The organism is Methylorubrum aminovorans, assembly GCF_022179725.1.
GTDB lineage: Bacteria > Pseudomonadota > Alphaproteobacteria > Rhizobiales > Beijerinckiaceae > Methylobacterium > Methylobacterium aminovorans.
Map to the genome: position 1 here is coordinate 1 of NZ_BPRC01000011.1, position 56343 is coordinate 56343.

The 56343-nt window shown below is 68.2% G+C and carries 54 protein-coding genes, 1 pseudogene and 1 riboswitch (1 of these 56 only partly in view); of the genes and pseudogenes, 11 read left to right on the top strand and 44 right to left on the bottom strand.

Features of this window, described 5'->3' with window-relative positions; genetic code table 11:
* On the bottom strand, positions 1-270 hold a 270-nt coding region (locus MFF24_RS15790; protein WP_238225465.1), incomplete at its 3' end, for a hypothetical protein.
* Between the two features lie 274 nt (positions 271-544).
* Between MFF24_RS15790 and MFF24_RS15795 the strand changes: the two genes are divergently transcribed.
* The gene (locus MFF24_RS15795; protein ID WP_238225467.1) at positions 545-1798 is read left to right on the top strand and encodes a phosphatase PAP2 family protein; all 1254 of its coding nucleotides are present in this window, start codon (positions 545-547) and stop codon (positions 1796-1798) included.
* Here MFF24_RS15795 and MFF24_RS15800 read toward each other — a convergent pair.
* Both MFF24_RS15800 and MFF24_RS15805 read right to left on the bottom strand, forming a co-directional pair.
* The gene (locus MFF24_RS15800; RefSeq protein ID WP_238225469.1) at positions 1735-3423 is read right to left on the bottom strand and encodes a ThiF family adenylyltransferase; all 1689 of its coding nucleotides are present in this window, start codon (positions 3421-3423) and stop codon (positions 1735-1737) included. The genes MFF24_RS15795 and MFF24_RS15800 overlap by 64 nt on opposite strands.
* Positions 3416-4543, bottom strand: coding sequence for a CBASS cGAMP synthase (locus MFF24_RS15805; protein ID WP_238225472.1), 1128 nt, complete (start codon positions 4541-4543; stop codon positions 3416-3418). The genes MFF24_RS15800 and MFF24_RS15805 overlap by 8 nt, the downstream gene beginning before the upstream one ends.
* 117 nt (positions 4544-4660) lie before the next feature.
* On the opposite strand from MFF24_RS15805, the gene MFF24_RS15810 reads away from it, so the two are divergent.
* The gene (locus MFF24_RS15810) at positions 4661-5668 is read left to right on the top strand and encodes a CBASS cGAMP-activated phospholipase (protein WP_238225474.1); all 1008 of its coding nucleotides are present in this window, start codon (positions 4661-4663) and stop codon (positions 5666-5668) included.
* A 302-nt stretch (positions 5669-5970) separates the two neighbouring features.
* Positions 5971-7839, top strand: coding sequence for a hypothetical protein (locus MFF24_RS15815; protein ID WP_238225476.1), 1869 nt, complete (start codon positions 5971-5973; stop codon positions 7837-7839).
* Positions 7840-7920: 81 nt separating this feature from the next.
* On the opposite strand, the gene MFF24_RS15820 is transcribed toward MFF24_RS15815, so the two are convergent.
* Complete coding sequence (locus MFF24_RS15820; protein ID WP_238225478.1) at positions 7921-8196, bottom strand: hypothetical protein; 276 nt, start codon at positions 8194-8196, stop codon at positions 7921-7923.
* On the opposite strand from MFF24_RS15820, the gene MFF24_RS29055 reads away from it, so the two are divergent.
* The 3 genes from MFF24_RS29055 (at position 8133) to MFF24_RS15830 (ending at position 12714) form a co-directional block, all read left to right on the top strand.
* Complete coding sequence (locus MFF24_RS29055; protein ID WP_373322701.1) at positions 8133-8732, top strand: glutathione binding-like protein; 600 nt, start codon at positions 8133-8135, stop codon at positions 8730-8732. The two genes, MFF24_RS15820 and MFF24_RS29055, sit on opposite strands and share 64 nt — an antisense overlap.
* Before the next feature lie 1129 nt (positions 8733-9861).
* A complete protein-coding gene (locus tag MFF24_RS15825) occupies positions 9862-10005 on the top strand; it encodes a hypothetical protein (RefSeq protein ID WP_157228183.1) in 144 nt (47 codons plus the stop codon).
* A 567-nt stretch (positions 10006-10572) separates the two neighbouring features.
* A complete protein-coding gene (locus MFF24_RS15830) occupies positions 10573-12714 on the top strand; it encodes a TniQ family protein (RefSeq protein WP_238225481.1) in 2142 nt (713 codons plus the stop codon).
* A gap of 114 nt (positions 12715-12828) precedes the next feature.
* On the opposite strand, the gene MFF24_RS15835 is transcribed toward MFF24_RS15830, so the two are convergent.
* The 8 genes from MFF24_RS15835 to MFF24_RS15870 all read right to left on the bottom strand — a co-directional run bounded on the left by MFF24_RS15835 (position 12829) and on the right by MFF24_RS15870 (position 22159).
* Positions 12829-14658, bottom strand: a complete 1830-nt coding sequence (locus MFF24_RS15835) for a TniQ family protein (protein WP_238225483.1) — start codon at positions 14656-14658, stop codon at positions 12829-12831.
* Positions 14655-15731 (bottom strand): AAA family ATPase, encoded by a 1077-nt coding sequence (locus MFF24_RS15840; protein WP_238225485.1) that lies wholly within the window; start codon positions 15729-15731, stop codon positions 14655-14657. The genes MFF24_RS15835 and MFF24_RS15840 overlap by 4 nt, the downstream gene beginning before the upstream one ends.
* Positions 15715-18207, bottom strand: coding sequence for a TnsB C-terminal domain-containing protein (locus tag MFF24_RS15845; RefSeq protein ID WP_238225487.1), 2493 nt, complete (start codon positions 18205-18207; stop codon positions 15715-15717). Before MFF24_RS15845 ends, MFF24_RS15840 begins: the two co-directional genes overlap by 17 nt.
* Positions 18176-18898, bottom strand: a complete 723-nt coding sequence (locus MFF24_RS15850) for a hypothetical protein (RefSeq protein WP_238225488.1) — start codon at positions 18896-18898, stop codon at positions 18176-18178. Before MFF24_RS15850 ends, MFF24_RS15845 begins: the two co-directional genes overlap by 32 nt.
* A 227-nt stretch (positions 18899-19125) precedes the next feature.
* Positions 19126-19812: a hypothetical protein gene (locus tag MFF24_RS15855; RefSeq protein WP_238225490.1), complete on the bottom strand. Its 687-nt coding sequence runs from the start codon at positions 19810-19812 to the stop codon at positions 19126-19128.
* A gap of 86 nt (positions 19813-19898) precedes the next feature.
* Positions 19899-20069 (bottom strand): hypothetical protein, encoded by a 171-nt coding sequence (locus MFF24_RS15860; protein WP_238225492.1) that lies wholly within the window; start codon positions 20067-20069, stop codon positions 19899-19901.
* Positions 20070-20760: 691 nt separating this feature from the next.
* The gene (locus MFF24_RS15865) at positions 20761-21309 is read right to left on the bottom strand and encodes a hypothetical protein (protein ID WP_238225494.1); all 549 of its coding nucleotides are present in this window, start codon (positions 21307-21309) and stop codon (positions 20761-20763) included.
* A 421-nt stretch (positions 21310-21730) separates the two neighbouring features.
* Positions 21731-22159, bottom strand: a complete 429-nt coding sequence (locus tag MFF24_RS15870) for a hypothetical protein (protein ID WP_238225496.1) — start codon at positions 22157-22159, stop codon at positions 21731-21733.
* A 192-nt stretch (positions 22160-22351) separates the two neighbouring features.
* On the opposite strand from MFF24_RS15870, the gene MFF24_RS15875 reads away from it, so the two are divergent.
* Positions 22352-23320, top strand: a complete 969-nt coding sequence (locus MFF24_RS15875) for a hypothetical protein (protein WP_238225498.1) — start codon at positions 22352-22354, stop codon at positions 23318-23320.
* Positions 23321-23759: 439 nt separating this feature from the next.
* Here MFF24_RS15875 and MFF24_RS15880 read toward each other — a convergent pair whose 3' ends face one another.
* From MFF24_RS15880 to MFF24_RS15960, 17 genes and pseudogenes are all read right to left on the bottom strand, one after another.
* Positions 23760-24875 (bottom strand): hypothetical protein, encoded by a 1116-nt coding sequence (locus MFF24_RS15880; protein WP_238225500.1) that lies wholly within the window; start codon positions 24873-24875, stop codon positions 23760-23762.
* A 9-nt stretch (positions 24876-24884) separates the two neighbouring features.
* Complete coding sequence (locus MFF24_RS15885) at positions 24885-26357, bottom strand: cobyric acid synthase (RefSeq protein WP_238225502.1); 1473 nt, start codon at positions 26355-26357, stop codon at positions 24885-24887.
* Positions 26358-26887: 530 nt separating this feature from the next.
* Positions 26888-27277, bottom strand: a complete 390-nt coding sequence (locus MFF24_RS15890) for a hypothetical protein (protein WP_238225504.1) — start codon at positions 27275-27277, stop codon at positions 26888-26890.
* A 37-nt stretch (positions 27278-27314) separates the two neighbouring features.
* A complete protein-coding gene (locus MFF24_RS15895; RefSeq protein WP_238225506.1) occupies positions 27315-27899 on the bottom strand; it encodes a lysozyme in 585 nt (194 codons plus the stop codon).
* Positions 27900-27947: 48 nt separating this feature from the next.
* Positions 27948-28502 carry a hypothetical protein gene (locus MFF24_RS15900; RefSeq protein ID WP_238225736.1) on the bottom strand — a complete coding sequence of 185 codons (555 nt, stop codon included), beginning with the start codon at positions 28500-28502 and terminating at the stop codon, positions 27948-27950.
* Positions 28503-28709: 207 nt separating this feature from the next.
* A pseudogene (locus tag MFF24_RS15905) lies at positions 28710-29030 on the bottom strand (DUF2793 domain-containing protein); the annotation flags it as partial.
* A gap of 44 nt (positions 29031-29074) precedes the next feature.
* Entirely contained in the window at positions 29075-32983 is a 3909-nt protein-coding gene (locus MFF24_RS15910; protein ID WP_238225508.1) for a baseplate multidomain protein megatron, read from the bottom strand.
* A 40-nt stretch (positions 32984-33023) separates the two neighbouring features.
* Positions 33024-33488, bottom strand: coding sequence for an NlpC/P60 family protein (locus MFF24_RS15915; protein ID WP_238225510.1), 465 nt, complete (start codon positions 33486-33488; stop codon positions 33024-33026).
* A 7-nt stretch (positions 33489-33495) separates the two neighbouring features.
* Positions 33496-34389 (bottom strand): phage/gene transfer agent baseplate hub protein, encoded by an 894-nt coding sequence (locus MFF24_RS15920; protein ID WP_238225511.1) that lies wholly within the window; start codon positions 34387-34389, stop codon positions 33496-33498.
* 11 nt (positions 34390-34400) lie between these two features.
* Entirely contained in the window at positions 34401-35042 is a 642-nt protein-coding gene (locus MFF24_RS15925) for a DUF2460 domain-containing protein (protein WP_238225512.1), read from the bottom strand.
* An 11-nt stretch (positions 35043-35053) separates the two neighbouring features.
* Positions 35054-35680 (bottom strand): phage tail tape measure protein, encoded by a 627-nt coding sequence (locus tag MFF24_RS15930; protein ID WP_238225515.1) that lies wholly within the window; start codon positions 35678-35680, stop codon positions 35054-35056.
* The gene (locus MFF24_RS15935) at positions 35680-35910 is read right to left on the bottom strand and encodes a phage tail assembly chaperone (protein ID WP_238225517.1); all 231 of its coding nucleotides are present in this window, start codon (positions 35908-35910) and stop codon (positions 35680-35682) included. Before MFF24_RS15935 ends, MFF24_RS15930 begins: the two co-directional genes overlap by 1 nt.
* The gene (locus MFF24_RS15940; RefSeq protein ID WP_238225519.1) at positions 35907-36233 is read right to left on the bottom strand and encodes a gene transfer agent family protein; all 327 of its coding nucleotides are present in this window, start codon (positions 36231-36233) and stop codon (positions 35907-35909) included. Before MFF24_RS15940 ends, MFF24_RS15935 begins: the two co-directional genes overlap by 4 nt.
* 2 nt (positions 36234-36235) lie before the next feature.
* Complete coding sequence (locus MFF24_RS15945; protein WP_108939418.1) at positions 36236-36646, bottom strand: phage major tail protein, TP901-1 family; 411 nt, start codon at positions 36644-36646, stop codon at positions 36236-36238.
* A gap of 29 nt (positions 36647-36675) precedes the next feature.
* A complete protein-coding gene (locus MFF24_RS15950) occupies positions 36676-37095 on the bottom strand; it encodes a DUF3168 domain-containing protein (protein WP_238225520.1) in 420 nt (139 codons plus the stop codon).
* Entirely contained in the window at positions 37092-37433 is a 342-nt protein-coding gene (locus tag MFF24_RS15955; protein WP_238225522.1) for a head-tail adaptor protein, read from the bottom strand. Before MFF24_RS15955 ends, MFF24_RS15950 begins: the two co-directional genes overlap by 4 nt.
* 22 nt (positions 37434-37455) lie before the next feature.
* Positions 37456-38031: a head-tail connector protein gene (locus MFF24_RS15960; RefSeq protein WP_238225524.1), complete on the bottom strand. Its 576-nt coding sequence runs from the start codon at positions 38029-38031 to the stop codon at positions 37456-37458.
* Between the two features lie 33 nt (positions 38032-38064).
* Here MFF24_RS15960 and MFF24_RS15965 point away from each other — a divergent pair, with 33 nt between their 5' ends.
* Positions 38065-38820, top strand: a complete 756-nt coding sequence (locus MFF24_RS15965) for a S1 family peptidase (RefSeq protein ID WP_238225526.1) — start codon at positions 38065-38067, stop codon at positions 38818-38820.
* Positions 38821-38965: 145 nt separating this feature from the next.
* Positions 38966-39814, top strand: coding sequence for a S1 family peptidase (locus MFF24_RS15970; RefSeq protein ID WP_238225528.1), 849 nt, complete (start codon positions 38966-38968; stop codon positions 39812-39814).
* An 11-nt stretch (positions 39815-39825) separates the two neighbouring features.
* Here the strand turns inward: MFF24_RS15970 and MFF24_RS15975 are convergent, their stop codons facing one another.
* From MFF24_RS15975 to MFF24_RS16045, 15 genes are all read right to left on the bottom strand, one after another.
* Positions 39826-41088: a phage major capsid protein gene (locus MFF24_RS15975; RefSeq protein WP_238225530.1), complete on the bottom strand. Its 1263-nt coding sequence runs from the start codon at positions 41086-41088 to the stop codon at positions 39826-39828.
* A gap of 28 nt (positions 41089-41116) precedes the next feature.
* Entirely contained in the window at positions 41117-41587 is a 471-nt protein-coding gene (locus MFF24_RS15980) for an HK97 family phage prohead protease (protein ID WP_238225531.1), read from the bottom strand.
* Between the two features lie 57 nt (positions 41588-41644).
* Positions 41645-42817, bottom strand: coding sequence for a phage portal protein (locus MFF24_RS15985; RefSeq protein ID WP_238225533.1), 1173 nt, complete (start codon positions 42815-42817; stop codon positions 41645-41647).
* 47 nt (positions 42818-42864) lie between these two features.
* Positions 42865-44130 (bottom strand): DNA-packaging protein, encoded by a 1266-nt coding sequence (locus MFF24_RS15990; protein WP_238225724.1) that lies wholly within the window; start codon positions 44128-44130, stop codon positions 42865-42867.
* Positions 44093-44521: a hypothetical protein gene (locus MFF24_RS15995; protein WP_238225535.1), complete on the bottom strand. Its 429-nt coding sequence runs from the start codon at positions 44519-44521 to the stop codon at positions 44093-44095. Before MFF24_RS15995 ends, MFF24_RS15990 begins: the two co-directional genes overlap by 38 nt.
* A gap of 497 nt (positions 44522-45018) precedes the next feature.
* Positions 45019-45804: a precorrin-3B C(17)-methyltransferase gene (gene cobJ / locus MFF24_RS16000; protein WP_238225537.1), complete on the bottom strand. Its 786-nt coding sequence runs from the start codon at positions 45802-45804 to the stop codon at positions 45019-45021.
* Positions 45801-46598 carry a precorrin-2 C(20)-methyltransferase gene (locus MFF24_RS16005; protein WP_108939428.1) on the bottom strand — a complete coding sequence of 266 codons (798 nt, stop codon included), beginning with the start codon at positions 46596-46598 and terminating at the stop codon, positions 45801-45803. The genes cobJ and MFF24_RS16005 overlap by 4 nt, the downstream gene beginning before the upstream one ends.
* On the bottom strand, positions 46598-47230 hold the full coding sequence (locus MFF24_RS16010; protein WP_133087939.1) for a precorrin-8X methylmutase: 633 nt from the start codon (positions 47228-47230) through the stop codon (positions 46598-46600). Before MFF24_RS16010 ends, MFF24_RS16005 begins: the two co-directional genes overlap by 1 nt.
* Before the next feature lie 6 nt (positions 47231-47236).
* Positions 47237-48523 (bottom strand): precorrin-3B synthase, encoded by a 1287-nt coding sequence (gene cobG, locus MFF24_RS16015; RefSeq protein WP_238225540.1) that lies wholly within the window; start codon positions 48521-48523, stop codon positions 47237-47239.
* Positions 48520-52047: a cobaltochelatase subunit CobN gene (gene cobN / locus MFF24_RS16020; RefSeq protein WP_238225542.1), complete on the bottom strand. Its 3528-nt coding sequence runs from the start codon at positions 52045-52047 to the stop codon at positions 48520-48522. The genes cobG and cobN overlap by 4 nt, the downstream gene beginning before the upstream one ends.
* A gap of 13 nt (positions 52048-52060) precedes the next feature.
* Positions 52061-52957 carry a DUF4349 domain-containing protein gene (locus MFF24_RS16025; protein ID WP_308445602.1) on the bottom strand — a complete coding sequence of 299 codons (897 nt, stop codon included), beginning with the start codon at positions 52955-52957 and terminating at the stop codon, positions 52061-52063.
* Positions 52954-53988: a cobalamin biosynthesis protein CobW gene (gene cobW, locus MFF24_RS16030; RefSeq protein WP_238225546.1), complete on the bottom strand. Its 1035-nt coding sequence runs from the start codon at positions 53986-53988 to the stop codon at positions 52954-52956. Before cobW ends, MFF24_RS16025 begins: the two co-directional genes overlap by 4 nt.
* Positions 53989-53991: 3 nt before the next feature.
* Entirely contained in the window at positions 53992-54384 is a 393-nt protein-coding gene (locus tag MFF24_RS16035) for a DUF1636 family protein (RefSeq protein WP_238225548.1), read from the bottom strand.
* A complete protein-coding gene (locus MFF24_RS16040; RefSeq protein WP_238225550.1) occupies positions 54377-55165 on the bottom strand; it encodes a CbtA family protein in 789 nt (262 codons plus the stop codon). Before MFF24_RS16040 ends, MFF24_RS16035 begins: the two co-directional genes overlap by 8 nt.
* Positions 55166-55194: 29 nt before the next feature.
* Complete coding sequence (locus MFF24_RS16045; protein WP_108939436.1) at positions 55195-55374, bottom strand: CbtB domain-containing protein; 180 nt, start codon at positions 55372-55374, stop codon at positions 55195-55197.
* A 40-nt stretch (positions 55375-55414) separates the two neighbouring features.
* Positions 55415-55614: riboswitch (cobalamin riboswitch) on the bottom strand.
* 66 nt (positions 55615-55680) lie between these two features.
* On the opposite strand from MFF24_RS16045, the gene cobU reads away from it, so the two are divergent.
* Both cobU and cobO read left to right on the top strand, forming a co-directional pair.
* A complete protein-coding gene (gene cobU, locus MFF24_RS16050) occupies positions 55681-56214 on the top strand; it encodes a bifunctional adenosylcobinamide kinase/adenosylcobinamide-phosphate guanylyltransferase (protein ID WP_207625295.1) in 534 nt (177 codons plus the stop codon).
* On the top strand, positions 56215-56343 hold the start of the coding sequence (gene cobO / locus MFF24_RS16055) for a cob(I)yrinic acid a,c-diamide adenosyltransferase (RefSeq protein WP_238225552.1). 474 nt of this gene lie beyond the right edge of the window; only the first 129 of its 603 coding nucleotides appear in the window; its start codon is at positions 56215-56217; its stop codon lies off the right edge, out of view. It abuts the gene before it with no gap.

The window sequence follows — 56343 nt, forward strand, 5'->3', positions numbered from 1 at the left end:
GGTGCCGCAGCCGAGCCCGGCCTGATCGGCCGGGGCCACCCTCTCATCCAGCCGCCGCCCTCGTCCGACCTGCACCCGATCCAACTCGACCGCGAGTTTTTCAACAAAATCCGCCATGAGCGGACCGTCCGCCGGTTTGCCCGATCGATCGAGCAGTTGCCCGTAATCCCGCAGGGCCGGGCCCGCGCCGGTCCTGGCCAAGAAGGTCCGCTGTTGCGAGGAGGGCTTGCAGGGGGCTTCGATCCCTGTCGAGAGGAAGCCCCTGTGCATCCCGTGGACTCCGCAGCGCAGCAGACGTCAGTCGCCTAGCCTGCTCGCCACATGGAACCCGTGAAGCCTATCTCCGTCCGCCCAGACGTTGGCCCAGGCACGAGCTTGGCTGCCTCGAATCCTTCGTTCGCCTATGGAAGCCAGATCCTCGGGCAGCCCTGCCCTGTCGTCAGGCCTCTGTATTGCAACCTCCGTAAAATCTGACAAGATGACAGCTCAACCATAGGTAGTTGGATTCAGTATCGACCGAAGTTCCCCGCCTAGGGAGGACAGTATGGAAAAGGAAGAGGCGCCAGCCGGTGACGGCGGCGGCAATAATCCCCCTTGCGCTCATGAATACCACGTCGCCAGTGAGCCACCTTTTGGTCAGGTTTCCCCTGAGGCCAGCTTCTGGGATGAAGAACCGATCTTGCGCACGGTCAAAATCGGCGAAGTCATCGAACGCCTGGGTGGTGTCAAAGAAATCGAGCGCAAGTGGCAGTTCAGCTGTCCCGATCCCACCCATGAGGAAATCGAGGAGCTGACTACGGGCGAGTTTGGATACAACAACCGGTACAAGGAATTCACCAACAGGTATCGCGAAAACCGGCTGGGTGTGTTCCTTACCCATCCGGCTTTCGTTGCCAGGCCACCAGCTGGGACCGTGATCAACAACCGGATCATGACCGGCCGGCTGCCGATCGTCCGCAATGGTGCGGAACTCGCCTCGATGTTCGAGGCCGAGAAAACCGCCGTCTGGCACCAGCATGTGCTGCTGACGCTGATGGAAATGCCGGGCCAATTCTCGCTTCCTGATGGACGCGGCGGCCACAAGATCGTGACGGTGCGTCTCCGCGAAGTCATTTCCCCGGTTCGCCAAGCCTTGATGCAGGCGGCGCTGCATACGGTCACACTGAGTGCTCTGACGGCGATCTGGCGGTTCAAGTGGCGCAGGTTCCCGACAGACCTCAGGGATGAAGAGCTTCTGGTCGCTCGGCGTGAGTGTCCATCGGAGTACTTTGAGCGCATCAACAAGTCGCATCCCGGAAAGTACGATTTTCAGGTTCTTTTCGACTCGGAAATCCGCTTCAACGCGGATGGCGATATCCTCCGCAATATCGACGAAGCCAAGCGAGGGCAGCCCAACGCTCCCGATTATCTACCTGGTACGCCTCGGCACCCAGCCTTTGGCTCCGGCCACAGCACCTACTCCAAGGCGGCCAGTGAGATCATGAAGGTGTTCTTGCCGGATTGCTGGGGGGTCCCGGTGATGACCGGCGTCCCGCCGATCGAACAGATTCCGCAGCCGGCAGTCGGCGGGCAGAGGCGCCGTGCACGCGTCGATCACCACGTGCGGCCCGCGATAGCTGCCGATGAGGATGCCACCCGCCTCGAGCAGGATCTCCCGCTCCGATACGAAAGTCTCGATCACGGCCTCCACCTTAGGATCGATCTGGACGAGGCCGCCCTCGATCGTGCCCAGAATCACGCTCCACCTCCGCAGGCGGGACAGGCATGGACAGAGGTTGGACTGCCATCCTGCACCTGAAACGCCCGGCGGCCATCGAGCGTGAGCGAGCGAAATCGATTGCCGGGATTGCCGTTCGCCCAGTCGATGGCGAGTTCGCAGGCGAGAGACGCCGCCGCGACGGAGCGCGACACCGGAAACGGCAGGTACTCGGCGTCGCCGCAACCGAGATTGGAAATGGTCTCGAGGCTGGCTCCCGGTCGCATGGCCCGGTGCCGAGGCGGGCCCGCAAGTTCGGGCTTGAGGCATTTCAGGCAGGCGCGTTCGGATTCACCCGTCAGGATGCATTGGGCGACCGCCCCGTTGCCCAGAAGCCAGACGTGGAGGTGGGGCGGGAAGGCGGGGCGGCTCCGAACTGCACGCTCGTTCAGGGCCAGGGACAGAGCTTCCTCGCCAGTCGCATCGATCACGAGATCGTAGCGGTCCCAGGGCAGCTTCTGCGTGCGCGCGTCGCCGGGATAGCCCTCGATGGCCAAGAGCGGGAGCTGTTCGAGCAGGAACTCCGCGCAGGCCTCCGCCTTGTTCCGCCCGAGATAGGGCACGCCGAGAAGATGCCGGCCGAGGTTGCCCGTGGTCAGCACGTCCGGATCGACCAGCGACAGATAGCCTTGTCCTGCCCCCGCTCCGCACTGGGCGAGCTGCTGCGCGAGAAAGCCGCCAATTGTACCGCATCCGATCAGCAGGATCCGCTTGTCGACGAGATTCCTCATGCTTCCCAGGTTCCGGCCGAAGAGATAATCGGCGTCGGCGCGGACACCGATGAAGCGGTCCAACGGCGTGCCCGAAGCTTGACGCTCCATCGCCTCCGGCAGCCTGCTGCGCCGGTTCTTCAGGAACTCCGGCTTGCGGAGGTGCTGCGGAACGGAGATTCGATAGCAGAAGAGGCCGTTCGGAGCCCTGACCAGGACGGTCGCCGAGAGGCAGTCTTTCGAACGCAATACATCCTCCAGCCGACCGACCAGAGCAGGTGCGGTCCGACGCAACCAGAGATTCAGCTCCGCCAGCGTCTTGGGTGGCCACGACCCGGAGGCGGCGACCGTCACGGGATCCGGGACCGACACGACGATCACGGGGTCCCCGGACGGCTCGCCGCGCTGTACGCGCTCCAGGTCTGAAACCAGCCAGGATCTTCCGCTCGACACGACCAGAGCCGACGACCCGTCCTTCCGGTCGAGCGCCGCCGCCTGCAGCCGGGCTGGGCCGACATATCCGTCGGGAAGATCCACGTAGACGAAGGTGTTGCTCCAGTAGACCTGGAACTCTTCGGCGAAGTCGGCGTCCGATCGACCGCGGATCGCGTCTCTGAGAACCCTTTCCGCCTGATCGAGGCATTGCAGGACGGTCCCGCCGGGATCGTATCTGTCGAGGACGACCGACCCTTTGCCGTAGTAGCAAATGGACCTGTCGAGACCGAGCAGGTGAGGCACGGCGCGAGCCGGCATCGGGTAGTCCGGATCGATGCGGATCTGCGGGTATTCGACGAAATCGATGTCGTCGACCCGCATCGAGATGGGGATCTTCAGAACGCTCGGATCGAGCAGTCCCACGTAAGCGGGACCGCCTTCGGCGTCGAACGCTCTCTCGAAACCGCGCTGCTTCAGCGCGTCGTGGATCAGCAGGCGCGACGCGGCTTTTCGATCAGCCACTCCGCGACCGTCCCACGACGGGGGCCGGCACCGTCTTCTTCGGATGGGCGTTGATCGAGGCCTGCGCCGCGACCGGCAGACTGACCTGATCGGGCCTGTCCGGCACGCGCTCGCCGAACGCGAGACGCATCAGGTCCACGGCACGACGCTTGTCGGAGCAGAATCCGACCGCCTCCTTCAGCCGGTTTCTCAGCTCCTCGGCCTTGGTCGCGGCGCTTTCCCGCTCCTTCGGCGACATCCGGTTGAGGTTCTCGCTCTTGCACGCAGGATTGGGCATGTCGTTCCGAAGCATGGCCGGCAACCTCTCGGCCACGCTCAGGAGGCGCTCGTCCTCGCGTTTGGGCAGCGCCGTCGCCATCATGGCTTCATAGGCGGTCCAGGCGCAGGCCATCAGCAGAATCGACGAAAGATGTAGGTCGTCGAGATGATGATGGTCTCGCCATGCCTTGAGGAAACGGCAGTCGCGCCGCAGGCACTCGCCATAGAGATCGACCGCATCGATGAACCACTTGTGGATCTTCCGCGGGTCGGATTCCTTCCAGCCCTCTTCCCGGTGGGCCAGGAGGACTGCATCCGAGGGAAGCGCCTCCCAGTGATCCGGCGAGACCTTCGTGGCCGTCTTCCGGGCCTGTTGAGTCGCACGATCCTCCAGCTGCAGGAACTCGCGATCCGGGATGGCATAGAGCGGCACGTCGACATGCGCGTCGTCGGCGATCTCGAGACGCACGCAGGTCGGCTTCCTCACGAGCGTCCAGCCTTCCTCCTCCGCGAGATCGCCCAACGCGGCGTCGACGAACTCGAAGAACAATGCGGCAGCCCTGGACGGCCGCTCGCCTCTGACGAAGGAGAGGGGAAGGTAGCAGCCGTCGTCGAGATCCTTCTGCTGGCCGGGCGGCCATGCCGGATCGTTCAGCGTCCGATAGCTGCTGCTGCCCTGCGTGAAGAAACGGGGGCGGATCTCCTGTCCGAATCGGTCGCGACCCGCCCTGCCGAACTCCTTCCGTAGGTGCGCGCGTATCTTCGCCTTCGCCTCCCTGAGGAGGGTGGCGTCCGCGAAGAGATTTTCGAGGAAATTGTCGGAATCCGTCGTCGTATGGAGAAGCTTGGATACGTCCGCCACGCAGGACTCCTCGGCAGCTGCCGTTCCGGCCCATGTTCACATCTGATAGGGTGAGGATGGTGCAGTTCCGGGAACGGATCAAGAACCCGGCGCTCTGTCAGGGAAGCTATCCACGCAATGACGTTCCAGATCCTCTCCCTGAGCGGCGGCGGCTACCGGGGGTTGTTCACCGCGGAGATCCTGGCTCGCCTCGAGGAGCAGGCAGGTCGACCCATCGGCGGGTGCTTCGACCTGATCGCCGGCACGTCGATCGGCGGGATCATCGCGATCGGCCTCGGGATGGGCAGGACCGCCAGCGATATCCGAGATGCATTCCTTGAAAACGGTGAGGCGATCTTCCCGCCGCGTCCTTCGCCGCCCAAGGATAGGCTTCGCAGCATGATCGCCAAGTACCGCTGGTTCATCGGAGGTCCAAAGTACGATGGCGTCGAACTGAGGAAGACGATCGAAGCGATCATCGATCCGGACGCTCTCCTCGGGGAGGCGCGGACGCGACTGCTCATCCCTGCGGTCAACATGACCGAAGGGCGCGTCCAGATGTTCAAGACACCGCACGCACCTACTCTGCGGGTCGACCAGAGCCGCAAAGCCGTGGAGATCGCTCTGGCAACTTCGGCGGCTCCGACGTACTTCCCTCTCGCCAAGATCGGGAGCAGCTATTTCGCCGACGGCGGCCTGGCGGCGAACTCGCCCGACGCCTGCGCCGTGCACGAGGCGAGCCATTTCGCTGGGCAGAGCCGAGAGGATGTGCGGATCCTGAGCATCGGCACGACCTCGGCGAGATTTGGCTTGCCTGCTTCGCTAGGACGACGATTCGGCCCAGCCGAATGGCTTGCCAACGAGCGTCTCGTCTCGACGATCTTCGGCGTGCAGCAGCAACTGGTTGATTTCATGATGAGCCATGAATATCGCGATCAGTATATCCGTATCGATGCGGAAACCTCGGCAGATCACGCCATAGATGTCGGTCTGGACGTGGCCACCAAGGAGCGGAGGGAAACCCTTCAGGCACTTGCCGAGGGCGCCTACCAGCGGTTCTGCACACACCCCTTGGTCTTGAGCGCCCTCGCACATCGACCCGACCTGCCGGAGTTCGTGGGAACCACGGCTTCGGCCAGGTCATAGGAGCGTGACAGCCGGCGTCCCGGCCTTCGCGATGGGACCGCATCCATCAACGGCAGAGTCGATGGTTTGTCCGACCGCGCCAGGGAACCATCGTGCTCGTTCCGGCGAAGGGGCAAGCGCAAGCGTCGCTTCGCGACCCCTCCACCTGCACTGCGCGCAGTGGTCCTCGGAACCCAGGTCGGCTCCGAGGAACGGTCTCCTACCGATCCCACCAAGGGACATTTCATGGGGACCGCCGATGCATCGCTCTCTAGGCGTACCTAGCTCTATGGCTCTAAACACCCGTGTTGTAGAACGTTTTCATGTCTGACAGCACCGCTCCGCTCGACGAGGACGCCCGCCTCGACTACGTCGCCCGGGAGATGGTTGCCGAAGCGACCGCTGCGTCTAGTCCCAATATCCTGTCCGCCAGCGGTTTCGCGCGCGAGAACATCTCGATCTTGCACCAACAGCGTCGCGTTGCGAACCTTGCTTGGGCATTGTCCCGACTTCGGCGAGTGCAACCTGGTGACGTCGTCGCGATCGTTGGCGGCTCATTCTCCGGACTCATGCTCGCCACCATCTTGGCAATGGTGGACGATGCAATCGTCTACATCTTTGAGAAGGAAAGCAGTTTACTTCATCGCTTTCGCGACAAAGCACATCGGCACCTATCACCCATACTCAATTCCCGATCGCTCGGTAAGCGCTTTGATCCTCAGGGATCTGTTCCGCATTTTCGTTCGCCGATCTTCGCTTGGGAAGCTGGCAGCGCGACTGATGTAAGAGCAGAGTGGCTGAACGAATTCGCCGGCTATGATGACAGGCTGCCAATCTTTACTCTCGCGGGGCATGAAGTGAGGGCGGATATGGTCCACCCTCGTCCGGATGGAGTGGATATCGATTTTTCCGTCTGTGATCCTGACTGGTCCTGCGTCGCGGTCGATCTGCTAATTGATGCTACCGGATTCGGCGAGGAAGCAAATCCGCTCGACGTGCTGGACTTTAGCTACTGGGAGTCTGGCCACAGATTGATCTACGATCACCTTCCGACGCCAGCGAAAGTGCTAATCTCTGGCTGCGGAGACAGTGGCGTGATTGAGGGCCTGCACTATGCCTTCGCCGACTTTCGCCATGAGTATGTAACCGCCCTCTGGCGTTCGCATTCAGGTCTGGAAGCACGCATCGACCTCGGCTTGGAAAACGCTCGGCTTACTTCGATCTTCGCCAGTGAGGAGCCGGAACGATACGGGGGCGGCATTCTTTCGGAGGTTGTGTGGTGGCTCGATCAGCGTCATTTCATGGAATTTAATCGGGCTCCCTGGCAGTATGATAACGATCCGTTTATTTCGGCGATCTATGAACAGCTTAACAACTTGATCAAGCCGCTCTATGAAGCGACTGGTGCCAGCGAACCCTTTGAAACAGCAGATTGGTCGGGTCTCGAAGCTTTCACGCTGTCTCTACCTCTCCCTGCACAGTTCGACATTCGCGAGTCCGTACGTCCACTTGCCGACGAAGTCATTAGCCGGCTGATCGACGAGCTGGCAACCTCAATTGATCTGCCGCAGGACTTCAATGAATTTACCGCACTGACACGCCCCGGGCTATCGATCACGATAAATGGGCTGATGCCTACGGCGTACACTAGACAACTTTCGCCCTACAACATCTGGACGATGCGCTTGCTTCTAGCGCTTCCTGGAGTCCGTTATCGACAAGGTGCAATCGAGCAGGTGATGCGACGGGGCGGCAACCGTTTCGAGGCGATTTTTTCCGACGGAAGCCGCGACGTATTCGATCGCATTGTGACGCGCTACGGACCTGGGAAGCGCGGTGAGTCAGTAATCGCGCACCGAAACCGCCGCGACACGTTGAGCGGAGACTGGTTGCTTGTGGAAGTCGAGGCGGAAGTCTCCGATCCTCAGGACGTTTCGCAGCGGCGCATAGTCGACCCGGCTCGAGCAGCGATCATAGATGGCCTGGCCGAACTCGACTCAAGACCTTTAGAGGCAAACACGCTCAGTAAGAATCTGGTGGCTCGTATCATTTCTCTCGGGCAGGGAAATTTTCCGCTGAACGATCCGATTTACGACGATCCCATCAGGTGGCTCGCCAACGAACTGAGGGCCGGTCGGCGCCCACATTACGGTTTGGACCGGAGGGCCAGAACGGCCTTGGTGCGACGTTGACTTTCGGGGCTCGCTCGTTGCTCAGCCACGGACCCCGCGGCCCGAGACCATGACGGCCTCAATGTGCCGGCAGCGGGCGAGCTACTCCCGGAGGCCTTGGATCTCCGTCCTCGGAGCGGCACTGTGCTGCTCCAGCTGGACGATGCGGCGGTCGCGGCGGTCGGCTTTGGGAGTGGCCTCGGGCTCGTCCGCGGGCTCCTCCGGAGACTGAGCCAGACCGCGGGCGTCCACGGCTTCCTGTGGGAGCGCCTTGGCTGTCTGGTTCTTGTAGAGCGTCTGCCGGTCGAAGCCGAATGCGATCGCGATCGTCGGCAGGTTCGGGCGGCCGTTCCCGGTCGAGGCCGTGTCAAAACGCATTGATCGTGGTCGCCAGCGTTTCCAGGCTGCTTCGGAGGTATCGGCTGCGAAGCAGGAGCCGCGGTCGGTCGGCCCATGCGTCAAGGCTAGGCTGCCCGGATCAATGCGGTGACAGCTTGGCCCGGGCTCGGCAGACCGTACGCAGCCATTTCTCGAATTTGGACGGAGCTCTCGGCGACAGGACCTGGATCGCCGGTGAGCAGCGATCCGTGGCCGACGCATATCTCTTCGTTCTCCTGCGCTGGTACGAGGATCTGGGGCTGAATCTGCAGCATTTCGAGAATCTATCGAGAGTGTTTGATTGTCGGCGGGGGGATCCTCAGGTTGCGCGCGCTTCGCGAGGAGAGGAGCGGACGCCGCGAGACCTTCGCGACCGCCGTCGCTTAGTACTCCGGACTGCATTCTCGACAGCCGAGTGGGTCTCGTCGCGCCGCAAACGGACGAGAGCCCGCCGCCGCGCATTCGTCGGATCTGTAGACGATCCATGCTCGATCCGAACTGTTCCTGAGGCAGGCGCGCTCCAATATACTCGATGAGGCGGCCGAAAACTGTCGGAGACGCGAAGGCCGCCGCGCGAGACCCGGGCCTGAGGCTCCCCATCCGCCGCCTCCCGTCCACTCGATGCCAGCACCCACATCGCGATGGTGGCGGATCGCGGCGCGGCAGGCGAAATGTCGAGGTTGGCTCTACCGGGCCCGTGTTCGTCCGAGCGAAGCCGAGGGGCTCAGCCTTGGGCCTGGGGTAAGAGCAGGGACGGCTCCTCCGAATCGCGCTTGCGATCTCTGATCCTCGAGCCGATGACTTGGCGGCACCGCGCGTCGCGCCGCGGGTCGCTTCGCATCCCGAACTCTTTGTCCTTCGGAACGGTAGTTGAGTGAGCCGCTCTGCCGCTCCTTTGGAGGACGGAAACGGTCGCCCCGATCCGATCGTTGTCTACACTTCAGATTATGTTCTGAGTCACCAAAGCGGCAGCCTTGGCCGGTTGGCGTTCCGCTGACACTTGTCGCGATGCGGGATTCGCGACCAAGATGTCGGTATCTCCACAAATTCCGGCCGTGCGGTCCGGCAGAGATGGCTAAGATGACCCGGTTCGAACTTATACCAGCGCTTCTGCTGGAAGTGGTGCTCAAGGCCTAAGGGCCAGCCGTCGAACCTTTACGGTAGGCGTGCCTCCAGAGCCCTACCGCTTCTCCAGCAGAACCCTCCGCGCCGCTGAGACGGCGCAACCCGATTGAACCCGGACACGGGCGCGATCGGTCCCCGGTCCGCCGACTGGGCCCCTCCGCGGGATGGGCCCAGGCGGCCGGGAATTCACCACCGGACCCTCGCGGTTCAGGCCCACCCTCCTCACCGGTCCTTCCGGGCCACTTCGCCAGCAAGGCGAAGCCATGCCCGGAATGCGTCCGAAATCCATCTGGAAAATTCGGAGTCTTCCATGCGCCCCCATTCAGACGATCCCAGACGAAGACGACGGGCGAACCAGCCTATTGGGCCACCATGACCCAGGGCGGTGAAGCGCCCTAGGGACCGACGCCCGCAACAGAAGGACGAGATGAGAATGGATCCGAGAACCCGACACCCAATCATCGATCCACGTGCACGAGGCCCACCACGTCCCCAGAGGGGCAGTCTCCAAGATCCGGGCAATCCTGCAGGGAGGACGAGATGAAGAGCCTTCATTTCGGCGAACGGCAACCAAGAAGCTGGGCCGAAGCGCGAGGTCCACCAAGCGATGCCGCCGAGGCCGACGATCCGGCGTCCCCGGCGGCAAACGAAGAAATGACCGACTTTGGCGGAGCGGCGAAATGAGACCCAATCCCATCGACCAGCAACAGCCGACAAGCTGGGCTCAACCGAGAGGGCCACCAATGCTCGACGGAGGCTTCGGTCTCCGTCGAGCTTCGTGAAATGAATCCGTTCGAGAACTTACAGGAAGGGGGTGAAAGCCATGTTCGCATTCCGACACGCATCCGCGCCGGCGGAGATCAACCGGCCCGGCGATCGGACCGAGTTCCGGTTGCCCTGGTCGCCGACCGACCGCAACGATCGGTGGACCAGCAGCATGTCGTCGTAGGAACCGATCCTCGACGCCGGTCGGGTGGGCAGTGCCTTGTCCAGGTCGCCATGCCTCGAATGCTCGATGGTGCGTCGGCGCTGCCGCCTGGGCGGCAGCGCCCGAGCGGCCCGCGCCTTCGGACCGTCGCCTTCCCGTCCGGGTTTGGCAGACCTTTCGACGGACGGGAGGCGTCGGGGGCACTGCTTCGAACCGCGTTCCGGAAAGAGACGCAGCCGAGAGCATTCCGATCGAACCCGGCGCCCAGTCGTCGGCGTCCCTCGCATCGCAGATCAAGCCGAAGCCCATCGTTGGGAGACCTGATGCCCCTAGACTTCGACGACCGCTTTGCCGCCGTCGGTTCCTTTCGCAGCCACCATGCGGATGCCGAGCGAGAGCCTGGTCCGGATGGCCGGTCGAAGACCGGGAATCCGCCCACCGTTCTCGGCCGTCCCTCGGAAGCCGATCTCACCTCGGTGAACGAAGATCCGTTCGACGCCATCGACGGCAGTTTGCCCGACGACCTCGATCGGCCGCGGCATTCGGCGAAGGAACCGGAAATCGAACCGGACCGCACCTCTCCCGGGAGATCGAGATCTTCGTCCACGTGGCGAACAGTGCCTCGACCTTGGGTGCCGCGCACGGCTCCGCTTCGTATCCGGGAGCACCTGGACTGGGAGCCGGCCTACTCGCTGGTCGAGCGGCTCGCGGCGCGAAACGGCACCCGGGTGGCCAGCCTCGCCAGCGACTACGGACTGTCCCTGAAGGGGATTCAGAGCGGCAAGCGCATCGACGTCGAGCGACTGGCGTTTCTTGCGGGAGTCGACGCGACGAAATTGTCACAAGGCACCATGAGCGTCGGCGGGCCTGCGAAGGTTGCCAAGCAACTGAGAGGCGAAATCTTCAATGCCCGGTACAGTGAACGCGGACGCGACGTCGTCTGTCAGGGCTGCCTGACCGAAGATCGCTCCGCCGATCCCCTGCGGATCGATGGAGGCATACGCCGCAGAGTATGGTGGGATCTGAAGCCCCTCCACCACTGTCCTCGACACCGATGCCGGCTCGTGCCTTCGCATGCGGGGGCTGTTCCTCGCGGCAACGACAGCGAAAAGGCGATTGGATCGGACGACTGCGCCTGGGAAGGGTACGTTCTCGGACGACTGGGCTTCGGTGATCGGATGGCGTCCGATCTTCTCGACGAACTCGGTATCGAAGCTGTCTTCGATCTCGTGGCGGCAAGCGGGGCCGTCGCCGTCCACGGCACCGATTGCCGCCGCACCGCCTCGGATCGACTCGGCGACCCGGCCGTCATGAAGGCGGGCTTCGAAGCGGTTCGTACGAAGGAAGCTTTCCTGGCGGCGCTGGCTGCTCTCCAGACGGCTGCCTTGTCGGGGCAACGCAGCAGAACGCCGAGAGAGATGTTCGGCCTGATCTTCGACCTGCTCGACAAGAAGCGGGATGGATCGATGGACGCCGTCGCTAGCCTGATGCTGGCCTTCGTATCCGCCAACGTTCCCAGAACCAGTCAGCGAAGGTTGCTTGGACAGCCGATCAAGTGGGTGACGGTCGAACCGGGCAGATATTGGGACCATGACTCGACGAAGCGCGTTCAGATTACGCGCAAGCGCGTGATCCGGATCGGCAGATCCCTAGGGTTCCTGAAATCGGAAGATCGCCGAAATGTCGCCTCCGAGTCCAAGATGCCACAGACCGTCGTTGATGCAGTCGCCGAACTCTTGAAGAGCACGGTGAGCTCGAGCGAGGTCCGAGAGGAACTCAGACTGACCGAGAGCCAGTGGCAGATCCTCATGAATGCCCACGTGATCGAACCGGTGCACCGCCTCGCCGGCAAGGACAAGGCAAGATACCGGTATGCCGAGGGTGCGAGTAGATTGTTTCTGGAGCGCCTTGCAGGATGTGCCCCCATCGTGGAACGCGGCGAGGCGGGCTGCACATCCGTGTTCGACGCAGCCAGGGGGTGCCTCTCCGGCTTGACCATCATCGAGGCGTTGCTGGACGGCCGGCTGCGCGCGAGGTGCCGCCTCGAGGCGATCCATGGCGTACGATCAATCCTTGTTTCCTTGGATGATGTCCGGCAACTGGCGCGGGAAATCAACAAGCCCGAGGGCGCGATCTCCGTCGACCAGTTCGCAGGACGCCTGGGCATGCATCCCAACATCGTCCGACGCCTGATCGTCCACGGGGCCATCCGGACGGTCGATGGGCGGTCGAAAAGACAGCGTTGGGTAGCCGAGGAGGAGTTCGACCGATTCGACGCGACCTTCGTTCAATCGACGAAATTAAAGCAGCTTCTCGGAATGAAGAGCTCGACCCACGTGTCGGTCCTCCACGAAAAGTACCGCCTCGAATGCGCAATTCCGGACGTGAAGAAGCACCTGTGCTTCTACCGGAGATCGGATCTCGAGCGGGCAGGTCTGCCGATCCCGGCTCCATACGGCAGCTGACGTCGCGCTCCATATGCGACGAAGTCTCCGCCTGCGGCGGAGGCTATGGCTTCCCTCTGCGCTGCCTCTCGAAAGCGGATTGCTCGACGCCAGGGATGCACCGACCGGACGGCATCAAGCGGATTTGCAGTCGTTGCGCTCAAAGAGGCGAACTTCGACCCTTCCCCGAGGCGCCAACTCGATTGCCGGGTGAATACCAGCCGCGGCGAGTTCTGAAAGAACCGCCTTCGCACTCGTTCCGCGGGCGCGGGCTAGTTCTGTCGTCGACACGTACCGGGCCTTGAAGCGGTCGACGTCTGCGCGGCAGAGCAGGCGATGGCCGCGCACGTCCTTGATCGTCCGGATGTGGCCCGAAGCGAGGACCGGGATGAGGCCGTTCAGGCGCATCCCCAGCGCCCTACGGCCTTCGGGCAAACCCACCCATGGCGAGTCGGCAGGCCGTCGGAACTCGGTCAGACCGACAGTCCGGATGTGTATCGCTTGGAGGCCCTGGAGGCCTTCGACGCGTCCGCAGGCGGCGATCCTGCCGTCGAGCAGTGCTCTGCACAGTGGCACGATCCCGACGCTCCGAGCCGCGGAAGCGACCGAACTCGATTGGGGCGGTGGGGTTTGAAGCAGCGGCGCGCGTCCCGCCATCCGGGCGAGGATGTCCTCGATTTCGACTGGATCGAACTTGGGGTGTCGGGATGCCGCCCGCGCCAGCGGATCCGGCGACAGGATGCCTGCCTTGCTCAGTTTGCGGACGGAGGCAGGGGTGATGCCGATCGTCAGTGCCAGACCCTCGACGTCGATCAAGCGGCCGACCTTTGCCGCAAGGGTCTCGACATGCCGCCGATCGATCGTTGGCCTGCAGCGGACATCGATGTCGGTCCGAAGGCCAGCCGCGTCCAGGATCGCGACCGTGCGGTCCCACCCGCGATCGAAAAAGCCCTTTGCCTGACTGGCCGAAATGTGGTCCCGGACCGGCGGCGAAGAGACGTGCCGCTCCCAGTTCTGCCAGCTGATCCGATTGCGCCGGACGACATTGGCGATCCTTTCGGCCAGCCATTCCTGGAGCTCTCCTTTCGGAAGGGCTGCGAACCAGCAGTAGAACTGGCCGAGTTGAATTCGGAGTTGGTCCAGTTTCCCCGGTCCTTCCAAAAGAGCCTCGATCGCGTCTTCGACATGCTCCTCTCCCAGTCGGATCGCTTCGAAGCCTGCGAGCATCATCGCGGGCCGATGCTCCTGCCGCACCCTGCTCACCCGTGCGTCGCGGCCGGCGGTCAGGCAGCATCCGAGCCTCTGCATCAGCGCGATGGCATCGCCCAACGGCAGACGATCCAGCACGGGATCGGGACAGTTTGGCGCGCCGCCCAGCCTTCCGACGACATAGGCGTCGGCCGCTATGGCTTCTCGAGCGACCGTCGCGCGTGGGCCGCGGGACAAGTCCGCGCCGCAATGGCAGGAACATGGGCCGCCGGCGCCTCGGTTGTTCGTCCGCCCGCATTCGTGGCAACGATCGTTCAGTCGGATGCAGTGGATCGGACAGGCGGACAGCGTCGCGACGGACCACCAGCAGCGGACATGGCGCCGCCCACGCGTCCGGTCGGGATCGTCGGCGACATCGTCCGCCCAGCATCCGACGCAGAAGCTTTGCCGGCCGTAGAGGATCTGGGCCGATTGGAAGGTCTCGCCGTGGAGCAGAACCTTGCCAGATTGGATGGACCGGGGCGTGAACCGTTCGATCCGTTCGACCGTCTCGCGGCCCAGGATCGGGATCAGTGCCGACGTCCTGCCATGCGCGAGGTCGTTCATCGGGATGCCGCGACTGGCGAAGCTCGATCTCCGCCAGTCGTAGCCGTTCGCTTCCGCGAGCCGGAGCATGTAGCCGCAGGCCGGCTCGCCGGGAATATGAGGGGGACGGATCGGGAAGATCGCGCCCCCCTGCTCTGGCGCCGGGTTCACGCCTTTCGCGCCTTCTTGTCGTAGGTCGGTTCGGACGGCTTGCCGGTCAGGGAGCCGCGCATCCGCGTCGGCTGCGGCGGACGGCTGTGCCGCCGGGTCGCCTGCTGAGGGCCCTTCGGCTGCGCGAACGGGTTCGTCCTGTCGCCGGAGGCCTTCAGGATGTCATGCGCATAGGCGAGCCACTTCTCGTCGATGCGCACCTCGTCCGCTTCGAGCGCGTGCTCGAGTGCGATCGACAACAGGCGGGTGATGCGACCGACGATGCCACCTGTCGAGGCGTGGATCCGGGCGGCGAGCGCCGGATCGGCCAGGTTCCAGGGAGCCGACAGATTCATGCCGTTCTCCAACTCGTCCAGGAAGTCGCGAAGCGGCTTCTGGTCGGCCTCGTCCACCCCCCACCCGAACGGCACCAGCGGGAAGCGGTGGCGGCACCTGCGGTCGAGCTGCGGGTTCGCGTCGACGGGCCTCGCGGCCAGCGGCATGCCGCTGAGCACCATCTGGACCTTCGTCTCGACCAGGATGTCCTTGACGAGCTCCGACAGTTCCCAGACGACCGTCTCGCTGTGCGAGACGAGGTGGTGGAACTCGTCGATGAACAGAACGCGTGTCTTCTGTCCGACGAGCTGCACCCTGAGGCGGTCGAGGACCTGATGGCGCATGAGGTTTCTGGGCACCTCCGCACCGAGTGCCCGCAGAAGCTGCGTGGCGAGGGCCGTCGTCGATCGCGAACTCGGTGCATTGACGAAGATGGCCGGCCGCTCGTCGCCCTCGGGGCCGTCCGGAATATGGAGGCCGTTGGGAGTGATGCGCGGCGGACGACCGGTGGCCTCCTCGATCCGCGCATATTCCTCGCGGATGAATTGCCGCATGATCGTCGTCTTGCCGGTACCGGCGGCGCCGGTCAGCAGAACGAACGATCCCGGCTCGTTGCGGTCGTAGGCCGTGCCGAGCCGGTGGATGGCCTTCACGCCATCCACCAGATCCGGATGGCTCGTGACGAGCAGCCGCTTCATGCGCGACAGCATCGCTTCGGATTCGGGCGACAAGGGGTGGAACTCAAGCGAAGTCGACAAGGGCGGCACTCCTGTTGCGGCGGGGCATGACGTCGGCGGCGTCCTCGACGACCACGGACGGCATCTCGGTGTCGGCGGCCTCGGGCGCGTCGGAGACAGGGGGCGCCACGTCGGTCGTCGAAAGGGGGTCCACGTCGACGACCTGCGTCTCGACGGTCTCGTCCGGCAGCACGCCGGCGTCCTGCAACGCCGGCGCGGCGGGTGCAGGGAGCTGAGGCCTTGCAGGCACGAGCTCGTAGTCCGCGGTCAGCACGCCGTCCTCGAACACGTCGCCTGCATCGTCCAGGCCGAGAAAGGCCTGGAAGTCGTCCTTGATCCTGGCCAGGGGATCGACTTTGGCGGCGAGGAAACGGGCCGTGCGGCTGGACACCCGCTTCGTCTGGCGGCGATCGTTCACCGCTTCCTGAGGTGCGCGCAGAACCCGCTTGGCGGCATCCATGTCCGCCTGCGTCACGCGTTCGGTCGCCTTTTTGCGCGAGCGCGCCTCCGCACGGATCACGAGATGATCGTGCCGCGTGCGTCCGCGTGCATCGGGGTCGGATGCGAGAAGCGTGATCCAGCGTCCGTCGGGACCGAGCAGATAGCCCCGGCCGACGTCCATCGTGTCGATCTTGAACTGGTACTTGATTCTGCCCGGTCCGTGCCGGTCGATGAGAGCCTGCAGCTCCTCCGAGCCATGCCCATAGAAGAGGCCCATCCACTCGATGCCGGTATGCTGGATCGTGGCGACCTTGGTCGAAGAGATCAGCGGGATCAGCTGATCGACCGAGGGCGCCATGTCGACGTGGTACAGCTCGACGAGCTTGCGCCACTTCTCGGCCGGGGTATCGTCGATACCCTCATGCCATTTCTGCATGTAGATGTCGCAGATGTACTTGCAGACGGCCCAAGCTGTCTGTTCGAGATCGAGTTTCGCGTTCCCGGCCGCGTCGTATTCGGGTCGACGTTCGCCGTTCTTGAACAGGCTCCCGGGCATGCCGGAGAACAGCACCTCCTTGACCTCTCGGAACTGGCGTTCGACGATGCCCTTCAGATCGGGACGCCCGGCAGGCGCGTGCAGCAACCGGATGCCGAGCTGTCCGCAGGCCATGACGAGGTCGTTCGAGCGGTAGTCCGCGCCCTGGTCGGTGATCGCCTTCCCGGGCCTGCACGTTCCCATGACGGGGTGGTCGATGCCCGGCAGGTTCGCCAGCCAGGTCTTCGGAAGCATCGCCATCCGAAGGGCTTCCTGGATGGTCGGGTAGCCCTCCTCGAGGCCGATGTAGAAGCCGATGATCGCGCGCGTGGCGAGATCGATCACGATTGTCAGGGTCACCTGCTTGAAGCGAAGGCCCGTCGCCGGATCGCGCACGACGATCGGCAGCTTCGTGGAGTCGATCTGGACCGCCTCGCCCGGGCGCTGGTAGCGCGGGCCCCGCCCCTTGATCCTATGGGTGCGATCCGCCTTTGTCCGTGCGTCGCGGTAGTAGGTCTTCTCCCGGGACTCGATCTTGGAGATCGTCCGGTAGAAGGACTGAATGTCCGGAATCACGGACTCGATCTGTGCCGCATCCATACCGGCCTGGCGTGCCACGCGCCGGATCTCGTCGCGGACCATGCAGAAGATGTCGGTCGCCCTCGGACGTTCGGGCTGCAGATACTGCGCGACCGCGAACCGGTTCATGATTTCGTAGGCAGGAGTCCACAGGCGCGGCTTGCGATTGCCCTGGTGATGCCTCTGCGGGACGAGTGCCGAAAGACAGCGGCCCGAACGCTGGTAGCGGCGGTACCATTGCAGGAGTGCGGCTCCGCTCGGAGCATCCGCCACGCCGTTCGGCTCGATGACCTTCGCGACTCGCTCGCATACGAGATCGAGCGACTGCGCCTTCAGGACGATGCGCGAAGGCTTTTTTGCGTGTGCGGGGCGATACTGCGCAGTACGGCGCATGTTCCGCAGCGACAGCCCGAACTCGAGGGCTCGCACGTAGCGGAGGCGGCGCAGCGCGATCTTCTGCTGATCCTCGCCGAAGCTCGAGATGTCGCGACGCATGTCCTCGACGAGCTTCCTGGGAAGCCCCTTGCCGAATTCGGGCTCGATGCGAAGCCGCTCCTCGAGCCACAACTTCGTCAGCTCGTCCCACTGGTGCGGTTTGGATGCTCCCCCGCCCTCGGGCCTCAGAGCGATGCCGTTCACGAGGAGGGTGGCGGGAGCGAAGCGAACGCCGTCGATGATGACGACATCCTTTTCGGTCAGACGGAACGGGTTCATGCGAAACCTCTCTGTTCGCACTCCGGAATCGAAGTGCATTGCGACGGGATGGTTGATCGAAGCCGTGCGGCGGCGGCCTATCGGTCGAGTGACGCGGCTGCTGCGGACCGAAGCGGGCAAGGCGAGCCGCGCGGTCCCGGATCGGTCGGGGACGCGACAGGAGCAGCGTCCCCTGCGAAGCTCGTATTCCGTACGTTCAGTCGAGGAAGGTCGGCCGGACGAGCGCACGGGCGTCGATCGGTCGTTCGAGGTCGAGGTCGACTTCGCGGCGCATATGAAGTCGAAGGACGGCCTGCATGGCCCGGCTGCCGATCCCGGAGACTTCCCGCACTTGGCCGACGGTCAGGAGCGAAGGGGCTGCTTCCCGCAGGACGCTGCGGACCCGGTCGAGTGCCTCGACGTCTTCGAGGGGGCCGGACTGGTCGAAGAGGAGCTCCGCGTTGGCAAAGCGCGGCTGGCGGCGGATCACCTCGTCGGTCCAGACTTCGAAGGTCAGGCCCTGCGCTCGGAAGCCGGCTTCGATCAGTGCCAACTCGTCGGCCATCTCGTCTGCGACGACCTTCGGCTTGACCTGGACGTAGACCGGCTTCGGCACGAAGCGGCGCCTGAGGGCGAAGTCCGGTGTATGCACCCTCCACCGCTGCGAGCGGGGATCCCACCAACCGACCTTCCGGGGCTGCGGGCGAACGCTCGTCGTGATGCCGTCGGACCGGATGAGGACCAGAAAGTCGTGCTCCAGCAGCGACTCGAATTCAACGAGGCCTTCGATCCGGGATCCACGCTGCCCGGAGGGAGCCATGAGGTTGTCGAGATCGAACCAGGGAACGACGCCGCAGAAGCTCCTACGGTTCGTGGCCTTGTCGGCTTTGCGGACGCCGCGGATCCGGGTCAGCCTCTTGGGTGTGAAGGCGATGTTCAACGTCGTGTCCCTTTCCTAATCGTGGTGGCGATCGGCTCCTGCCCCGCGCCGGCGGACGGCGCGGCTGCAGCGCTCGCGGGTGCTTCGGGAAGGCGCCCGTCGGAGCCCGACGGGTCGGGCTCGGGGCCGGGCTTGGTCGTGGGCTCCCGTCGCCGGCTGCTCTTCCGAGGGTCGAAGTTTTGCGGGAGCGCAGGCACGCGACAGGGAGTCGACGGCGGCTGGAGCGATCAGCGCGATGCATCGGACGTCTCCTGAATGTTCCGTCGGACCTGCGTTCCGACCCTGGCGAAGGCGGCCAGGAGCAAAGGATTGACCTGGTGCTGCGGAGTCGCCTCGGACGCAGGAGTTCGAGATCTGCCGCACTCGTCGAACGACCCATCGGCAGTCCGCGCAGGCCTTTCGTGCCCGGAGGCGGGAGCCCGGTCGCGGAACCGTATGATCCGCGCGTCGGTCCCCTGCCGATCCGGTACGTCCGGCGTGCGGAATTCCCGTCCGCGGCGCGCAAGACCGGAGACCCGGTTCTCGCCCTGCTCCCGGTCCGTCGATGCCTCGATCGAAAGCGTGTCCTCAGGTTTGGCCGCGAACTGCTTCAAGAGTTCGAGGTCTTCTTCCGTCATCTCGAACTCGTCGTCGAACTCCGCCATGGGCCGATGAACGTTCCGGCCGGCTGCCTTGCGGCTCTCGGCGACGAGCTCCCAGTACATGTCCTCGACGAGCTGTGCCGAGGGTGCCTCGCAGTCCTTGCGAAGGATTGCGACGAGAGCGACGATCGCTTCGATCGGCACGTCGTCGCGACCGGAGCGCCTCATGAAGTGAACGGCTTCCGCATATTGGCGATGCCAGAGATCGACGAGCCCGGGGCTCGTCGCGACTCTGCCGTCGCGGTAGGCGTGTTCGAAGGTGCGGTCGTACATGGCGGAGTCTCCTGCCGGCTGCTGCGGCTTCAAGGGGCTGAGGCGTCCCCGGCACACGGCCGGGGACGAAGATCGAAGTCGTCGCGTCACTCGAGGAAGCCGTCGTCGGACCACGGCTTGCGGCGCCGGGGCGTCGCAAAATCGGTCATCGGATCCCGCTCGAAGGGATGGCCCGCTTCCTGCTCAAGCAGAAAGAAGCTGGCGTAATCGCCCCCGAACCACTGGAAAGTACTGGCCTTGTTGCGACGGCTTGACATCTCGATCTCCTTTTCGACAGAAACGGCTTATCGGAACGCTCTCAGTACTTGATACAATGAGCGTGATCCGGTCGATCTCGACCACGTTGCGCAGTCGTGCAATCAAGAAGCGTCTGGTCCGAGGCTGCCGCGGCCGATCTCCGGGGCGCAGCGCCCTGCGGTCCTCCGAACGGACATCGGGCGAGTTCCTGAAACCGGTTCCAATCTCGACGAGCGACGAAATCGGTGCCGAAACGCAGGAGCTTCGATGCCTTCGAACGGAGGTCCGGCCGGGAGTTGCCAGTCTGGACCGGTGATTTCCGGGGCCTCGATCCGTATCGCACTACGGTCGACTGGCGGGCCGGAGACGACCTTCAGCCGCTGCGGGGCCGGGTCGGTTGGCGCCTCGGCGCCGAGAACTTCTTCGGAGGATGTCCGGGGCGGCGGCTCGGCGCGCCACCCCATCGGCAGGGTTCGACGGCCGGCTTTACGCCTGGCGAACAAGCTTCCGAAGAAGCGTTGGTGGAAGGTCGAACCGGGTCATCACAGCCATCTCGGGGCGTTGCCTTTTTCAAGACTGGCTCCAACTTGCAGCTCTGGCAACGGATTTTCCCATTCCCTGGAAGATGGGCTGATTGTTGGTGAAGAGCGAACTGCTCTAGAACTTAAAAATGCAGCTTTCGGGGCGGTTCTTTTGCCGCCGGTCCAAAAACTATCTTTCGGATGTTGGCCGCACGAGCGGAGCACCGGACCATTGCATCGCGCCAGCAAGTACCGCGCTTGGCCGGATCGTCGTATCCAACGAAAGATGCGATCGGGCTTCGATTGCGGCTTGTCCTGCGCAGATCAGGGCAAGCACGACTTCGACCGGATCCGTTTCGCGGCCGCGAACGCAGTCCATCAGACGGCCGAGGGGCAATCCTTCGGCATGTTCCGAGAGCTCTCGGAGGATCCGGATGCGGTCGCCAGGCGGAACGATGACGTTGCGGGTCGCCCAGATCTCCCGCGCCACGGAGCAGCGGGGCTCCTGCAGGACGAACGATCTGGTGACGACGAGGCTATCGGGTTGAGACGACGCGGAATGGACGTCTGCTTGGTCTCGGACGGCTATGAGGAGACGGCGCTTGCCGCCGAACCAGACGAAGATCGTGAATGGAGCATGAAGCTGGGCTTCAGCCGGAACGGGCGCGATTCGGCTGACCGCGGGATCGAGGGTTGCCTGTACGAGCAGATCCCGATGCCAGCGTTGCGGATAGGCCACGGGCGCGGCGGTCTTGAAAGACCGAAAGCCCGGCCGCTCAGGTCGCGGCGGAGAGATACCTCCGCATGCGGACGTAGATGTTTGATGAGGGGACATCGTTAGGACTCCGCCTTCGACGACGTCGACTGGACGGGACCCGAAGGCGGCGGTTCCGTCGAGATCTAGGGGAACAGGTTGCACAACATTTCTGCGGACGCCTTGGAGGTCGTAGTCGTGGACCTCGGTTGTTTGCCGAGCACTTCTGCTGTGGCAGGGCAATGATCGAGATACTGAAGGCCAAAATGGCCTTTATCAACGAAAAATTAAGTGCTGGATTTTTCTGTGAATTCAGTTAGTTGCGTTGAATGCTGAATTTTATTGATTGAATATTAGCGAAATTATGCGCCGCGGGCGCCCGTGTGCTCGTAGATCGATCTCGAGTTCAGGAAGCGGGATCGCTCGTGTCGCGAAGCCATCGGCCGATGCTGAGCAGGAGAGCCTGTCGGCGCGCGCTTCCGGCGGCGTTCTCGAGGCGGTCCAGGTTGGCTCTGACATGGCGATCGAAAGCCGCGAGATCTCCGTCGGCACCGGGTAGATCGAATGGCCGTTCGAGAAGAAGCAGCAGGTCGAGAAGACGTTGGACCTCCGCAGGCGGCCCCGATGCTGCCCAGTTGTGTACGGTCCTAAGGGCTACTTCGGTCTCCGACGCGAATTCGACTTGCGTACGACCGAGCAGCTTGAGTCTCGCCTTGAAGCTGGCTCCGTCCATGGCTGCTGCTGGGAAAAAAGAGACCTGTCGATGCGGCGAGCCTACAGCATGGCATCGGCCGAGCGATCCTGCCAGTCCTTCGTTCTTCGGCAGTTCCTCCAATTGAATAACTTCATTCCTTCGATCCCAGTCGGATCGAGGCGAAGGGGAGGCGCTCCCGTTCACCGTCCCTTGATGAACTCAGGTCTCGGCTCGGAAGCTCAGCCATCTTCGTAATCTGCTGAACATGCAGGGTTTTGTGATTTTCGTCCCTATCCACGAGCATGCTGATTCGGCCTGATGGAGGCAGGGCTCATGTTCGACGACGGCACGGCGGAACGCATCGCTATCCCGGCTGCAGATCAAGAGACGCAGCAAACGCTTCCGCCGGCGAGATCGGCATCCAACCAATGGGTCAGCGTGACCGACATGTGCCGAGCGACGGGTATGCATTACTCGGCCGCGGTACGGCGAGCCTGGATGCAACTCTATGCGGTGTCCCAGAAGGGAGGCACTCCCGAGGTGGGTGGCCGAGCCGTACGCATGGCCTATTGCGACCACAGCACGGACGCCCGCACACCGCATATCGGCATGCATATCGACGATGCCCGCGCCGTCTGGAGCTCCTTTCCTGCCCTGGTCGCCGTCGCTGCGGAGCAGCTGGTCCAGGAGTACGGGCGCTACAGCCGCAAGCGGCACGCGGATTGGCTGCCGATACCCGAACTGCTCGAAGCCATCGGAGCCGCGTCTTCGCCCCAAGCCTACGACGGCATGTGGCGCCATCTTCGTAGTTGCATCCTGGAGAGGCGGCCGATCAGCATTGCCGGTCAGCCAGTCCGGGCTCGGCTGATGATCCATGCCGAAGGACGTGTTCGAGTCCACGTCCATCGCGACGACGCGCGCATTCTCGACTGGCGCAGCTACCAGGGCGATGGACGTTTTCTGTCCCTTCGTCAGATCGTCCATCACTTCAATGATAGAGATACGTGGTTAGGGACGGTCGCCGAAAAGCTGATGGACAAGGTTCGCAGGGGATACGACAGGACAGGCGAGTTTAGTGCGAATGGAGTCCGGCTCGGCAAGGTGATGGTTCCGACTTCGAGAGGATTGGAGGCGGCCATTCCCGCCTCTTCCCTTCCCAGGCTCGAGAGGATCGTCCTGCAGGTCTGCCAGCGTCGCATCGCCTACGACCTCGAACGCGCTCCGCCGACCGAAGCGAATCTCGGCATGCTGGTCGATTGCCGCGAACTCGAACCGGGCAACCTGACGATGATGCCCATGTGAGCGTGACCGTATATTCGGGTCGCGCGAGCGTCGTCACCGCCGGGTCGATCGAGATCGGTCTGAGCTTCTGTCCGGGTCTCGTTCGGCGTGAATTCGATCGATCCAATCGTTGCGAGCATTCCCGGAGCGACGCGGAGAATGCGCGGACGCGTGTCGACCCGACACCTACGATGTCTTTGCCCGACATCGACCTGCGTGATGGGAGGGGATGCCGATTTCATGCTCGACACGTTCGTCTGCGGTCATCGCTCCGTCGGAGAACTCGTCGGTTCCGGGGGGCAGACACTCTCTGTCCAGCTCCTCGTCGTCCCACCCACCTTCATCGACCTCGTCCTGTCCGACCCGCGCGATCGAGCTCCCTGCCGGATTCCGTTTGCATCGCGGTCGATGTTGACGATCTCCCCACGCCCAGGATGACCACACCGGTCGGCGAGTTGCATCATTTCGTCTTGAAAAGCCGAATGGCGTATGCGGCGGTCGCGAGGACATTGCCCTTCGGCCCCACCGCCATGATTGCAGCGCCCTCGGGCGAGATCCGGGTGACACCGTCCATCACGACCTGGTCACCCTGCACGCGTCCTTGCCAGAGCAACCCCTCTTCCGTGCTGCTGAAGAAAATCAAATCCTTCGTTCCGCCGGAGTTCGGAACGGCGACGAGATCGACGTCGAAGTTGAAGACCTGTGCCCGTCCGGAGTCGAGAACGAGGTTCTCGCTGTCCGAAAGCACCGGACGGCCCTGGGAGAGATCGAAGAGCCAGATGTTTCTGTCGCTTGCTCCGACGGCGCAATTTGCCACGAGCAGCTTGTCTCCGACTGCGGAAAGACCGTTGATGCCGCGCTGGGCCTTCGCGTTGTAACGATGGCGGAAAATCTCCCGGCCCTCCGGGATCGTGATCGCAACGAGGTCTCCGTCCTCGGAACCGGCGATCAATCGGTCGCTCTGCCAGCGAACGAGGCCCCGCACGTTGCGCAGGCCCCACGGATTGGATGGAGCTTCGGGGGAACGCACATCCACCGTCGCGGCAAGTTGATAGTCGTCATCCGCCATGCGGCGCCAGACGAGCACGTGGCCGCTTTCGTGACCGGATATGAGATATCCAACCCCGTTCGACTCGAACGCCAGTCCGCTGTTGGCCGTCCCGATCGATGGATCGTAGCCGAGACTGGCGGCGAGCTTGAAAGGCGTGCCGGCTGCCGGGCGCCGCCAAAGCGCCAGGCTTTGCGCTCCGTCAGACGTGACGAAGGCCGAATTGCCGACAGCTGCGAGCATCTCGATGCCCCTGCCCGCTGGGGTCGACATGGCCTGCAGGATGACCGGACCGTATTCCTTGGCCTCCGGAACCCTGAAGACGGAAATGGTGCCGTCCCACCGGCCGACGGCGAAGACGTCGTCGCCGATCCAGTCCAGGGTCTGCGCGAAGTTGACGGTGGCGCCAGCGGGTTTGACGCTCTGGACCGGTCGTTCATCGGCCCACGCATTCGTGGAGGCGAGTACGATGGCAATGGCGACGAGAAGACGTCGGGCTACGGCGGGGATGGCATCGCGAATCTGCATGTGACGCTCCTAGAAGTGTTCACGACAGTCGATCGGTTTCGCAGCAGGTCGGTCACGTGCGATCGCCAGGATGGCATCAAGATCCAGCTCCCTTTCGACCTCGTCCGCTATGCCGTCCAGCGATGATTCGATCTGCGCTTCGTAGCGGGTGGTCGAGGCCAACCCGAAGCCGGACAGGAAGGCGCTTCGGAAGGAATCCTCGGCGAAGATGCCGTGGAGGTAGGTCCCCGATACGCGGGCGTTTCTCGAGGTCGCACCCTCGGGCCGTCCGTCGAGCTCCAGGAACGGCCGATGTTCGTCCGGGCCGGTCGTCCGGCCTTGGTGGATCTCGTATCCTGCCACGGGAGATCCAGTGAGGACGTGCCGCCCGGCGACCATCCGTGTCGTTTTCGCAGCTTCCAGAACCGTCTCGACGTCGAGAAGCCCGAGCCCATGGACCGTGCCGGCCGGCCCCTCGAGACCGTCTGGATCGGACACCGTACGTCCCAGCATCTGATAGCCGCCGCACAGACCGAGCACGCGTCCTCCGCGTTGGACGTGCCGCGACAGATCGACGTGCCAGCCCTGCGAACGCAGGAACGCCAAGTCGGAGATCGTGGACTTCGACCCTGCCAACACGATCAGATCCGCGTCCGTCGGAACTGCTTCGCCCGGCGGAACGAACACGATGTCCACGCCCTCCTCCTGTGCAAGCGGATCGAGATCGTCGAAGTTGGCGATGCGAGGAATGAGAGGCACCGCCACCTTCACGCGAGCGGCGGCCGATGCCGTCCGCATGCCGATGGCATCCTCGGCCGGCAGCCGCAGCGCATCCGGCATCCAAGGTAGCGTGCCGAGACTCCGCCAGCCGGTCAGGCGCTCGACGGCCTGTCTGCCGCCCTCGAAAAGGCTTCTATCCCCACGGAAGCGGTTGATCACGAAGCCTTTGATCAAGCGTCTCTCTTCCGGCGGCAGGACTGCGTGTGTCCCGACCAGGCTGGCTATGACGCCGCCTCGGTCGATGTCGCCCACCAGTATGGCCGGCACGCCCGCCGCCGTCGCGAATCCCATGTTCGCGATGTCGCCGTCGCGCAGATTGATCTCTGCCGGACTGCCTGCGCCCTCGACGAGTACGATGTCGGCCTCCCCCTCCAACCGGGCGAAGCTGTGAAGCACGTTGGAAAGGAAGGACTTTTCGCGTGACAGGAAATCGCTGGCGCGCAGCTTGCCCGCGGCACGCCCCTGGACGACGACCTGCGCGATCGTATCGGTCTCCGGCTTAAGCAGAATCGGGTTCATATGGACGCTGGGGTGGGCGCGGGCCGCACGGGCCTGTACGGCCTGGGCGCGTCCGATCTCGCCGCCGTCCACGGTGACGGCTGCGTTGTTCGCCATGTTCTGCGGTTTGAAGGGCCTGACCGAGAGGCCACGTCGCGCGAAAGCACGCGCCAGAGCCGCGACGATCGTGGACTTTCCGACGTTGGTGCCGGTGCCCATCACCATCAATGCTGCCGTGCCACATCGCGTGGAGGTGTCGGCTGCCGGTTGCGGAATCCGAGTCGTCATGCCTCGGTTTAAGGGCTGGCCGGGCATTCCGATACCGGAGTCGCGTGCGCCCAGCATGAAGACGCGACGGTACAGGATGGAATGGGCAAGTTTCCGCCGCGCCGGGATGCGGAAAGCCTAGTAGGCCGCTGCTGCGAGTGCGAATCACGGTCCGGCTATCTCGCTGGCGAGAAGAGGTAATGTCGCGACTATGGAAATTTGCATGTTTGCAGAATGGATCGGAAAATCTACATCCGACACCATATCGGCCTAGGCAGGGGGCAATATTATCAGAAAAATCCAAAACATCTATCGATGAATAAGAAATATAGCAAGGTGGAATGAGAGGCGAAAATGAAACGATCGGAAATAGAAAGCTGGAGAATTGGAGAAGAGGATATGGGTCATTTTTCGTGCAATTTTCATTGGGTGCAACGATTATGGCCGTACTGATATGCGGAAAGTAAGAAAATAACTTCATTATTGGGTCATGCTACACGGGCAATCACCGCCGAGCCGACGGAGACGGTGAGCCGGCGCCCACGGACGGCGCCGGCCACCGCGTTCAGGGCGTAGTCGGTGGCGTTGCGCACGAGGCGCTCGACCAGCGCGTCGGTGACGAGGAGGCGCAGGGGGCCCGTGAAGCGGGCGAGCGCCGCCGCAAGCGCCGCGACGAGCACCGGCGTCAGCAACGCGGTCGCGCCCTGGACCAGGGCCAGCACGGCATCGCCCCAGGGCAGGACGAGCGCGGCGGTGTCGGTCGGGAGCGCGGTCGCGTGCGCGGGCGCGCAGCCGCCGAGCAGGAGGAGCGGCGGCAGGACGGGCCCGACGAGAAAGACCCTGGCGCCGGTTCGGGCGAAGACGAGGGTGGGTGCCATGGCTGCGATCCTTTTCAGGGGGTGGCAAAGGACGCGTTCAAGGGACGCGTTTAAGGGAAGCGTTCAGCGGGCGGGGCAGCCGGTCCCACAGGCGGGCACGCCAGCCGGATCGGGCCGCGGGCGGCGAGGCCGGGGCGGCGGGCGCCGAGACCGGCTGCGCGTCACCACGCCGGGCCCGCGGCAGGGCGGTCTCGTAGGGGGTGAGGAACTGGTCGAACTCGCCCTGGCGGCGGGGGATGATCGCCGCCGGGCGGTTCCACATCAGGATCGCCTCGCCCGCGCCCGCCCGGTCGCCGGCCCGCAGGCGCCGCAGCACCGTGGAACGCCGGAAAGCCGCCGGGCCGATGTTGAAGCAGAGCGAGACCAGCGCGTCGAAGGCGTGCTGCGGCAGCGGCTCGGGGATCGCCTCGGCCACGGTGCGGACGAAGGCCGCCACGTCGCGGGCGAAGATCGCGTCGGCTTCCGCCGCGCCGATGCGCAGACCCGCCCGCGGCACCGGCGGCCCGGCGGCGGCGGTGTGGCCGACGCCGATGGTCCAGATGCCCACGCTGTCGCGATAGGCCTCCAGCCGCCGCCCCTCCCGGGCGATCAGCACGGCGCGGCCGACGGCGCTGAGGTCCATCGTCGTTCTCCGATGTCGAGGGGGGATGAGACGTGAGGAACGGGCGGCCTATTCCAGCCCCTCGAACAGCAGCGAGAACAGGATGTTGGTCGTGGCCGCCGCCCCGCCGCTCGAGACGATCTTGAGGCACCAGCGGTCCGAGCTCTCGAAGGCCACGCTGTTGACGAGGTCGGCGGCCTGATTGGAGCCGGCCCCCGAGATCGAGCAGGTCAGGGCCGTGTCGGTGAAGAGTTTCTGGAGCGTGAAGGTCCAGCTCTGGCCGGCGCCCGGCGCGCTCGGCGTCTCGATGCGCAGATGCCGGAAGCGCCCTCGCCGGCCGGCGGCGGCGTAGACCTCGCTCGGATGGCCGCCGACGAGAGCGTTGGTGAAGTACCGCGTCGTCCCGGCCGTGACGGTCCCCGACCCACTGTTGCCCGCGATCACCTGCGCGGTCAGCACCGGCACGTTCGCGACCGTGACGCGTCCGGGAAAGGCGACCTGCCCCGTCGCGCGGTCGATCCGCAGCGCCTCGAACCAAGTGCCGCCGTTTGGGGACACCTTGACGCGGAGGTCGTCGTCGCCGGTCAGCCCGATCTCGGCGCGGGCGGAGAATCCGGTCTGCATCAGCAGGGAGAGGACGTTGCCGGCGGCCTGCTTGTTGAGGGTGTAGCGCAGATCCCCGCTGCCGCCCTCGGCGCTCGTCAGCGCGGTCCAGAGCGCCTTGTTGAGCTTGGCCGCGAAGGGGTTGTCCGCATCCGCCCCAGTGCCGAGCCCGAGGCGGGTCAGACCGTCGAGGGCGGTGAGCGTCGCGCGGAACGGCCGCCAGGCCGAACCGGTGAAGGTATAGAGTTCGGCCTCGTCGGCGACGAAGGCGGTCCAGCCTGCCTGCGGCCTCAGGGACAGCCACGCCCCGTCCTGAAACCGGACGATGCGGCCGGCTCAGCCGGTCCAGGCCCCGCTCGGGTCGTTCGCGGCGATCAGGTAGCGGTCTCCCTCGGCGGGACTCGCGGGTGGGGCAGTGCGGTCCTTGTCGAGGACGGCGAGCTGCACCAGCGTGTCGAGCAGGGCCAGCGCCTCGTTATGGGTGACGTGCTTCTGCGCTTGCCCCCCCGCGATCAGCGGCAGGGCGAGGCTCGGGGTCGTGTCGGCCATGGGCCACTCCGTCGAAGGTCACGTGCGATGGTCGGGTACGAGGGTCAGACGGTGCGCAGGCTCACCCGCGCCCGGCGGGCGGGACCGGGGCCGGCCAGCGTGCCGATCTGCGCCACCGCGGCATCGATCTCGGTGCGACGCGTGCCGAAATCGGCGATCTCGTCGGCGCTCGCGTACAGGACGCTCGTCGTGTCGGCGCTCAGGCTGCGCAGGGTGCGTCCATCCTCGGCGAGGATGTCGAGGCGGTAGGCCTCCCTCCCCTCGCCGAGTGGCACGTCGGCCGGCTCCCAGGCATCGGCGTCGCGCCGCGCCCGCCGGGTCCAGTCGAAGCGGATGCCCTCGGCCGTGCGCCGGCCGCGCAGATGGACCGGGCTCAAGGGCACGAAGGCGGTCAGGTCGGCAGTGGCCGCGAAGCCGACGAAGGCGGGGTCGGCCGGGTCGCGCTCGGCCGGGCCGACGCGGTAGAGGAAGCGGCGGCCGGCCTCGTCGAGCCGGTCGACGAGCGGCCGGACGGCCCCGTCGTCGAGGCGCACGATCAGGCTGCCCGCCCCTACCGGCCGGCCCGCGGCCGCCTCGCTGCCAGCCAATCCCCGCAGCAGGCCCGAGAGCCGCCACGTTTCCGCTCCGATCAGCTCGGCTCGCGCCGCGGACAGGATTTCGATCGCCCCGTCCGCACCGATCACGGCAAACAGGTTGCCGCCCGCCAGCGCCGCGGCCTCGCCGATCGCGCTCAAGCCCTCCGCATGGCGCAGGGTGACGTCGAGGCGAGTGGTGCGGTCGACGCGCCAGAGCGGGCCCGGCGGCAGCGGGGCCAGCGTGCGGCCAAGACAGGCTGGATGATCGATGGTGCGATGGAGCGTGAAAGGCGCTCCCTCTCCGGCCGAACGCCAGACCGCGACCGCGCTGGGCCAGGGATCGGCCGAGACCGCGAGATACGAGAGCGGCACCGGATCGCCCCGCTCAACCGGCAGGACCAGCGGCACGGCGAAGACCGGCCCCGGCACCGCCGGCGGTGTCCGGCCGGCCCGCGCAACCGGCGCGGGCGATGCGGGATCGGGCCGGGGCAGCGGCACGGCCCGGCTCTCGATCCGGCGCCCCGAGGGCGTGTCGTCGATGCGGGTGATCCGGTGCAACGCGCCGCGGGTCTCGCCCGGCAGGGCGACGAGGTCGCCGGGCTCCAGGTCGATCCGGCGCGGGCTCACCCCGAAGGCGGCCGTGTCGCGGCCCGCGAGCGCCGCGTCGAGGACGGCTTCCGCCAGCACCTGCGCGGCCTCGCGGCGGGTGACGACCGCCGCCTCGACACGCGCCTCCTGCCGCCGCGCTCCGGCCGGGCGCGCGGCGGACACGGTGGCGCGACGGTAATCCGGGCTCTCGCCGTCGGAGAAGCTGACCGCGACAGAGCGCGGCAATTCGCTCTCCTGCGCCCGCACCCGGCGCAAGGGGGCCGCCTCGCCCTCGCCGAGAACGAGGTCACCCGCCTCCAGCACCGCCGGCGTGCTCATGCGCCCGTCGCGGATGCGCAAGCGTCCGGCCGAAACGGCGACGTCGAGGCCGAACAGCCGGGCGAGTGGTTCCAGCGCCTCGCGGGCGGTAAGCGGCCGGTCGAGCACGGCGCCGTCGAGGAAACCGGCGACGTCGATGTCGAGGCTCGTGTCGATGCCGAGATCGGTGAGGATCGCCGCGATCAGCCGGTCGAGTTCGACCCCCTCGATCCGGCCGGTGATCCAGTGGCCGAGCTCCCAGTTGGCGGCGTCCGCCCACACAGCGGTGAAGTCGGGGAAGGCCGGAAAGGGCCGTGCATCCCAGGCCCAGACAGAGATGCCGTTCACCGGGATCATCCGGCCGCCATAGATCGGCGAAACCGGATTGTGAGCCGGCTCGAAACCTTCCGCCGCGGCATCGAAGCGTGAGTAAATCGCGTCGAGGCCGCGGGCCTGGATCAGGTCGTCGCGGGTGCCGCGGGAGAAGGGCGGGCGGGCGTCCTCCAACGATTTCGGATCGGGGAAGACGTTCGGCCCGTTGGTGCCGCGATCGACCGCCGGGATGCCGATCTCGGTGAGCCAGATCGGCTTCCCCTTCGGCACCCAGGCGGTTGGCCCGGTCTCGACGCCCCCCTCGCGCTCGACATGCGGGTTCGACCACCACGCGACGAGATCCTTGGCCCGGTAGATCCACGGCTTGCCGTGGGCGCCGTCGGTGATCGGCGTGCGGCGCTGCGCGAGACGGTCCTCAGGGCTGGCATAATACCAGTCGAAAGCCTCGCCGGCGCCGAGCCGGGATTCGAGATAGGCGCGATCGTAGAGGCTCGCGGCCTCGGCCGCGTCGCGGTGGTCCGGACCGTCACGCCAATCCGAGAGCGGCGGGTAGTAGTCGATGCCGACCGCCGCGACGGCCGGATCCGCGAAGAGCGGATCGAGGGGAAAGCGCACCGAGGCGCCGCCCTCGCGGATATGGGCGCCGTACTCGGTCCAGTCGGCGGCGTAGACGAGGCTCACCCCGCCACCGAGCCGGGCGCGGACCTCGGCGGCAAGGCGGCGAAACCCCTCGACCGCCGGGTGGGCGCTGCCCGGTCCGCGCACCCGCGTGAGGCCGACGAACTCGCTGCCGAGGATGAAGCCGGCGAGCGGCGCTCCGGCTGCCGCCCAGCCGGCGGCAAGGCCGGCATAGTGCAGGATCATCGCCCGGTAGCCCTGCGGCCCCTCGAAGAAGGACGCCACCTGAGTGGCCGCTGCGGCGGTGCCGTCCGGGCTGCCGGGCCGGTCGGGGGCGGGGTCGCAGGTGATGCGCCCGCGCCAGGGATAAGCCGGCTGCGCTTCACCGAGCCGGTACGGGTCCGGCAGGGTATTGCCCGCCGGCACATCCATCATCACGAAGGGATAGAGCACGACCTCAAGGCCGCGGCGGGTCAGCTCGGCCACCAGCCGCCCGAGCCCGGCATCGGACGGCGTGCCGCCATAGGCCGCCGCGCCATCGGCCTGTGAGACGGCCTGGGCCGCGGCGCGACTCAGCCCGGCCACGGCCCAGGGTTCGCCGGTCGTCGCCTTCGCCGCCGCATCGACTCGAGGGGTCACAGTGCAATGTCCGGCGCGCAGGTCGCCGCCGAACCAGCTCGTCACCACCGAGATCCGTTCGAGCCGCGGGCACAGGGCCTGGAGCGCGTCGAGGGAGGCGACGACATCGCTCGCCCCCTGGAACTGGAACCGATTAGCCGGCTTTGTAGCGCCGAAACCCGCATCTTCGCTGACGGCGAGCGGGTCGAGGCCGAACTCGGTGGAGCCGGGGATCAGGCAGACCGCACGGATCTTGGCGGCCAGCCCCGCGACCGGCCGGATCACCTCGAAGGCGAATTGCGGGATGCGGTTGCCGAAGGCGGCGAGCGGCAGCCGCTCGAACACGATGTAGGCCAGACCCCGATAGGCCGGCGCGTTGTCCGCGCCCTCCTTGGCGACGATGAGCGGGTCGGGCGCCTGCATCGCCGAGCCTGTATGAACCCGGACGTTGAGCGTCGTCAGGTCGATCTCGCTGCCATCCGCCCAGACCCGGCGCACCAGGGCGATCTCGCCGGCGCAGAGCCCGACCGCGAGATCGATGAAGGTGCTGTAGGTGGTGCGCACCGTCTTCTGCCCGCCCGATCCCCCTTTCGAGCCGGAGGCGGAGCGCTCCACCGTGGTGTTGGCAACCTCAAGCGGACGCGTCGCCCAGATCAGGGTGCCGCCGATGCGGGCGCGGCCGTAGACGCGGGGCACCGGCGCGCCCTCGGTGGAGGCGAGGCCGCCGAGTTCGGAGAGCCGCGGCCCCTCGACGAAGCGCGGGCTCGTGCCGGCGCCGAACAGGGCGTCGTCGAGTGCCGCGCCCCCGGCCGCGCCGGCCACGCGCCCGATCATCCCGCCGATGGGGCCGCCGAGCGCGTTGCCGACCGCCTCGCCGGCGGTTTGCAGGACGAGCGTCGTCATGGCGGGGCCTCCGGCGGGCGCAAGTGTCAGGGCGATCGGGTCAGGGCGGATCGGGAAAGCGGAAGGCGTGAGCGAGGTGGCGCCGCCACCAGGGCGTCAGTGCGACCTCGGTCACCGAAGCACCATCGTGGGCATGGATCATCGCCGCCGGCCCGGTGGCGATAGCACAGTGCTTTGCCGGCAAATGTGCACGGAAAGCGAAGAGCAGGACGTCACCGGCACGGGGCCGATAGGCTGTCGGCGGCTCCACGATCGGCACGAGGTGCCGGCGCGCGGCGTCGAGCAGCGGGTCACTGCCGGAAAGCGCCGACTCGGCCCAGGAGGCGGCATACGGCGGCGCCTCCTCCGGTTCGGGGCCGAGCACCCCGCGCCAGACCCCGCGCAACAGGCCCAGACAATCGCAGCCGACGCCCTTCAGCGAGGCCTGATGCCGATACGGTGTTCCGGCCCAGGCGCGGGCTTCCGCCACGATCCGCGTGGGCAGCGGCGATCCATCCCCATCCATGGCCGCCTCACCGGAACAGGCTGGAGCCGTCGAGGCGGGCTCCGGCGTTGGGACCGGCGCGCAGCACGAAGTCGTTGCCCGGCATGTGCGGAAATCCCTGGAAGTTGAGGGTGTTGACGAACTTGCTGCGGCAGGCGGCAAGGCTCTTGTCGCAGCCGGCGACGAGGATGAAGGCGTCGCCCGGTGCGCTCGGGCGCGGCGGCGGGTCCCACAGGTCGAGGCTCACGCTCTCGCCGTCGCGGTGATGGCCCCGCAGGTCGGCGGCCTGTCCGGCATTGGCGCCCGTCTCCCAGGTGAGGCGCCCGCCGGAGAACCAGCCCGTGGGAAAGCTCTCGGCCAGAGCGACGGCGAGCCGGCCGGGCTCGGAAGCGGCCCGGACCGTGCCGGTGGTGCGGAAGCGGGGATCGCTCAGATCGACGCGGCAGCGGGCATCGCCGAGATCGGCATCGCAGGCGGCGCGGAAGCTGCGCCCGACCGTGACATCGAGGCGGTGCATCAGCCCACGCAGCTCGGCCACGAAGGCGCCGCCCTCTCGGCGGATCTCGCCCAAGGTCGCGACGTCGAGGAGCAGGCGTGCCTCGGGTTCGGCCCAATCGACGAGCCAGGTCTCGACCCCGGCCCCGTCGTAGAGCCCCGCCGCCACGTCGGCCTCCGTGATCCCGGCCGAGGTCAGGGCGCCGGCCACCTCGCCGCCGCCGACGGCGAAGCCGAGTTCCGCACTTGCCTCGGCCGCCTCCAGCCCGCTGCGGGCGGCGTAGGTCACCCCAGTGAGGACGAGATCGCGGTCGTGGTCGGTGAAGCCGAGGACGAGCCCGTCGCGGCGGCGCAGGGCCCAGCAGCGGCAGAGCGTCGTCGCGCCGCTCTCCAAGCGGGCTGCGAGGCGGGGCGGGACAGTGCGCATCGGCTTCCCCTTCAGGGCACGATTTCGATCAGCGGAATCCGCGGCACCTCGCCGGCGGTGAAGGCGGCGAGATCGACGGTGAGTTCGTCGGTGTCGAAGCGGACCGGCACGTCGAACTCGAAGCCGGCGGTGATGGCGGCGCCCATGGGCGGCACCGCGTCCGCGGCGAAGGTGAGCTGCCCCGTCGTTGAATCGACCGAAACCGTCTGGGCCGCCACCTCGACGCCGTTCACCGCCACGCGCGCGCTGCCAGCCACCGGCTTGTGAATCGTCCGGCGGTAGGCCTCCGGCCCGTTTCCGTAGCTCTTGGCGAGCCGGAAGACGCGGGTCGTGCCGTCGCCGGTGCCGATCCGCTGGTCGGTCGGCGCGAAGGGTCGCGAGGGCGGGCCGGAACGGTGATCGACCCGGTCGCGGTAGCGGAACCCGTAGAGCCGCCCGCGCCGCTCCTCGAAGAAGCCGAGCACCGCGTGCAGCGCGTCGAGGGTGCGGATGCCGAGCCCGGCATCGTAGCGGCGGCGCGAATCCGCCCAGCGGCTGTTGCGGTGCTCGCGGCCCGACGCCAGCGTGACGATTTCAGTGCGCCGCACCGGGCCGCCGCTGCCGCGCAACGCGACGTCGAGGGGAAAGCGGACTTCGTGGAAGTCGGCAGGCATCGCGGTGCTCCTCAGAGCGCGCGCCGGCCGCGCGCCACGGCGCGGGCGAGGCGGGCGGCGACCTGGGCCTCGGAGCGGCGGAAGCCCTCAATGTCGGGTGTGGCGATGTTGACGGTGACGGAAACCGGCCGCTCGGCTCCGCCCGCCGCGACGCCGAGGCGGCCGTCGCTGCCGCGCCGGAGCGGCAGGATCGCCTCAGGCCCGGCCTCGCCCATCAGACCGGTGCCGCCCTCCGGGCCAGCCAGCGGAAAGTAGGTTGGCGCCGCGACGACGCCGCCGGCCGCGAAGGGGCGGATGCGCCCTCCCCCGAGGACGCCACCGAGGCGGAACGGCACGATCCGCCCATCGGCGACGAGGTCGCCCCTGGCCAGCGCCGTGGTGCCGCCGGCTCCGGAGGCCGCGCTCAGCAGGCCGTTGACGAGGCTCGTCACGCCCGTCTTCACGGGCGCGAGCGCCGCCTTGACCGCGACGTTGGAGAGTTTGCTCGCCAGCGAGGCCAGGACCCCGTCGAGCTGGCGCCCGGCATTGAGGTTCCGGTCGAAGGCCGAGGACAGGGTCTGGCCGAAGCGCTGGGCCAGACGGTCGAGGGTTTCGAGCTGCCTGGCGCGCTCCGTCGTGCCGCGGTCACCGTCTGACATCAGAGAACCCCCGGATCGGGATGGGCGGCCAGCAGCCGGTCGAGATCGGCCCGGCTCGGCGCGTCGGGCGACGGACGGATCAGACCTGCTGCGGCGGCGAGTTCGCAGGGCGTGGCCGCCCAGAGGTCGCGCGGGCGCCAGCGCAGGGTCGAAAGACCGAGCGCCAGCACCGCATCCCACGGGAAGGCGGAGACGGGCGTCTCCGGCGCGTGACGTCCCGTGAGGATCAAGGGTCCATGGGGGGGGCCTCGCCGAAGGCCGCAACCAGCGCCTCACCGAGCGCCGCGGTGACCGCACCGAGGCCACCGTCGAGCGGCAGGCGGGCAACCGCCTCGTCGTCGAGGGCGTGGCCGCCGCCGCGGAGCGCCGCGCCGAGCAGCGCGATCACGTCGCGGGCCGCGAGCCGGCCGCTGGCGAAGCGCTCGGCAAGGCCCGCGAGATCGCCCGCGCCGAGCGCGTCCTCCAGTTCGGCCAGCGCGCCCAGAGTGAGGCAGAGCGTGTAGCGCTCGTGGCCCAAGGTCAGCGGCACCTCGCCGCGTCGGCGGTTGGCCATGCTCACGCCCCCGTAAAGCTCAAGGGCCCGGCGGAATCGAGGGCGATGTCGAAGGTGACCTCGCCCGCATGCTCGCCGCGGTACTCGAGGCTGGTGATCTGGAACAGGCCCTCGATCGTGCCGAAATCGGGGACCACGATCTGGAACAGGTCGATCACGCCGTCGAAGAACGTCTGGCGCAGGCGCGCGTCGGAGGCCTCGTCGCGGAACACGCCGGAGCCCGCAACCGCGGCGCGGCGCACCCCTGCACCGGCCAGCAGCTCGCGCCAGCGGCCGGCGGAATCGGCGTTGGTGACGTCCACCGTCTCGGCATTGAAGGCGAGTTGCCGGGCGCGCAGGCCCGCCACCGCGACGAAGCCGTCGGCCCCGTTACTGACTCGGACCAGGAGGTCCCTGCCCTTCTGTGCGCCCATGCTCGCGGCTCCGCTGTTTTCGGGGAAAATCAGACGGCGACTTCGGTCACCGCCTCGAAGGAGAGGGTTGCGCGCGCCTCGCCGGTGCGCTCGTCGCGGAGAGCGGCGAGGCTCTTGAGGCGCAGGAAGACGAGGGCGTGACCGCTCAAGGCGAGGTCGGCCTCGTCGAGGCGGGCGCCGATGTGCTCGGCCACCTCCAGGGCCGAGCGGGCCGAGCCCGGCTTGGCGAAAACGGTGAGGGCGAAGGCGTGGCGGTGGCGCCGGGCGCCCTCGACCGCGTCGTCGCTGGCCTCGCTCGGTCCGAACAACGCGTAGACCGGTGCGGCGCCGCGCGGCGGCTCATCGTAGAGCCGCAGGCGGCCGCCCATCAGCGCGGCCAGCGGCGCATCGCCGGCCAGGCGTGCGAGAAGGCCGGCCCGCAGCGCCAGCAGGGGGCTCGATCGCGTCACGGCACCGTCTCCTCAATCATCTCCTCGACCTCGCAGACGAGATCGCGGCGGCGCCCGTCCGGGTCGGCGGCGGCGCGGATCGCGAAGCGGCGTGCCCCGTCGGCGAGGCGCATCGCCGGGGTGACGCCGGGGCGGTAGCGCAGGCTGGCCCGGTAGAGGCCGGGCCGGTCGTCGCGTCCGCCGCGGGATGCGCCGACGCTGCCGAGCGCTTCCAGCGATCCCCACAGAACCGGCCCGGCGACGTAGCGCCGGAGCCGGCCGCCGAACCCGTCGGGCTCGTCGACGGGGAGTTCGAGCACGAGGCGGCGGCGCCGCGCGCCGAGCGGTCTGTGCGTCATGATCGGTCTCCGAGGTTCGGGATCAGAGCCGCATCCGGCGGCAGGCGGCGGCGAGGCCCGCGGCCTCCGGCGGCAGCGGCCGGGGCACGCCCTCGCGGCCCGCATCGCCGCGGTTCTCGAACCAGTCCGCGACTGTCAGGCGCAGGGCCTGGACCAGGGGCTCGGGGACCGGCGGCCCCTCGCTTCCGCAGCCGGCGCTCACCTCGACCAGTGCCGAGGCCGCGCCGAGCGGCGGCAAGTCCGGCCCGAACAGGAGACAGGGCGCCTCCCACGGGTCGGGACCGATCCGGATCGGTCCCGGCTCGATCGCAGTGAGGGTCCCGCTCTTATCGACCCGCCCGGCGCGCAGCACGGCAACGAGGGGGCTCAGCGGCAGCGGCAGCAGACCGAGCCGAGGCCAGGCCGCCAGCACCACCCGGAAACGGGCGGGCCGCAGCAGCCGACGGGCGGCCGCCTCGACCGCCGCCCGCGCCGCGGGGATCAGGCGGGCGATCAGGGACTCTTCGGCAGTCTCATCGGAGGAGAGTCGGAGATAGCCGCGCATCTCGGCCACGCTCACCGGCTCGACGCCGGTCTCCTCGACGCGTATCGGGATCATACCAGTCTCTCCTGAAAGCGTTCCTCGCCCTCGATGCGTGCGCCGACCCCGCCCGCCGCCCGCCCGGCGCGCCCTGCCCTCCGGGCCGCCTCCCTCGCGGTCCTGCTCGCCGCCACGCCGGCAGCCGCCATCGTCGGCGGCCGCGAGGGCGCAGAGGTGCCGGGCGCGGCCTCGGCGGTGATGGTGCTGACCGCGGGCGGCGGGGTGTGTTCAGGGATCGTCGTCGCAGCGGACGCGGTGCTCACCGCCGGCCATTGCGTGGCGGGCGCGGGCGAGAACCGCGTCCATTATCGCGACGAGACGGGGCGCCCGGTGCTGGCCGAAGTCGCTGCCCGCAGCCTCCATCCCGGCTACGACGGCGACGCGATCCGCGGGCGCACCCGCTCCATCGATCTGGCGCTTCTGCGCACCCGCGAGCCGCTGCCCGCCCGCTTCGTGCCGGCGGATTTGCGTGCGGCGATGCCGCGCGCCGGCCAGAACCTGACGCTGGCCGGCTACGGCGCCACGCGGGGCGGCGACCGGCGCTCGATCGGCCGCTATCGCGGCGCCCCCCTCACGGTGATCGAACCTTACGGCCCGAGCCGCATCCTGGTCTGGATGCAGGCCGCGGGGGCGGGCGGCTGCCAGGGGGATTCCGGCGGGCCGATTCTGGAAGGTGCCGCGGTGCTGGCGGTGGCCGCCTGGGTAAAGGGCGCGTGCGGCGGCCTGACTCAAGGCATCCTGCTCGGGCCGCAGCGGGCGTGGATCGACCGGACGCTGGCCGGCTGGGGAGCGTCCGCGCGTTGGTGACGTCCTTAACCGATCGTGATCCTGCCGCCGACGCCGACGCGGAACCGGAGCTTGGCCGCCGAATTGGCTTCGGATACGCTTCACCCGGTCCGGGATTCGGCCGCAGCATCCTGCGGACCACGCCCAGACCCTGGAGAACGAGAAAATGGTTGCGAGCCCCCTTCGCGCGTGCCTGTTCGGTGCCCTGCTGGGACTTGTCCCGCTCTCGGCCCAGGCCGTGGTCGAGGGCCGCACCTCGCGCGATCCCGGGGGGCTGCGTGCTTCGGTGGTGCGCATCGAGAGCACGCAGGGCGAGATCTGCTCCGGCACTCTGATCGCGCAGGACATCGTGCTCACCGCGGCCCACTGCGTGATGCACAAGGCCGGCTACAACGTGGTCGTGGTCGATCCGAATTTCCGCCAGCGCCGCCTGCGTGCCGTCGCGGTCTCGATGCATCCCGAATTCGTCCCCGGCACGACGCCGGAGGAGCAGCCGGGCATCGACCTTGCCCTGATCAAGCTGGAACAGCCGGCCGGACCCGGCTTCCGCCCGCTCGATCCCCGCGGCGGCGCGATCACCACCGGCGACAACGTGGACATCGCCGGCTTCGGCGTGCTCGCCGAGAACCGCCGCAACACCGCGCGGACGCTGCGCACCGCGCATCTTGTCTCGATCGGCTCGCTGCAGGTCGCCAACCGCGTCACCGTCGTCACCGATGCGCGGCGCATGGCCGAAACCGCCGGCGCGGGTGCCTGCCTGGGTGATTCCGGCGGCCCGATCCTGCGCGGCGGCCAGATGGTCGGCGTGGTGAGCTGGTCGAGCGGCGCCATGCGCCAGGATCGGCGCGCCCGCACCGCCTGCGGCGGCTTCACCGCCGTGACGCCCACCGGCGAGCACGCGAACTGGATCTCCTCGCGCGCCGCCGAGATGGAGGCGATGGCCCCGGACATGGCCGCCGCACAGGCCGGGCGCACCGAGTGGATGGCCCGGCCCGGCCGGCGGCGGGCTTACTGAGGGAGCGCCGCTCAGGCGAACCGCAGCAGCTTGATCGCGGCGAAGTCCTGCACGCCACCGCCGACGCGCTTGGTGGTGTAGAACAGCACGTAGGGCTTGGCGGAATACGGATCGCGCAGGGTCCGCAGGCCCACGCGATCCACGACGAGATAGCCGCGCTTGAAGTCGCCGAAGGCGATGGAGGGGTTCCCGGCGCCGAGGTCGGGCATCGCCTCGGCCTCGACGAGGGGGAAGCCCATCAAGGTCGCGGCGCGGTCGGCGGCCAGCGGCGGTTGCCAGAGATAGTTGCCGTCCGCGTCCTTGAACTTGCGGATCGCGCTCTGCACCCGCCGGTTCATCACGAAGCTCGCGCCCTGGCGGTAGCCGGCGCGCAAAGCGTAGATCAGGTCGAACAACACGTCGCTCGGGTTGCTCGCGGGGAAGGCACCGGCCGCCCCCGTCGCCACGAAGCCGAGCTTGCCCGGCTCCCAATCGGCGTTGGCCACCGTGTCGTAGCTGAGGAAGCCCTTCGGCCGGCCGACGCCATCGCCGGTGACGAAGGCGACGCTCTCCTGCTCGGCGAACGCCGTCTCGACTTCCTCCGCGAGCCACGCATCGATGTCGAGCACCGCGTCGTCGAGCAGCGTCTGCGTCGCCGCCGGCATGGCGTAGAGTTCCATCGCCGGGAAGCTCAGCTCGGACAGGCTCGGCGCGTCCGTCTGCGGCCGGGGTGCCGTCTCGGCAACCCAGCCCGCGGCGGGACCTTTGACCGAGACCGCCCGCTTGTACTGGCCGCCGGAGACGGCGCGGACCGTGGCGATGGCGCGGATCGGCGAGATCTCGCCCAAGCGCCGCAAGACCTCGCGCTCGATCGTCGGGGGCACGAGATAGCCGCCATCCGGTCCGGTGCCGGCGGAGAGCGCCTTCTCCTCCAGCCGCTTCAGCCCGGCGCTCTCGCCGGCGCGGACGTAGAGGTCGAAGGCAGCCTTGTGCTCGGTGGCGGAGGCGTCGCGCGGCGTATCCCCACCAAGCGGCGGCCGGGCACGGTCGAGGCTGATCCGGTCGAGCCGGTTCTTCGCCTGATCGAGGGCGGCATCGATGCGGGCGAGCTTCTCCTCGGTCACGACATCGGCGGTGAGCCGAGTCTCGATCTCGGAGAGCCGCGTGTCGTTGGCCTCCTTGAAGGCCTCGAAGGCGCGGGCGAACTCGTCGAGCACGGCGTCCGTGCCGAAGGTCGCCGCCTTGTTCTCGGGCAGGCCGATGGGGGCCTTGGTCTCGAAACGCATCTCGGTCATGGCATCCTCGTTGGTGGGACGGGAAGGGTCAGGCGCGCGCCGCGAGCGGCGGGGCGGCAAGGCGCGGACGCGGCGGGACGATGGGGCGCGGGGCCGCGGCGCGGATCACCCGCGCGTCGGGCTGCAGCGGGAAGGTCACAAGCGAGACCTCCCACAGATCGACGGCGATGAGCCGGCGCCCGCCGCGCTCGGGCGAAGACCGCACCACGCGAAATCCGATCGAGAGGCCGTCGAGGGCGCCCTCGCGCATCAGCGCGTCGATCTCGCGGGCGCGCTGAACCGCGAGATTGAGCCGGCCGGCGACGCGCAGACCCCGTCCGTCCTCCTTGAGGGAGAGCCAGGAGCCGATCGGCTCGGCCGGATCGTGCTGCCACAGCATCCGCACCCCGCGCGGCCCCCGCCGGGCGAGGCTCGCGGCAAACGCCCCCGGCGCGACGGTGTCGCGGCCGAGATCGGGCACGCCGAACAGGCTGGCGTAGCCGGTGAAATGGCCATCCATCGAAAGACCTCGAAGAGAGGAGTGAAGAGCGGGCTCTGCCCGGATCGTGCCGGGGCCTCAGGCCGGAGAGCCGGTGCCCTGCCCCGGTCCTTGCGCCGCATAGCCGACTGCTTGGCGCTTCTCGGCCTCCGACAGAAAGTCGGCACCTTGCACCCGGCGCCACAGCGATTCGCGCTCGGTCGCCAGCGCCTCGACGGCGTCGAGGTCCGGCTCCAGCCGGGCGGGGCCGAAGGCCGGCTCCAGCCAACGGGCGAGGGAATCGGCGGTGCGCCGCACCAGCGGGATCACCATCTGGCGGTAGAAGGCGCGGTTGGCCTCGGCGTAGTTGGCATGGGTGTTGTCGCCGGGAAGGCCGAGCAGCAGCGGCGGCACGCCGAAGGCCAACGCGATCTCGCGCGCGGCCGCCGCCTTCGCCTCGACGAAGTCCATCTCCTTCGGCGAGAGCGAGAGCGGGCGCCAATCGAGCCCGCCATCGAGGAGCAGCGGCCGGCCGGCATTGGCGCTGCCCTGGTAGCTTGCCTCCAATTCCGCTTTGAGGCGGGTGAACTGCGTGTCGCTGAGCGCCGCGCCGGTCGAAGGAGCGAAGACGAGCGCACCGGATGGACGCGCCGCGTTGTCGAGCAGCGCCTTGTTCCAGGCGCCGGCCGCATTGTGGATGTCGAGCGGCACCGCCGCCGCCTCCATCGGCGAGAGGCCGTAATGGTCGTCGAGCGGATTGAACAGCGTCAGGTGCAGGATCGGCGGCACCGGGCCGGTCTGCTCGTAGCGGAGGCGACGGCCGCCCACGGCATACGCGTAAGCCACCGGCCAGCCATCGGCGCCGGCCACGACCTGCATCCGGTCCGGCCGCAGGGAGAACAGTTCACGCGGCGTGCCGTCGATCTCGACCGCTTCGATATAGGCGTTGCCGGAAACCAAAAGGTGTCCGTACACCCCGTCGAGGAAGCGCATGCCGCCCTCGCGCGGATTAGGGCGAGCGAGCAGCGCCATCAGCGGATGCGCGTCGCCGGCGCCTTCCAGCGTCAGCGGCAGGGAGGCGGCGGCCTCGGCGACCAGACGGACGGCGCGATGAACGACGGCGTTGCGCTGAAAGCCTTCACGGGCCAGAGCCGCGTAATCGCGCGTGGTCCAGACCGCTCTGCTCTCCCCGTATAGGGCGAAAGCCGTGGCTGCTTTGGTTGCCGGCACGAAGCCGGCGGCCCTGGCGAGCCGCGCGATGAATCCAGGCATGGCACGCTCCTCGCCAGCAATGTTTCACGTGAAATTAACCGCGGCCGTCAGAGCCGGCGGATCCGCGGCTCCGCCGAGGGCGCGAGCATCAGGTGCGTGAGCGCCCAGACCAGCGCGTCGAGCCGATCCGGCGAGCCGCCACCCGACAGACCACCGGGACCGAAGGCGCACATCTCATCCTCCAGTGCCGGCAACGGGCCGACATGGCGGACGCGCCCTTGAGCGTAGAGCAGCGAAACCGGCTCGGCCCGCAGCCACTTGCCTCGTGTCGCCCGCACCGTGGCGACGGGTACGCCGGGGTCGGCCTCGGCGAGCACCGCGACGACCATCTCGCCGCCCTGATTGACCTCGGCCACCAGCGCGTCGGCCTTGAGCCGATGATACAGGGCGAGCGCGGCGCGCGCCCAGATAGCGGGCGCGGCCTGTTCCAGGGTCGCGTCGGCCAGGACATAGGCGGTTCCGTCGGCCGCGAGTCCCGCCGCGACGATCCCGCAGGCATCGGCCCCGGCCCGCGACGAGGCCGGCGGATCGACCGCGACGACGATACGCTGCAGCAGCGGCGCCTCATGGACCCGCCCTCGCTCGATGGCGTCGCGGGTCCAGAGCGCGTCCGGCCGATCCTCGATCAGTTCGCCGTCGAGTTCCTGGCGGCCGAGCCGGGTGCCGGCATAGCGCCCGACCACATCCTCCAGAAAACTCGGCGCGAGGTTCGCTGCATTGTCGGCGGTGCGCGAGCGCGTCACCACCGTGCGCGGATCGGCGATCAGCCGGCGGATCAGCGGCACCGGACGCGGCGTCGTCGTGACGAGACCGCGCGGATGGCGCCCGAGCCGCAGACCGAACTGGATCATGTCGTAGGTGGTCTCGGCCTCGCGCCACTTGGCCACCTCGTCGGACCAGACGGCGCCGAATTGCGGCCCGCGCAGGGAATCCGGCTCCTCGGCCGAGAAGGCGAGCGCCACCGCGCCGTTGCCGAACACCACCCGCCGCCGCGAAGGCTGCCAGACCGGCGGCGGCCCGCCGAGCCGCGGCAGAGCGAGAAGACCGGACGGCCCCTCGATCATCACGTCGCGCACGTCGGCAAAGGTCTCGCCAACGAGCGCGATCCGCTCGACTGGCTCCAGCGAAAAGACCGGGTCGCCGTGGGCGAGGCCGCGGACCCATTCGGCGCCGGTCCGGGTCTTTCCGGAGCCCCGCCCGCCGATCACCGCCCAGGTGGTCCAGTCTCCCGGCGGCGGAAGCTGGTCCTGCCGCGCCAAGTGGAGCCAATCGGCCTCAAGCAGGCGCAGATGCGCCGGCGTGAGCCGGGTCAGGAACGCCAGCGTCCGGTTCCGCTGCCGCGAATGCAGCATAGCGGCGCGCGATATCCGCTCGCATCGCCACGAGATTGACGGCGGACAGGGATGATCGGCCGGCCGCGCCATCCGTCCCTCCCTCTCGCGCGGCCCGGTCGGCCGCCTTCATGTCGTCGAGCAGGTTCTTCAACCCGCCGAGATCCCGCAGCACCTTTCCGGAATCGAACCCGGTGGGCGGCGGCTCGGCGTTGAGAGCGGCATCGAAGCGCTCGATCTGCCGTTCGATATGCGTCCGCAATCGCGCCCGCAGCCGCTTGGCATCGGGTGCACGCTTGCGCGCTTTTCGAGAGTTCGGCTGCGAATGGGCGCTGGGCCCGGGCTCACCGCGTGGTTCGGAGGGGTCCGGCATCGCGGCGTCTCCATTCACACTTCTTGAGCGTGCCCTTTACCTACACGAAGAGCGTTGCGCTGTCAAACCATAAATTCCTATTAGTCGCGCATATCGGAATTTAGTCCGCAGAGTCGCCTGCCCATGCGGCGATGCGGGGGCGCGTTCCGGCTATGAATTTTCACACAAAGGAGGAACGCAAACCGAGCTTCGCTAGTCATTGTGGCAAGGTGTGCGCATCACCGCACCCAACAAACGGGAGTCAGCAGATGCTCAAAGGTGGCCTTCTCTGGTTGATCGGCATTCCCCTGCCGATCATTCTTCTGCTGTGGTTCTTCGGCGTATTCTAGGATTGCCTCATAAAACCCTCGATCAGCGATCGTTCTCGCTCTGACGAGGGACGCGCAACGTGGGTTTCGTGAGAGATACTTCAATTCTCTCCGGCGTCGGGATCGGGGTTATCGAGCCTCGGCCGACGCCTTCCTCGACTTCGAACATTACCCCTATCGGCCTCCGCGTCAGGCCGGCACGCTCCGCGGCGTGTAGACGAAGGGCAGCCGTCCCTCCCGCTCGATCAGCCGGGTCGTCGGCGCACCGATGATGACCATGGTCGCCATATCGGCCGGTGCGGTGCGGGCCTCATCGAGGGTGAGCACCCGCAGGGCTTCGTCCGGCCGGGTCACGGCGCGGGCGAAGATGACCGGCGTGGCGGGTGGTAGGATCTCGGCGGCGAGCGCCAGGGCCCGGCCGAGCTGCCAAGGGCGCGCCGACGAAATCGGATTGTAGAGGGCCACGCTCAGCCCCGCCCTGAGAACCGCCTCCAGCCGGGCGGTCACGACCTCCCAGGGCTTGAGGTTGTCGGAGAGCGAGATCGCGCAGAAATCGCCGCCCAGCGGCGCACCGAGACGGGCAGCGGCAGCGAGCATCGCGGTGATGCCGGGCTCGACACGAATCTCGAGGTCGCGCCATTCCGCGGGGCCGCTCTCGACCGCCTCGAACACGGCCGCGGCCATGGCGAACACGCCGGGATCGCCGCCGGAGACCACGGCGACGTGCCGGCCGGACATCGCGAGTTCGAGCGCGTGGCGGGCGCGGTCGACCTCGACCCGGTTGTCGCTGGCATGGCGGGTCAGCCCCGCGCGCTCGGGCACGCGGGCGACGTAGGGAATGTAGCCGATCAGATCCTGCGCCCGGTCGAGGGCAGCGCGGGCCGATTCTGTGAGCAGGCGCGGATCGCCCGGCCCGAGGCCGATGATCGTGACGCTGCCCTTGCCCCTTGCCTCAACCCTTTCCGGCGCGCTCACGGGCGCCTTCCCTCTCCGGGCACCAGCACCATCGAGAAGTAGGGTGCGACGTCGTCCGCCTTCTCGGCCAGCGGCACCACCTGCTCGCCCGCCATGGTGCCGCGCTCCACGTAGACGGCGCGCGCCAGAAAGCCGGTCTCGGCCAGCACGCCGCGCACCTTCGGAAGGTGACGCCCGAGCTTCATGATGACGGCGGCGTCCGTTCCCTTCAGCCGCTCCACCAGGGCCTCGCGCGGCAGGGTCGCGGGCAGGATGGTGAGCACGTCGTCGCCCCAGGTGATCGGGGTGCCGGCCCGCGTCCAGCAGCCGGACATGCCGGTGACGCCGGGGATGACTTCCACGGGGAAGCGGTCCTTCAGGCGCCGCCAGAGATGCATGAACGAGCCGTAGAAGAAGGGATCGCCCTCCGACAGGATCGCCACGTCGCGCCCGGCGCCGAGATGGTCGGCGAGCCGTCCCGCCGCCTCGTCGTAGAAGCCGGCCAGGGCCGAGACGTATTCCGGGTGATCCGGGTGAAGCTCGGTGGTGTAGGGATAGGCCAGCGGAAACTCGCGGACGGGATCGCACACCACCGCGTCGGCGATGGTGCGGGCGTTGCCGCGCTTGCCCCGCTTGCAGAAGTGAACGAGCACGGGGGCGTGCTCCAGCACCCGCATCGCCTTCACGGTGAGGAAATCCGGGTCCCCCGGCCCCATGCCGACGCCGTAGAGTGTGCCGGTCTTGGCCATGGCGGGGGTCTCGCCCGCGCCGTCCGCGGTCTCGGCCGGGGCGTCGATGCGCACGCTCCCCTCCATCACTCGATCTCGTTGGCAAGCGCGTTGACGGCCGCCGCCGTCATGGCGCTGCCGCCACGGCGGCCATGGACCACGACGAAGGGCACGCGCCCGTCCCGCGCCAAAGCCTCCTTCGATTCCGCCGCGCCGACGAAGCCGACGGGGATGCCGATCACGGCGGCCGGGGGCGCGACGCCCTCGTCGAGCAGTTCGAGCAGGCGGAACAGGGCCGTCGGCGCATTGCCGACGGCAACGACGCTGCCGGGCAGCTTGTCCCGCCACAGCTCCATCGCCGCGGCCGAGCGGGTTGTGCCCATCTCCGCCGCAAGGCCCGGCACGCGCGGGTCACCCAGCGTGCAGACCACCTCGTTCTTCGCCGGGAGGCGGGTTCGGGTGACGCCGTCTGCGACCATGCGGACATCGCACAGGATCGGCGCGCCGGCCTTCAACGCCGCCTCACCCGCCGCCGCGAAGGTGTCAGACATCTCCACGTCCCGCGGCAGATCGGTCATGCCGCAGGCATGGATCATCCGCACCACGACCCGCTCGGCCGCGCCGGACCAGCGGGCGAGATCGGATTCGGCGCGGATCATCGCGAAGGAACGCGCGTAGATCGCGCCGCCGTCGCGGATGTAGTCGTGGCGGGCACTCATCGCACGTTATCCTGACACGTCGTCGCGAAACACGGGGTCCAGCCCCGGAAGCCCGGCGGCTGCGGCCTTCCTTATCCGGTCCAGCGCCGCCTCGAAAGCGAGACGCGTTGCCGGCTCGCCAGAGGGGGGGCCGGCGAGCACCACGTCGTAGGCGCCGTCCCGGCCGACCAGGGTGAGATCGGCGGGGCTCGGATGGGCGCAACCCTTGGCGCAGCCCGAGACATGGGCGGTGAGCCCGGCGAACGGCGCCAGCGCCTGCGCCAACCGGGCGGCGTGGTCGGGCACGGGCGTGGTGCCGGAGCGGCAGGCCGGCGCACCGGGGCAGGCGGCGATCCGGCGGCGCGGATCGTCCGGCGCCACGATGAAGCCGGCCTGCGCCAATTCCTCTTGGAGCACGGCGGTGCGGCTCGCGGGGGCGATCAGCGCGAAGCCGCGCTCCGCGCTCAGGCGCACCTCCCCGTCGCCGGCCAGAGCGGCCACCTGCTCCAGCCGGTCCGCGGTGCAGCGGCCGAAGGGCGCCTGCACCAGGAGCGCCGCAATCTCTCCGCTCAAGGCGACGCGTCCCGGTGCGCCAGGAACGCGCGTGGGCGCGAGCGGCGTCGGCGCGAACGGGAAGAAGCCGGCCACCGCCGCGATCACGGCCCGCTGGTGCGGATCGAGGTCGCGCACCCGACGTCCGCCGATCTCGGCGAAGGCCATGAGGGCGAGGCCGAGGACACCGGCCGCCTGACGCTCCGGCAGCACGCCGCAGCGGAGGGCACCGCTCGCATCCGCGAGCCCGAAGGTGACTTGCCCCGGCCTCTCGGCAAACAGATAGAAATCGGCTTCCGCCCCGCCGAGGCCGTGGGCACCGCAGCCGTCGATCGCCACCAGGGTCTTCGCCGGCAGGCCCGGCACGGCGCGCCCCGCGGTCTCCACGGCGCGGGCGAGCGCCGGCACGTCGATCTTTTCGTCCGGATCGAGGCCGGCGAGCGGCGCGGTGAGGGTGAGGCGCTGCGGGCCGCCATCGTCGCGGATGTCGCCCAGACCCGCCGCCGCCAGGGCGCAGGCGAGGCGCGGCGCGCTGGCCTCGCTGACGCCGCGGATCTGGAGGTTGCCGCGGGCGGTGACGTCGATATGGCCGTTGCCGTAGGCGCGGGCGCCGTCCGCCACCGCGCGCAACTGCGCGGGCGTCAGGCGCCCGAGCGGCGGGTGGATGCGGGCGAGCAATCCGTCGCCAGTCGGCATCGGCCGGGCGAGCGAGGGACACCAGCCGCGGCGGGCGCCCTCGGGCAGGGTGCGGCGGGGGCTCATTCGGCGGCCATCATGGCATCGGCAGGCGCCGCGTTGCGCCGGCTCTGCCACAAGCCACGGGCGCGCATCTCATCGAAGCGCTCGAGGATGGCGCGGGTCGCCTCCGGATTGGCCGCCTTCAGGGCCTCGAACGTCTCCGGATCGGCGATCCAGGCGCCGTAGAGCCGGTCGAGGTCGGCGCTCGACACCGCATCCGTCGCGGCGGCGAGCACGAACACCGCATCGATCCCCTGCGCGAATTCCTGCGCACCGCGATAGCCGTGGCGGAGCTGGGCCGCGATCCAGCGCGGATGGCCGAGTCGGCCGCGGATCAACCGGGCGATGTCCTCGGCAGCGGTGCGGGTGCGCGGCGCCTCCGGGTTCGAGACGTCGAGGCTGTAGAGCGCAGGGACCCTCCCCTCCCCGGACGCGGCGGCGAAGAAACCACCCATGGCGTCGGCCGCCGCGTCGCCGTCGAGCAGGTCGCGCTCGGCGACATCGAAGGCATGGACATAGGCGTCGGCGGCCGCGACGCGGGCGGCGAAATCCGCGTCCGCGCCCTCCGCGTCGCCGTAGGCGTGGGTGGTGGCAGCGAGATAGGCCTGACCCAGATCGCTGCGGCCCGCCCAGGCCCGGTCGAGGGCGATCTCGGCCGTACCCGCGCCGTAGCGGCCGGGGGCGCCACCGTAGATGCGCGCGGCGGATTCGCCCCGGCGCCGGGCGGCGGCGAGCGGGTTCTCCTCGTCCTCCTCCTCGCGGGCGGCGACGGCACGCGCCGCCCGGTCGAGCAGCGACAGGGTTTCCGGGAACGTGTCGCGGAACGCGCCGGAGACGCGGCAGGTCACGTCGATGCGCGGCCGGTCGAGGAGGGCGAGCGGCAGCACCTCGAAGCCGGTGACGCGGGTCGAGGCGTGGTCCCAGATCGGGCGCACGCCCATCAGCGCGAGGGCGTGGGCCACGTCCTCTCCGCCAGTGCGCAGCGTCGGCGAGGCCCAGAGATCCATGACGATGCGGGCGGGATACTCGCCCTCGTCCTGCAGGTAGCGGCGCACCACCGCCTCCGCCGCCTTGGTGCCGAGCATGGTCGCGGCGCGGGTCGGCAGGGCACGCGGGTCGAGCGTCGTCAGGTTGCGCCCGGTGGGCATCACGTCCTGTCGCCCGCGCGAGGGCGAGCCGGCGGGGCCCGGCGCGACGAAGCGGCCGTCGAGGGCGGCAATCAGAGCGGCGCGCTCGGCCTCGGCGCTGGCGCGAACCGGCGCGACGGCATCGGCCGGGGCGCGGCCGAACACGTGCAGGCCGTCGCGGAACGGGGTCTCACCGAGATCGCACAGATGCGCGTCGAGCGCGGTCAGCGCGTCGGCCATCGGCGTGTCGCCATCGATGCCCGCCCCTGCGAGCAGGCCGTTGGAGGCCGCTTCATCCAGGATCGCCTCGGCGATCAGCCCGGCCCGGCGCGGATCGAGTACGCTGGCAGTGGAATATTCCTCCACCAGTTCACGGAGCGCCGCGGCCTCAGGCGTGAGCCCGGCGGCCTCGACCGTGGGAGTGAGATGGCCGAGCGCGATCCCGCCGAGTCGGCGCTTGGCTGGCGCGGCCTCGCCGGGATCGTCGACGATGAAAGGATAGACCACCGGCAGCGCCCCGATGGCGAGCGCCGGCCAGCAATCGGCCGCGAGCGCCACCGCCTTGCCCGGCAGCCACTCGGTGGTGCCGTGGGTGCCGAGATGGATCAGCGCGTCGAAGGCTGTCCGCAGGCCCAGGTAGAAGGCGAGGTAGGCGTGGGTCGGCGGCTCGTCGGGGTCGTGGTAGCCGGCCTTGCGGTCGGTGCTGCGGCCGCGGTCGGGCTGGAGGAAGAGGGCGAGGCTTCCGCCGCCGCCAGCATCGCGCGGGGCGTCGAGCGCATCCCCTCTCCCCGCCTGCGGGGAGAGGGTCGCGTTTCCCCCTTGTCGGGGAGCGCGGCGAGGCGGCAGCCGGAGGTGAGGGGGCATTTCCGATAGAGACTCGGCCTGAAGCGCCCCTTCACCCTCGCTTCCGCTCGTCGCGCCGACGACAAGGTCGCCGCGACCCTCTCCCCGCGTACCGGGAGAGGGGATGTGCGCGGCAGCCGCGCGCACCATCCGGAACCGGAACGCGCCGTCGCGGCACACCGGATCGTCCTCCGGTGCGCCCCAACGCTCGGTGAGTTCCACCCGCCGCGCCTCCGGCAGCCTCTCGAACCACGCCGCATAATCGGCCAGCGGCACGCAGAAATCCGGCTCACCCTTCGTCAGCGCCTCCATCAGCGCGCCCGCCTCGGGCAGATCGCCCGCCGCAAAGCCCGCCGCGGCGAGGTCGGCAGCGATGGCGCGGGCGCTCTCCGGCGTGTCGAGGCCGACCGCGTAGCCGGCCCTTCCCCCACGGGCGGGGTAGTCGGACAGCACCAGCGCGAGCCGACGTTCTTCACGCGGCGCCTGCCGCAAGCGGACCCATGCGGCGGCGCGGTCGGCGAGCGCGGCGATGCCGGCGGGATCAGGCACGGCGCGGCGTTCCGAAAAACCCTCGACGGCCTCCGCCTCCTCCTTGAACGAGATGGGAAAGCCCGAGAGGCGCCCGTCGAATTCCGGCAACGCGACCTGCATGGCGAGGTCGGACGCGTTCATGCCGCGCGCCGACGCGGCCCAGGCGCCGCGCGGGGCGCCGATCGTGTAGGCCTGGAGCACGGGGCAATCGGCGGCGTCGAGCACGAAGCCGGCATCGTCGCGGGCGGAGAAGGCGGTGGCGGCGAGCACGATGTCGGGGCGGCGCTGCGAAAGCGTCGCGCGCAAGGTCGCGACCGCCTCCGGGTCCTTCAGGCTCGACACCGCGAGCGTGACGCAAGCCATGCCGCGTTCCTGCAAGGCGGCGGCGAGCTGCACGGCCGGCGCGGTCTCACCGGAGAGCACGGCCGAGCGGTAGACCAGCAGCAGCGCCAGCGGCCCCGGTCCGGCAGCCTCCATCGCCGCCTCGATCGCGAGAGGCCCGCAGCCGGGGCACCACGCGAAGCCGCGCGGCAGCGCTCGCGGCGGCTCCGGTTCGACGGCGGCGCCCGCCTCCCTTGCGAGGCTGCGCAGCAGGTTCTTGAGGTTCTCCGGTCCGCCCGCGCGAAAATAGGCGTCGAGGCGGATGCAGGTCTCGGGCGGCAGGGTCGAGAAAGCGTCGAGGCGTGGATCCGGCCGATCGTCGCCGGGCAGAACCGCGAGCCGCACGCCGTGGGCCCGCGCGGCGGCGGCGGCGCGCTCGATGCCGTAGCGCCAGTAATCAAGCCCGCCGAGGCAGCGGATGACGCAAACCTTCGCGCGGGCGATCACCGCATCGACGTAGAGATCGACCGACATCGGGTGGCGCAGTTGCGCCAGCTTGGCGAGCCGCAGCGAGGGCAGGCCGGGCTCGTCCGCATGGGCCCGTGCGACCGCCGCGAGATCGGTGTCGGTGAACGACAGGAACACGATGTCGCCCGGGCTCTGGCCGAGATCGACCGCCGCCTCGCCCTCGTCGAGGGAGACCGTATCAAGGCGGATCAGGTGCATGGCGCGGGCGCCCTCACGGCTCCAACGGGACGCGAGCCGGATGGGCCCGCTTGCGCCGGATGCGCCAGACCAGCCGGAGGAGCAAGGCGGCAAAAAGGACAATCGGCAGCCAGGGCAGGCTCGCGACGGTGAAGCGAAGGGCAGTGGCCGCGCTCTCGCCGAGGATCGGGCCGGCGCGGGTCCAGACCTCCTGCACCGGGGCGAAGGCGCCGGCCCGCGCCTGACTGGCGCGGAAGTTCACCGTGACGATCTCGGTGTCCACCCGCTGATCGAGGGTGCGGCGCGTCCCTTCCGCCTCCTCGATCTGGCTCTGGACCTGCGCCAACTCGCCTGCGATCTTGATCAGATCCTCGGCGCGGTTGTCCGGCTTCTCGGCGAGTGCCGTCAGGCGGGCGCGGTAATCGTTGAGCTGGGCGAGCCGCCGGCCGGTATCGGCAATCGAGGCGGTCAGATCCTCGGCGCGGGTCGCCTGCTCGATCAGGGCGACGTCGCCCGCCGCCTCGCCCGGCAGGGGCGCGGTGACGAAGGCGACGTAGGGAGCGACCGCGGCATGCGGCAGCCGCACCTGAACCTGCGCCTGTGGCGGGCGGGTGCTGCTGCCGTCCCGGATCGAGGAATTCAGCAGCGTGCAGGTCGCGGACTCGTTGAGGCAGCGGTCGCGTGCGGCAGCGAAATGCGGCGCCACCCGCTCGGGCGCGAGCCCGACGGTGAGATCGTGACGGTAGGCGAGCTTGGCCGCGCTCCCCTCACGCGCGGCGGAGACGAAGGGCGCGGGCGCAGGAGCCTGGGCCATCCGCATCTCCCCGTCCGCCTCGCGCCGGCTGTCGGAACAGCCGGCGAGCAGGGCGAAGACAGGAACCGCGAGCCAGAGCCCGCGCGGCAGCCGGCTTGCGGCCACGCCCCGGCTCATCCGCGCAGAGCGGCGGCGACCGCGTCCTGATCGAACCCTTTCAGGCCGATGACGACGAGGCGTCCGTCGCGGGGCTCCGCGCCCTTCCAGGGGCGGTCGTAATGGGCGGCGACGCGCCGGCCGACACCCTGCACCACGAGGCGCATCGGCTTGCCCTTCACTTCCGCAAAGCCCTTGATCCGCAGCACGCCCTCGGTCTCGGCCGCCTTTTCCACGCGGGCGGACAGGTCTTCCGGGCTGCCGGCGATACCGACCGGGATCGCGACCGACTCGAAGTCGTCGTGGTCGTGGTCCTCGCCTTCACCGTGATGCGAGGGGCGGGCGTCGAGGTCGTCTTCCGCCGCCGCCGCGATGCCGAGCAGCACCCGCGGATCGAGACGGCCGTGCTCGGTCGCGACGATCTCGACGGCGCGCGGCAGGTGCGCCTCGATCTCGGCACGCACCTTCTGCTGGCCAGCCTCATCCAGCAGGTCGGCCTTGTTGAGCACCACGAGGTCGGCGCAGAGGATCTGGTCCTCGAACACCTCCTCCAGCGGATTGTCGTGATCGACCGATTGGTCCGCCGCGCGCTGATTGGCCAGCGCATCGGGGTCCTCGGCGAACAGCCCCGAGGCGACCGCCGGGCCGTCCACCACCGCGATCACGCCGTCCACGGTCACCCGCGAGCGGATCGCCGGCCACTGGAAGGCCTGGACCAGGGGCTTGGGGAGCGCGAGGCCGGAGGTCTCGATCAGGATGTGCTCCGGTGGCTCGGGCCGGTCGAGAAGCTTGGTCAGCGCCGGCACGAAGTCGTCGGCCACGGTGCAGCAGATGCAGCCGTTGGGCAGCTCCACCACCGAATCCTCGTTGCAGCCCTCGATGCCGCAGGCGGCGAGGAACGAGCCGTCGAAGCCGAGATCGCCGAACTCGTTGACGATGATCGCGAGCCGGCGCCCGCCCGCATTCTCCACGGTGTGGCGCACGAGCGTCGTCTTGCCGGCCCCGAGGAAGCCGGTGACGATGGTGCAGGGGATCTTGTCGACGAGGCTCATGGGTCAGGACGTCCGGTTCAGCGGCGGGATGCGGGCGACGACGCCCTTGCGGAACGCCTCCGGGCGCTCGCGCCAGGGCACGACGCCGTCGGGCGTCTCGAGGTAGCGGCGCAGGCCCGTGAGCAGCGTGCGGGCGGACGCCTCGGGATCTTCCAGGGCGTCGAAATCGCCGTAGACGTAGGTCCAGCGGTTCGGTGAGACGACCGCCACGGTGCAGGGCCGCTTGCAGACCGAGAGGCACTCGGCTCCCTCGATCGTCAGGCCCGGCACCGGCTCGCGTTCGGCTTCCGCCCGCAGCGCGGCCAGAAGCCTGGCTCCGGCGCGCGGCTCGGACGTGTCACCCGCCGCGCGGCAGGTGATGCAGACGGAAAGGGTCGCGGTATCGGGATCAAGCATGGGCGCGGGCGCCCGCCTCACGGCCGAACAGCCTCCAGGCCCAGCCGTAAGCAAGCCCGATTACCGCCCAGAACACGAAGCCGATGGCGAGCGAACGCGCGGCGAACTGCGCCGCCGCGGCCGGGGGCACCTGCGACGAGACCGTGTCGACCGATTGCGGCGCCCCGGCGAGGTGCGGCGCGACGATGAGGACGAGGCCACCTAAGATCGTCAGCGGCACCCGCCGCACGGCGATCAGATAAAGGCCGAGCCCGGTGGCGATCACCGTCATCAGCCACCACGATTGGCGCAGCAAGAGCGGCGCGGCGCCCATGCCCGGCAGTTCCGGCGGCAGGCCGATGGCGGGGGCGAGCGCCACCGCGAGGAAGCCCGCCACGCCGACGACGAGCCCGCTCTGCGGCGTCGGCTCGCGGCGCAGCGCCAGCATCACCGCCGCGAGCAGCAGCGCGTAGCCGACGCCGCCGACCAGCGTCGCGAGGCCGGTGAAGGCCATGCGCTGCAGGCCCGGCGCGGGCTGCCACTCGTCGGCCTTGCCATGGGCATGGCCGTGATCCTGGCCGCCCCCGCCATGAGCATGCTGCGAGGGCGCGTGGGCCGGGACGATCAGGGACGCGAAGGGTGCGGAATCATGGGAAGGCGCGAGGGCGGCGTGTGCGCCCTCACCCTCGTAGGTCTCCGCCTGGAGGATCAGCGGGGAGGTCAGCGCGAGCTGCAGGCCCGTCGCGACGACGGACGCGAGGAAGCCGGCGACGAGCGCCGCCGACAGCAATCGGGTGATCATGGAAGGGCTTGAAGCCGCTGGAACGCGGATCAGTGGCAGGGGAAGTTCTGCGCGTGGCGGAAATCGTGCGCCGCGTTGTGCAGCACGCTGGCCGGGGCGAAGCCCGCCACGAAGACGAGACCGAGGCCGAGGAAGGCCGCGACGAGGAGCGCGCGGGCGCCCTCGGCCGAGCGGGCGGTGGCCTGGGTCTGAAGGGTCGCAGTCGTCATCGGGTCACGGGCTCCGGCCGCCCCACCGGCGGCGTTCGAGAACAAAAATCGTCGGACGGCAGGTCTCCTGGCTCGCGGCTGGTCTCGCGCCTGCCGCCTTCCCGGATTACCCGGTGGCTCGTGGCAGGAACTCGCCGCTTACAGTTGCGGGGGCAGCCGCGGAATCGAGGTTTTGGCGAAACCTCTCACCACATTCCCTTTTCACCCCGTTGCCGGGGCACCGTCACTCGCCGCTTGTAACGCGGAGCGGCGGGCCTTGCAAAGCGCCATTGCGTGAACGGGCAGGCTCGGTGCAAACCGGCGGCCATGACGGATGCGGCGCCCGACCGGATGACGCTGGTGCTCGGCGGCGCGCGCTCGGGCAAGAGCGCCTATGCCGAGCGGCTGATCGAGGCCTGCCCCGCCCCCTGGCTCTACATCGCCACGGCCCAGGCCTGGGACGACGAGATGCGCGCCCGGATCGGCGAGCACCGGGCTCGGCGCTCAGATTCCTGGCACACCCTCGACGTACCTCTGGCCCTGCCGGAGGCGGTGGCCGCCGCGACCGGACCGGTGCTGGTCGATTGCCTCACGCTCTGGCTCACCAACCTGCTGCTGGCCGAGGCCGATCTCGATGCCGCGACCGAGGCGCTGGCGCGGGCCTGCGCCGCGGCGGCGGGTCCGCTTGTACTCGTTGCCAGCGAGGTCGGCCTCGGCATCGTGCCGGAGAACGCGCTCGCCCGCCGTTTCCGCGATGCGGCCGGGCGGCTGCACCAGCGGTTGGCGCGCGAGGCCGACCGCGTCGTCCTCACGGTTGCCGGCCTGCCCCTGACGGTCAAACCCTCACGCGAGACTCCTTAGATGACCGAAGACGACACGCGTCACCGCGAAAAGATGGCCAAGCGCAAGGCGGTGCAGGACGCCGAGGTCGCCTCCAAAAAGATCGAGAAGGGCTTGCTGATCGTCCATACCGGCCCCGGCAAGGGCAAG

What these genes read in the sequence shown, in the direction of transcription:
- MFF24_RS15795 (WP_238225467.1), top strand. Translation starts at nt 545, where the DNA reads ATGGAAAAGGAAGAGGCGCCAGCCGGTGACGGCGGCGGCAATAATCCC.
- MFF24_RS15810 (WP_238225474.1), top strand. Translation starts at nt 4,661, where the DNA reads ATGACGTTCCAGATCCTCTCCCTGAGCGGCGGCGGCTACCGGGGGTTG.
- MFF24_RS15815 (WP_238225476.1), top strand. Translation starts at nt 5,971, where the DNA reads ATGTCTGACAGCACCGCTCCGCTCGACGAGGACGCCCGCCTCGACTAC.
- MFF24_RS29055 (WP_373322701.1), top strand. Translation starts at nt 8,133, where the DNA reads ATGCGATCGCGATCGTCGGCAGGTTCGGGCGGCCGTTCCCGGTCGAGG.
- MFF24_RS15820 (WP_238225478.1), bottom strand. Translation starts at nt 8,196, where the DNA reads ATGCGTTTTGACACGGCCTCGACCGGGAACGGCCGCCCGAACCTGCCG.
- MFF24_RS15825 (WP_157228183.1), top strand. Translation starts at nt 9,862, where the DNA reads ATGAAGAGCCTTCATTTCGGCGAACGGCAACCAAGAAGCTGGGCCGAA.
- MFF24_RS15830 (WP_238225481.1), top strand. Translation starts at nt 10,573, where the DNA reads ATGCCCCTAGACTTCGACGACCGCTTTGCCGCCGTCGGTTCCTTTCGC.
- MFF24_RS15855 (WP_238225490.1), bottom strand. Translation starts at nt 19,812, where the DNA reads ATGTACGACCGCACCTTCGAACACGCCTACCGCGACGGCAGAGTCGCG.
- MFF24_RS15860 (WP_238225492.1), bottom strand. Translation starts at nt 20,069, where the DNA reads ATGTCAAGCCGTCGCAACAAGGCCAGTACTTTCCAGTGGTTCGGGGGC.
- MFF24_RS15875 (WP_238225498.1), top strand. Translation starts at nt 22,352, where the DNA reads ATGTTCGACGACGGCACGGCGGAACGCATCGCTATCCCGGCTGCAGAT.
- MFF24_RS15880 (WP_238225500.1), bottom strand. Translation starts at nt 24,875, where the DNA reads ATGCAGATTCGCGATGCCATCCCCGCCGTAGCCCGACGTCTTCTCGTC.
- MFF24_RS15885 (WP_238225502.1), bottom strand. Translation starts at nt 26,357, where the DNA reads ATGGTGATGGGCACCGGCACCAACGTCGGAAAGTCCACGATCGTCGCG.
- MFF24_RS15890 (WP_238225504.1), bottom strand. Translation starts at nt 27,277, where the DNA reads ATGGCACCCACCCTCGTCTTCGCCCGAACCGGCGCCAGGGTCTTTCTC.
- MFF24_RS15895 (WP_238225506.1), bottom strand. Translation starts at nt 27,899, where the DNA reads ATGGACCTCAGCGCCGTCGGCCGCGCCGTGCTGATCGCCCGGGAGGGG.
- MFF24_RS15900 (WP_238225736.1), bottom strand. Translation starts at nt 28,502, where the DNA reads ATGCAGACCGGATTCTCCGCCCGCGCCGAGATCGGGCTGACCGGCGAC.
- MFF24_RS15910 (WP_238225508.1), bottom strand. Translation starts at nt 32,983, where the DNA reads ATGACGACGCTCGTCCTGCAAACCGCCGGCGAGGCGGTCGGCAACGCG.
- MFF24_RS15915 (WP_238225510.1), bottom strand. Translation starts at nt 33,488, where the DNA reads ATGGATGGGGATGGATCGCCGCTGCCCACGCGGATCGTGGCGGAAGCC.
- MFF24_RS15920 (WP_238225511.1), bottom strand. Translation starts at nt 34,389, where the DNA reads ATGCGCACTGTCCCGCCCCGCCTCGCAGCCCGCTTGGAGAGCGGCGCG.
- MFF24_RS15925 (WP_238225512.1), bottom strand. Translation starts at nt 35,042, where the DNA reads ATGCCTGCCGACTTCCACGAAGTCCGCTTTCCCCTCGACGTCGCGTTG.
- MFF24_RS15930 (WP_238225515.1), bottom strand. Translation starts at nt 35,680, where the DNA reads ATGTCAGACGGTGACCGCGGCACGACGGAGCGCGCCAGGCAGCTCGAA.
- MFF24_RS15940 (WP_238225519.1), bottom strand. Translation starts at nt 36,233, where the DNA reads ATGGCCAACCGCCGACGCGGCGAGGTGCCGCTGACCTTGGGCCACGAG.
- MFF24_RS15945 (WP_108939418.1), bottom strand. Translation starts at nt 36,646, where the DNA reads ATGGGCGCACAGAAGGGCAGGGACCTCCTGGTCCGAGTCAGTAACGGG.
- MFF24_RS15955 (WP_238225522.1), bottom strand. Translation starts at nt 37,433, where the DNA reads ATGACGCACAGACCGCTCGGCGCGCGGCGCCGCCGCCTCGTGCTCGAA.
- MFF24_RS15960 (WP_238225524.1), bottom strand. Translation starts at nt 38,031, where the DNA reads ATGATCCCGATACGCGTCGAGGAGACCGGCGTCGAGCCGGTGAGCGTG.
- MFF24_RS15965 (WP_238225526.1), top strand. Translation starts at nt 38,065, where the DNA reads ATGCGTGCGCCGACCCCGCCCGCCGCCCGCCCGGCGCGCCCTGCCCTC.
- MFF24_RS15970 (WP_238225528.1), top strand. Translation starts at nt 38,966, where the DNA reads ATGGTTGCGAGCCCCCTTCGCGCGTGCCTGTTCGGTGCCCTGCTGGGA.
- MFF24_RS15975 (WP_238225530.1), bottom strand. Translation starts at nt 41,088, where the DNA reads ATGACCGAGATGCGTTTCGAGACCAAGGCCCCCATCGGCCTGCCCGAG.
- MFF24_RS15980 (WP_238225531.1), bottom strand. Translation starts at nt 41,587, where the DNA reads ATGGATGGCCATTTCACCGGCTACGCCAGCCTGTTCGGCGTGCCCGAT.
- MFF24_RS15985 (WP_238225533.1), bottom strand. Translation starts at nt 42,817, where the DNA reads ATGCCTGGATTCATCGCGCGGCTCGCCAGGGCCGCCGGCTTCGTGCCG.
- MFF24_RS15995 (WP_238225535.1), bottom strand. Translation starts at nt 44,521, where the DNA reads ATGCCGGACCCCTCCGAACCACGCGGTGAGCCCGGGCCCAGCGCCCAT.
- MFF24_RS16005 (WP_108939428.1), bottom strand. Translation starts at nt 46,598, where the DNA reads ATGGAGGGGAGCGTGCGCATCGACGCCCCGGCCGAGACCGCGGACGGC.
- MFF24_RS16010 (WP_133087939.1), bottom strand. Translation starts at nt 47,230, where the DNA reads ATGAGTGCCCGCCACGACTACATCCGCGACGGCGGCGCGATCTACGCG.
- cobG (WP_238225540.1), bottom strand. Translation starts at nt 48,523, where the DNA reads ATGAGCCCCCGCCGCACCCTGCCCGAGGGCGCCCGCCGCGGCTGGTGT.
- cobN (WP_238225542.1), bottom strand. Translation starts at nt 52,047, where the DNA reads ATGCACCTGATCCGCCTTGATACGGTCTCCCTCGACGAGGGCGAGGCG.
- MFF24_RS16025 (WP_308445602.1), bottom strand. Translation starts at nt 52,957, where the DNA reads ATGAGCCGGGGCGTGGCCGCAAGCCGGCTGCCGCGCGGGCTCTGGCTC.
- cobW (WP_238225546.1), bottom strand. Translation starts at nt 53,988, where the DNA reads ATGAGCCTCGTCGACAAGATCCCCTGCACCATCGTCACCGGCTTCCTC.
- MFF24_RS16035 (WP_238225548.1), bottom strand. Translation starts at nt 54,384, where the DNA reads ATGCTTGATCCCGATACCGCGACCCTTTCCGTCTGCATCACCTGCCGC.
- MFF24_RS16040 (WP_238225550.1), bottom strand. Translation starts at nt 55,165, where the DNA reads ATGATCACCCGATTGCTGTCGGCGGCGCTCGTCGCCGGCTTCCTCGCG.
- MFF24_RS16045 (WP_108939436.1), bottom strand. Translation starts at nt 55,374, where the DNA reads ATGACGACTGCGACCCTTCAGACCCAGGCCACCGCCCGCTCGGCCGAG.
- cobU (WP_207625295.1), top strand. Translation starts at nt 55,681, where the DNA reads ATGACGGATGCGGCGCCCGACCGGATGACGCTGGTGCTCGGCGGCGCG.